Annotated in this window: 44 protein-coding genes and 1 pseudogene (2 of these 45 cut by a window edge); 19 read left to right on the top strand and 26 right to left on the bottom strand. The window is 72.3% G+C overall.

Annotated elements, in window-relative coordinates; all coding sequences use genetic code 11:
* Positions 1–743: the 3' portion of a GNAT family N-acetyltransferase gene (locus AB0B50_RS05950; protein WP_362326224.1), read on the top strand. It extends 4 nt beyond the left edge of the window; 743 of the gene's 747 nt are visible here — the last part of the coding sequence; the start codon falls outside the window, past its left edge; the stop codon is at positions 741–743.
* Positions 744–781: 38 nt separating this feature from the next.
* Positions 782–1,282 carry an FBP domain-containing protein gene (locus AB0B50_RS05945; RefSeq protein WP_362326221.1) on the top strand — a complete coding sequence of 167 codons (501 nt, stop codon included), beginning with the start codon at positions 782–784 and terminating at the stop codon, positions 1,280–1,282.
* A 20-nt stretch (positions 1,283–1,302) separates the two neighbouring features.
* On the opposite strand, the gene AB0B50_RS05940 is transcribed toward AB0B50_RS05945, so the two are convergent.
* Both AB0B50_RS05940 and AB0B50_RS05935 read right to left on the bottom strand, forming a co-directional pair.
* Positions 1,303–1,692 (bottom strand): (2Fe-2S) ferredoxin domain-containing protein, encoded by a 390-nt coding sequence (locus AB0B50_RS05940; RefSeq protein ID WP_362326218.1) that lies wholly within the window; start codon positions 1,690–1,692, stop codon positions 1,303–1,305.
* A 26-nt stretch (positions 1,693–1,718) separates the two neighbouring features.
* Positions 1,719–3,065, bottom strand: a complete 1,347-nt coding sequence (locus AB0B50_RS05935) for a 6-phospho-beta-glucosidase (RefSeq protein WP_362326215.1) — start codon at positions 3,063–3,065, stop codon at positions 1,719–1,721.
* Between the two features lie 97 nt (positions 3,066–3,162).
* On the opposite strand from AB0B50_RS05935, the gene AB0B50_RS05930 reads away from it, so the two are divergent.
* Together AB0B50_RS05930 and AB0B50_RS05925 are read left to right on the top strand one after the other, a co-directional pair.
* A complete protein-coding gene (locus AB0B50_RS05930; protein ID WP_362326212.1) occupies positions 3,163–4,032 on the top strand; it encodes a hypothetical protein in 870 nt (289 codons plus the stop codon).
* A gap of 69 nt (positions 4,033–4,101) precedes the next feature.
* A complete protein-coding gene (locus AB0B50_RS05925; RefSeq protein ID WP_362326209.1) occupies positions 4,102–5,400 on the top strand; it encodes an MFS transporter in 1,299 nt (432 codons plus the stop codon).
* Here AB0B50_RS05925 and AB0B50_RS05920 read toward each other — a convergent pair.
* From AB0B50_RS05920 to AB0B50_RS05895, 6 genes are all read right to left on the bottom strand, one after another.
* The gene (locus tag AB0B50_RS05920; RefSeq protein WP_362326206.1) at positions 5,397–5,942 is read right to left on the bottom strand and encodes a hypothetical protein; all 546 of its coding nucleotides are present in this window, start codon (positions 5,940–5,942) and stop codon (positions 5,397–5,399) included. The two genes, AB0B50_RS05925 and AB0B50_RS05920, sit on opposite strands and share 4 nt — an antisense overlap.
* Positions 5,943–6,067: 125 nt before the next feature.
* Positions 6,068–8,170 carry a M6 family metalloprotease domain-containing protein gene (locus AB0B50_RS05915; protein ID WP_362326203.1) on the bottom strand — a complete coding sequence of 701 codons (2,103 nt, stop codon included), beginning with the start codon at positions 8,168–8,170 and terminating at the stop codon, positions 6,068–6,070.
* A gap of 199 nt (positions 8,171–8,369) precedes the next feature.
* Entirely contained in the window at positions 8,370–8,882 is a 513-nt protein-coding gene (locus AB0B50_RS05910; RefSeq protein ID WP_362326200.1) for a thioesterase family protein, read from the bottom strand.
* On the bottom strand, positions 8,879–9,835 hold the full coding sequence (locus tag AB0B50_RS05905; RefSeq protein ID WP_362326197.1) for a 3-hydroxyacyl-CoA dehydrogenase NAD-binding domain-containing protein: 957 nt from the start codon (positions 9,833–9,835) through the stop codon (positions 8,879–8,881). Before AB0B50_RS05905 ends, AB0B50_RS05910 begins: the two co-directional genes overlap by 4 nt.
* 49 nt (positions 9,836–9,884) lie before the next feature.
* Positions 9,885–10,781, bottom strand: a complete 897-nt coding sequence (locus AB0B50_RS05900; protein WP_362326856.1) for a 3-keto-5-aminohexanoate cleavage protein — start codon at positions 10,779–10,781, stop codon at positions 9,885–9,887.
* Between the two features lie 67 nt (positions 10,782–10,848).
* A complete protein-coding gene (locus AB0B50_RS05895; protein WP_362326194.1) occupies positions 10,849–11,688 on the bottom strand; it encodes a TetR/AcrR family transcriptional regulator in 840 nt (279 codons plus the stop codon).
* 80 nt (positions 11,689–11,768) lie between these two features.
* Between AB0B50_RS05895 and AB0B50_RS05890 the strand changes: the two are divergent.
* Positions 11,769–13,487, top strand: a pseudogene (locus AB0B50_RS05890) (NAD-binding protein).
* Positions 13,488–13,532: 45 nt separating this feature from the next.
* Here the strand turns inward: AB0B50_RS05890 and AB0B50_RS05885 are convergent.
* The 3 genes from AB0B50_RS05885 to AB0B50_RS05875 form a co-directional block, all read right to left on the bottom strand.
* On the bottom strand, positions 13,533–14,384 hold the full coding sequence (locus AB0B50_RS05885) for a metallophosphoesterase (RefSeq protein WP_362326191.1): 852 nt from the start codon (positions 14,382–14,384) through the stop codon (positions 13,533–13,535).
* A 35-nt stretch (positions 14,385–14,419) separates the two neighbouring features.
* Positions 14,420–16,063 (bottom strand): cytochrome bc complex cytochrome b subunit, encoded by a 1,644-nt coding sequence (locus AB0B50_RS05880; protein ID WP_362326188.1) that lies wholly within the window; start codon positions 16,061–16,063, stop codon positions 14,420–14,422.
* Positions 16,064–16,158: 95 nt separating this feature from the next.
* Entirely contained in the window at positions 16,159–16,803 is a 645-nt protein-coding gene (locus AB0B50_RS05875; RefSeq protein ID WP_362326185.1) for a maleylpyruvate isomerase family mycothiol-dependent enzyme, read from the bottom strand.
* A 70-nt stretch (positions 16,804–16,873) separates the two neighbouring features.
* On the opposite strand from AB0B50_RS05875, the gene AB0B50_RS05870 reads away from it, so the two are divergent.
* From AB0B50_RS05870 to AB0B50_RS05860, 3 genes are all read left to right on the top strand, one after another.
* Positions 16,874–17,851, top strand: coding sequence for a LysR family transcriptional regulator (locus AB0B50_RS05870; RefSeq protein WP_362326182.1), 978 nt, complete (start codon positions 16,874–16,876; stop codon positions 17,849–17,851).
* 410 nt (positions 17,852–18,261) lie between these two features.
* Positions 18,262–19,707, top strand: coding sequence for an MFS transporter (locus AB0B50_RS05865; protein WP_362326179.1), 1,446 nt, complete (start codon positions 18,262–18,264; stop codon positions 19,705–19,707).
* Between the two features lie 345 nt (positions 19,708–20,052).
* Entirely contained in the window at positions 20,053–21,510 is a 1,458-nt protein-coding gene (locus AB0B50_RS05860) for an MFS transporter (protein WP_362326176.1), read from the top strand.
* A gap of 318 nt (positions 21,511–21,828) precedes the next feature.
* On the opposite strand, the gene AB0B50_RS05855 is transcribed toward AB0B50_RS05860, so the two are convergent.
* Together AB0B50_RS05855 and AB0B50_RS05850 are read right to left on the bottom strand one after the other, a co-directional pair.
* Positions 21,829–23,733 carry a GAF domain-containing protein gene (locus tag AB0B50_RS05855; protein ID WP_362326173.1) on the bottom strand — a complete coding sequence of 635 codons (1,905 nt, stop codon included), beginning with the start codon at positions 23,731–23,733 and terminating at the stop codon, positions 21,829–21,831.
* A gap of 278 nt (positions 23,734–24,011) precedes the next feature.
* Positions 24,012–25,397 (bottom strand): MFS transporter, encoded by a 1,386-nt coding sequence (locus tag AB0B50_RS05850; protein WP_362326170.1) that lies wholly within the window; start codon positions 25,395–25,397, stop codon positions 24,012–24,014.
* Between the two features lie 307 nt (positions 25,398–25,704).
* Between AB0B50_RS05850 and AB0B50_RS05845 the strand changes: the two genes are divergently transcribed.
* Both AB0B50_RS05845 and AB0B50_RS05840 read left to right on the top strand, forming a co-directional pair.
* Positions 25,705–28,575 (top strand): M4 family metallopeptidase, encoded by a 2,871-nt coding sequence (locus AB0B50_RS05845; protein ID WP_362326167.1) that lies wholly within the window; start codon positions 25,705–25,707, stop codon positions 28,573–28,575.
* Between the two features lie 107 nt (positions 28,576–28,682).
* Positions 28,683–30,299 carry a GMC oxidoreductase gene (locus AB0B50_RS05840; RefSeq protein ID WP_362326164.1) on the top strand — a complete coding sequence of 539 codons (1,617 nt, stop codon included), beginning with the start codon at positions 28,683–28,685 and terminating at the stop codon, positions 30,297–30,299.
* A gap of 42 nt (positions 30,300–30,341) precedes the next feature.
* Here AB0B50_RS05840 and AB0B50_RS05835 read toward each other — a convergent pair whose 3' ends face one another.
* A complete protein-coding gene (locus AB0B50_RS05835) occupies positions 30,342–30,821 on the bottom strand; it encodes a carboxymuconolactone decarboxylase family protein (protein WP_362326853.1) in 480 nt (159 codons plus the stop codon).
* 15 nt (positions 30,822–30,836) lie between these two features.
* Positions 30,837–31,913 (bottom strand): dihydrodipicolinate reductase, encoded by a 1,077-nt coding sequence (locus AB0B50_RS05830; protein ID WP_362326161.1) that lies wholly within the window; start codon positions 31,911–31,913, stop codon positions 30,837–30,839.
* Between the two features lie 112 nt (positions 31,914–32,025).
* On the opposite strand from AB0B50_RS05830, the gene AB0B50_RS05825 reads away from it, so the two are divergent.
* Entirely contained in the window at positions 32,026–34,800 is a 2,775-nt protein-coding gene (locus AB0B50_RS05825; RefSeq protein ID WP_362326158.1) for an AAA family ATPase, read from the top strand.
* Here the strand turns inward: AB0B50_RS05825 and AB0B50_RS05820 are convergent.
* From AB0B50_RS05820 to AB0B50_RS05785, 8 genes are all read right to left on the bottom strand, one after another.
* Positions 34,773–35,810, bottom strand: a complete 1,038-nt coding sequence (locus AB0B50_RS05820) for an ornithine carbamoyltransferase (protein ID WP_362326155.1) — start codon at positions 35,808–35,810, stop codon at positions 34,773–34,775. The two genes, AB0B50_RS05825 and AB0B50_RS05820, sit on opposite strands and share 28 nt — an antisense overlap.
* Positions 35,807–36,799: a diiron oxygenase gene (locus AB0B50_RS05815; protein ID WP_362326152.1), complete on the bottom strand. Its 993-nt coding sequence runs from the start codon at positions 36,797–36,799 to the stop codon at positions 35,807–35,809. Before AB0B50_RS05815 ends, AB0B50_RS05820 begins: the two co-directional genes overlap by 4 nt.
* 29 nt (positions 36,800–36,828) lie before the next feature.
* Positions 36,829–38,109, bottom strand: coding sequence for an MFS transporter (locus AB0B50_RS05810; protein ID WP_362326150.1), 1,281 nt, complete (start codon positions 38,107–38,109; stop codon positions 36,829–36,831).
* Complete coding sequence (locus AB0B50_RS05805) at positions 38,106–39,365, bottom strand: ATP-grasp domain-containing protein (RefSeq protein ID WP_362326147.1); 1,260 nt, start codon at positions 39,363–39,365, stop codon at positions 38,106–38,108. Before AB0B50_RS05805 ends, AB0B50_RS05810 begins: the two co-directional genes overlap by 4 nt.
* Positions 39,365–41,233, bottom strand: a complete 1,869-nt coding sequence (locus tag AB0B50_RS05800) for a GNAT family N-acetyltransferase (protein ID WP_362326144.1) — start codon at positions 41,231–41,233, stop codon at positions 39,365–39,367. The genes AB0B50_RS05805 and AB0B50_RS05800 overlap by 1 nt, the downstream gene beginning before the upstream one ends.
* 88 nt (positions 41,234–41,321) lie before the next feature.
* Positions 41,322–42,350 carry an ornithine cyclodeaminase family protein gene (locus AB0B50_RS05795; protein WP_362326141.1) on the bottom strand — a complete coding sequence of 343 codons (1,029 nt, stop codon included), beginning with the start codon at positions 42,348–42,350 and terminating at the stop codon, positions 41,322–41,324.
* A 184-nt stretch (positions 42,351–42,534) separates the two neighbouring features.
* Positions 42,535–43,521, bottom strand: a complete 987-nt coding sequence (locus AB0B50_RS05790; protein ID WP_362326138.1) for a pyridoxal-phosphate dependent enzyme — start codon at positions 43,519–43,521, stop codon at positions 42,535–42,537.
* A gap of 380 nt (positions 43,522–43,901) precedes the next feature.
* Entirely contained in the window at positions 43,902–44,657 is a 756-nt protein-coding gene (locus AB0B50_RS05785; protein ID WP_362326135.1) for a 3-hydroxybutyrate dehydrogenase, read from the bottom strand.
* 36 nt (positions 44,658–44,693) lie between these two features.
* Here AB0B50_RS05785 and AB0B50_RS05780 point away from each other — a divergent pair, with 36 nt between their 5' ends.
* The 6 genes from AB0B50_RS05780 to AB0B50_RS05755 all read left to right on the top strand — a co-directional run bounded on the left by AB0B50_RS05780 (position 44,694) and on the right by AB0B50_RS05755 (position 52,048).
* Positions 44,694–45,395 (top strand): TetR/AcrR family transcriptional regulator, encoded by a 702-nt coding sequence (locus tag AB0B50_RS05780; protein WP_362326132.1) that lies wholly within the window; start codon positions 44,694–44,696, stop codon positions 45,393–45,395.
* Between the two features lie 88 nt (positions 45,396–45,483).
* Entirely contained in the window at positions 45,484–46,689 is a 1,206-nt protein-coding gene (locus tag AB0B50_RS05775; protein ID WP_362326129.1) for a radical SAM protein, read from the top strand.
* A 6-nt stretch (positions 46,690–46,695) separates the two neighbouring features.
* Positions 46,696–48,813 (top strand): DegT/DnrJ/EryC1/StrS family aminotransferase, encoded by a 2,118-nt coding sequence (locus tag AB0B50_RS05770; protein WP_362326126.1) that lies wholly within the window; start codon positions 46,696–46,698, stop codon positions 48,811–48,813.
* Entirely contained in the window at positions 48,810–50,027 is a 1,218-nt protein-coding gene (locus tag AB0B50_RS05765; protein ID WP_362326123.1) for a hypothetical protein, read from the top strand. The genes AB0B50_RS05770 and AB0B50_RS05765 overlap by 4 nt, the downstream gene beginning before the upstream one ends.
* Before the next feature lie 8 nt (positions 50,028–50,035).
* Entirely contained in the window at positions 50,036–51,163 is a 1,128-nt protein-coding gene (locus AB0B50_RS05760; protein WP_362326120.1) for a hypothetical protein, read from the top strand.
* 24 nt (positions 51,164–51,187) lie between these two features.
* A complete protein-coding gene (locus tag AB0B50_RS05755; RefSeq protein WP_362326117.1) occupies positions 51,188–52,048 on the top strand; it encodes a phytanoyl-CoA dioxygenase family protein in 861 nt (286 codons plus the stop codon).
* Positions 52,049–52,071: 23 nt separating this feature from the next.
* Here AB0B50_RS05755 and AB0B50_RS05750 read toward each other — a convergent pair whose 3' ends face one another.
* Both AB0B50_RS05750 and AB0B50_RS05745 read right to left on the bottom strand, forming a co-directional pair.
* On the bottom strand, positions 52,072–53,022 hold the full coding sequence (locus AB0B50_RS05750) for a Gfo/Idh/MocA family oxidoreductase (RefSeq protein WP_362326115.1): 951 nt from the start codon (positions 53,020–53,022) through the stop codon (positions 52,072–52,074).
* 16 nt (positions 53,023–53,038) lie between these two features.
* Positions 53,039–54,040: a zinc-binding dehydrogenase gene (locus AB0B50_RS05745; protein WP_362326112.1), complete on the bottom strand. Its 1,002-nt coding sequence runs from the start codon at positions 54,038–54,040 to the stop codon at positions 53,039–53,041.
* A gap of 223 nt (positions 54,041–54,263) precedes the next feature.
* Here AB0B50_RS05745 and AB0B50_RS05740 point away from each other — a divergent pair, with 223 nt between their 5' ends.
* The gene (locus tag AB0B50_RS05740; RefSeq protein WP_362326109.1) at positions 54,264–55,784 is read left to right on the top strand and encodes a glycoside hydrolase family 3 N-terminal domain-containing protein; all 1,521 of its coding nucleotides are present in this window, start codon (positions 54,264–54,266) and stop codon (positions 55,782–55,784) included.
* Positions 55,785–55,823: 39 nt separating this feature from the next.
* Here AB0B50_RS05740 and AB0B50_RS05735 read toward each other — a convergent pair whose 3' ends face one another.
* A complete protein-coding gene (locus AB0B50_RS05735; protein WP_362326106.1) occupies positions 55,824–56,402 on the bottom strand; it encodes a TetR family transcriptional regulator in 579 nt (192 codons plus the stop codon).
* 165 nt (positions 56,403–56,567) lie between these two features.
* On the opposite strand from AB0B50_RS05735, the gene AB0B50_RS05730 reads away from it, so the two are divergent.
* Positions 56,568–57,671: the 5' portion of an MFS transporter gene (locus AB0B50_RS05730; RefSeq protein WP_362326104.1), read on the top strand. 177 nt of this gene lie beyond the right edge of the window; the window shows 1,104 of its 1,281 coding nt (coding positions 1–1,104); the start codon lies at positions 56,568–56,570; its stop codon lies off the right edge, out of view.

Raw genomic sequence — 57,671 nt, 5'->3', positions numbered from 1 at the left:
GGAGCAAAGGCGGTCGACGGGTCGGCTCCGCGCGCGCCGTCAGCGCCTCGCACCCCCTCGACAACCCCGCCTACGCCGCCCTCACCGGCCCGCACGCGCACTTCGCCGAATGGCGAGGGCGCGTGGCGCGGTATCCGCTTGATGTGTCGCCCTGGCTTGCGCTGCCCGATGACGTCACCGATGCCGACTGGGCGGACCTGGCGGCGCTCGCCGGGCCCGGGGCCGAGGTGCCGCTGCCCGGCGTGACGCTGGATCCGCCCGACGGCTGGGAGCTGACCTTCGAGATGCCCGGCGTACAGCTCGTGGACGACGGGGTCGCCGCCGCGCCCGACGCCGAGGCCGTGCGGCTCGGTGCCGCCGACGTGCCGGAGATGCTGGACCTGGTCGAGCGCACGCAACCGGGTCCTTTCCTGCCCCGCACCGTCGAGCTCGGCACATATCTGGGCATCCGCAGGGAAGGCGCCCTGGTCGCGATGGCCGGGGAGCGGCTGCGCCCGCCGGGGTTCACGGAGATCAGCGCGGTCTGCACCGACGCGGCGTACCGCGGCCACGGCCTCGCGACGCGGCTCGTCCTCGCGGTCGCGCACGACGTCAGGGCCCGGGGCGAGGTCCCGTTCCTGCACACCTCGGCGCGGAACACCAACGCCATCCGCCTCTACGAGTCGCTGGGCTTCCGGCTGCGGCGCACCACCGAGTTCCGTGCCGCGCGCGTGCCGGGAGGGGTGGCCGTCGGGGAAAAATGACACGACGGTTCGACCGGCGCGTTGGTACCTTCCGGATCATGAAGCCCGTCAGTGAGAACGAGATCCGCGCGTCCTTTGTGAACTGTTCGAAGGGCGAGGCCCGCAGACTCACCCTCCCTGCGGGGTTCGCCGACACCCCCTGGTCCGACCTGGACTTCCTCGGCTGGCGGGACCCCAAGGCGCCCGACCGTGGCTATGTGGTGACGTGGCGCGACGACGAGCCCGTGGGCATCGCCCTGCGCGCCTCGACGGGGGCGCGCAAGAGCCTGCTGAAGTCCAGCATCTGCTCGGTCTGCGTCACGCCGCAGTCCGGCTCCGGCATCACGCTCCTCGTGGCGCCGAAGGCGGGGGCGGCTGGGCGGCAGGGCAACTCGGTCGGTCTGTACATCTGCGCGGATCTGGCCTGTTCCCTCTATGTGCGCGGGAAGAAGACGACGGCGCTCGCCCGTCGCTTCGAGGAGAGCCTGACGCTGGAGGAGCAGAACGCGAGGACCGTGGAGAACCTGAACGGCTTCCTGGACCAGGTACTCGCAGGCTGACCGCTTGCCCGGAGCCCGGCTCAGACCGTCCGGGGATCCACCATCTGAAGCTCCAGCGCCGACGGCGGCTTCGCGATCCCCGGACCACCCGCCTCCGCCCAGGCGAGTATCCCGTCCAGCGAGGCGTCGTCCGTGACGAAGCCGACCCAGGAGGCGCGGCCGCCGCGCCTGCGGCCCTCGGGGGACGGCTGGACGACCACGATGTTCGCCTGGCCGCACGGCCCGAGGCAGTCGCTCGTACGCACCGCGAAGCGTCCGCGCGAGGCCGCTGCCGCGGCGCGCATCCGCTCCAGCTGCCAGGCGTGGTCGATGCCGGGGTTCTTGCGGGCGTCGCCGCAGCAGCACCCCCGGCAGACGACGAGGGTGCAGGGGCGGCGGGCGGCTGCTCCGATGGAGACGACGGGGCTCATCCCATGATCATGTCAGGCCGGGCCCGCTACCCGCGGCCCAGGTAGGCGAGCCCGGGGTGTGCCTCGCGGTAACCGGCCACGAGGCGCCGCGCCACCGTCACCGAGTCGACCAGCGGATGCAGCGCGAACGCCTTGACGGCGGTGGCCAGGGAGCCGCTGTCCGCCGCGGCGAGCACCTCGCGCTCCACTGCCTTGACCGCGCACACCAGCCCGGTGGCGTGGCCGGGCAGCGGCGCCACCGCCATGGGGTGGGCGCCGTTGGCGTCGACGGAGCACGGCACCTCGATGACGGCGTCGGCGTCCAGGGCGGAAAGCGTCGTGCCGTTGCGGACGTTGAGGATCAGCGTGGCCCGTTCGTTCCGCGCGACGGCCCGCATCAGGGCGAGGGCGACCTGTTCGTACCCGCCGGACTCCAGGTCCTCCTCGGCGCGCTCCCCCACGCCCGCCGCTTCCCTGTTCTCCGCCATGTACGTCGCCTCGCGCTCGGCCCGGGTGGCGTCCCAGGTCTTGAGCGCGGGGGCGTCCGCGCGGTCCATCTCCGCGTAGAAACGGGCCTGTTGGTCGCGGAGGAAGGCACCGCGGGTCTGCTCGGCCTCCTGGTAGGCGCGCACCGCCTCGCGGTTGAAGTAGTAGTAATGCAGGTATTCGTTGGGGATCGCGCCGAGTGACTGGAGCCACTCCGTGCCGAAGAGCCTGCCCTCCTCGAAGGAGCCGAGGAGCGCGGGGTCGGCGAGCAGGCGCGGCAGTTCGTCGCGGCCCGCGATGCGCAGACCGCGCAGCCAGCCGAGGTGGTTGAGCCCGATGTAGTCGATGAATGCCTCGTCCGGGTTGCCGCCGAGCACCCGCGCGACCCGGCGGCCGAGGCCCACGGGCGAGTCGCAGATGCCGATGACGCGCTCGCCGAGGTGGCGGGCCATGGCTTCGGTGACCAGGCCCGCGGGGTTGGTGAAGTTGATGACCCAGGCGTCCGGGGCGAGCCGGGCGACGCGGCGCGCGATGTCCACCGCGACGGGCACCGTGCGCAGGCCGTACGCGATGCCGCCCGCGCCGACCGTCTCCTGGCCGAGGACGTCCTCGGCGAGGGCGACGCGCTCGTCGGCGGCGCGCCCCTCCAGGCCGCCGACGCGGATCGCGGAGAACACGAAGTCGGCGCCGCGCAGCGCCTCGTCGAGGTCGGTGGTGGCGGTGACGGCGGGCGCGTCCGGCACTCCGGCGGCCTGTTCGGCGAGGACACGGGCGACGGCGCCGAGCCGTGCCGCGTCCAGGTCGTGCAGGACGACGTCGGTGACGCGGCCCTCCGCGTGGTCGCCGAGCAGCGCCCGGTACACGAGCGGGACGCGGAATCCACCGCCGCCGAGAATGACCAGCTTCACGCCTCAACCACCTTCTGTCAGAACACGTATCGGCTGCCCTCACGTTACGTACGATGGCGCCGCAGCGACCCGACCCCCCACGGAGGAACGCGAAGCGATGAGCCCGAAAAGATCACTGAAGACCCCAACCGCCCTGCTCGGCGCCGTCGCCCTGGCGGTGATCACGGGCGGCACGGCATCGGCCGCGCCCACATCGCCCGGCGGCTGGCAGGAGTCCGGCACCTCACACGTCAACTCCCTCACGGGCAGCCAGGGCCTGGCCGGCCGCGCGGACGGCAGCCTCCTGTACCGAGGGCTCGGTTCCATACCCCTCGATCTGCGCGTCAAGGGCTGGGGGCACATAGGCGACCCCGACATCGCGAACGGCCACACCTTCGACGCCTACCAGGGCGGCGACGACGCGAAGTCGAAGATGTTCGCGGTCACCACGCCGGGCGGGCAGCGCTACCTCTACGAGCACGCGCTCGACGCGGGCGAGAAGCTCAACAACTCCTTCGCCGCCGTCTCGCCCGACGCGCGGTGGCTGGTCTCGGGCGAGTGGGGCGACCAGAGCCGCCTCCAGGTCTTCCCCGCCCCGCTGCTCAATTCCTCGACCCCGCCGACCGGGGGCGCGCTCCCCCAGGCCGGGCAGATCTCCCTCGACAAGCCCGTGCGGGACATCCAGGGCTGCGACTTCGTCTCGGACACGCGCCTGGTGTGCGCCTCCAACGACGCGTCCAAGGAGCTGTTCCCCGTGGACCGCCCGGTCCTCCAGGTCGACCTGGAGCGCCCGCTGGACGGCAGGCCGGTGACGGGCCGCGTCTCCAGCCTCTTCGCCGCACCGCAGCGCAGCATCTGCTCGGGCACCTTCGAGACGGAGGGCGTCGACTACGACTCCGCGCGCCGCACCCTGCGCGTCGAGGTGGTGCCGCCGGCGCCGTGCCTGGTGACGACGGCCGTGTACGCCTACAAGCCGACGACGGGCTGACGGCGGGGCCGGTGTCCGGCTGACGGACGGTACGTGTGGGGCGCCGCCGAGTGGGGGAAAGTCGTGATCATGACACAGCACGACCAGCAGGTGACCGACACCGCACCCGCCCACGCGCGGCGCCCGATACGGCAGTTGCTCGCCGCGTCGGTCGGCAACGCCGTGGAGTGGTACGACTGGTACGCGTACACCTTCCTCGCCACGTACATCGCCGACCAGGTCTTCCCCAAGGGGTCGGGCAACTCCCTGGTGCCGCTGCTCTCCACGTTCGCCGTCTTCGCGGTGGGCTTCTTCATGCGGCCCGTCGGCGGACTGCTCATGGGCGCGGTCGCCGACCGGCGCGGCCGACGCGCCGCGCTGACCGTCACGATCCTGCTGATGGGCGGCAGCAGCCTGCTGGTCGGCCTCACCCCGACCTACGCGTCCGTGGGCGTGCTCGCGCCGGTGGTGCTCGTCTGCGCGCGGCTGCTCCAAGGCCTGTCCGTGGGCGGGGAGTTCGCCGCATCGACGACGTTCCTCGTGGAGTCGGCGGGCCCCGGGCGGCGCGGCCTCTTCTCCAGTTTCCAGTACGTCTCCACGAGCGCGGGCCAGCTCGCGGCGTCCGGCATCGCGGCCCTGCTCGTCGCCACGCTCTCCGACGGGCAGATGGACGGCTGGGGCTGGCGGCTGCCGTTCCTGCTCGGCGCGGTGCTCAGCCTGGTGGGCTTCTGGATCAGGCAGGGCGCGTACGAGACGCACGACGCGCCCGCCGAACCCGCCGAGCGGCCGGGCCTGTTCGACGCGCTGCGCCACCATCCGCGCCAGTCGCTGCTGATCTGCGGCATCACCGCGGGCGGCACCATCGCGTACTACACATGGACGTCGTACCTGCCGACGTACGCCGAGCTGAACACCGACATCGGCAAGAGCGAGGCGCTGCTCGCCGGGACGATCTCACTCGCTTTCTTCGCGCTGCTGCAGCCCGTCGGCGGGCTGCTCTCCGACCGGTTCGGGCGCAGGCCGCTGCTGCTGTTCTTCGGCATCGGGTTCGCCGTACTGAGCGTGCCGCTGCTCAAGTCCCTGACCGGTTCCTTCGGTTCGCTGCTGCTCGTGCAGTGCGCGGGCATGGTGCTGCTCACCGGCTTCACCTCGATCTCGGCCGCCGTGAACGCGGAGGTGTTCCCCGCGCGGGTGCGGGCCGCGGGGATCGGGTTCCCGTACTCGCTGACGGTCGCCCTGTTCGGCGGCACGGCCCCGTACATGGGCACCCTGTTCAAGGAGATCGGCTCCCCCGGGCTCTTCCCCGTGTACGTGGCCGTGCTGTGCGTCGCCTCGTCGGTGGTGTATCTGCGGCTGCCGGAGACCGCGCACAAGGAGCTGGAGCGCTAGGCCTGCGGAGGACGGCCGGTGTGCCGCTGCCAGTATTGGATGAGCTGGGAGGACTCCAGCGAGAACTGCGCGCTGGTCGTGTCGTCGCTGCCGGGCACGGTCAGCCTGGCCCTGTGTCCGTCGCGCCGGACGACGATCACCGCACGGCTGCTGCCACGTCGCCCGACCGATTCCCGCCGCTCGACGTAGACGTCCTGGACCTCTGCCCAGGACCAGGACCTCCGCAGGAATCCCAGGCGGCGGATCCTGATGCCGTGCGGGTCCGCCGTGGTGAAGTCCCGGGCGAAGACGAAGTACGCGAGGACCAGGAGGACGGACAGGCTTCCGGTGGCGAGTGCGTGCGTGAGTCGCTTGCCCTCCACCGGCCCCGGGACCACGATCGACACCCCCGAGAACAGGGCGAAGAACGCGGCACCCATGAGCATGGGCGTCCGTCGGTTCGACGGCATGGAGAAGTGCAGCGACCCGTCCGCGCGTTCCGGACGGTGTCCGGCGCCTCCGGCGCCCGACGTGGCCCGTGCGCGACTGCCTTCCTCGTTCATGGTGCACATTCGACATCGGTCGTGCCGTGATGACATGTGGCCACATACGCAAGGAAGTCCGGTCCGTCCTTTCCTGATCCCAGCAATCACGGGGCACTCCCGGAAGAGGCCCCGAGGAGCGACTCTCAGGAACTTCCGCCCTTCTTCGCGACGGTGCAGGTGGCCGTCGCGACCTTCTTCGGGTCGCTCACCGAGCGTGCGGTGAGGGTGAAGTGGCCCCGCGGGCGGGCGTCCGGCTTCGCGGCGACGGCGACGTCCACGTCGACCGTGGAGCCCGCCCTTGCGGTGGCCAGCTCGCTCGGCAGCCAGGCGGACCAGCCGCGCCCCGAGGCCTTGGCGGAGAGCCGGTAGACGTCGGAGTCGAGGTATCGCGCGGCGTCCTCGGGGTGCTCCCCCGGCGGATCGGCGAGCGCACGGCCGGTGTTGGACAGCGGGAAGGTGCAACTGGCGCGTCCCTTGACCGGGTTGCCCTCCGCCTCACCGCGGCGCAGTGCCGTCCCGCGGCGCTGCGGGCCCGCGCCGTCGAGGGACTTGACGGCGATGGTGTACGAAAGGACGCCCGCGCGGGTGCGGTGGATGTCGGTGACGTAGAAGTGCAGGCGGTTGGCGCGGTCCACGTACTCGTAGGAGCTGCCGGAGTCCGCTCCCGCATGGAAGAGGGCGTCGCTGAGCTGGCGGTAGTCGCCCATGGTGATCTTCTGCTCCGTACCGTCGGGGCGCGTGAAGTCCACCATGTCGATGTCCTCGGGGTGGGAGTCGATCACCCAGGCGAACGGGGCGCGGTCCTCGTTCTTGGTCTTGGTGATCAGCACGCCGTTGTCCGGCGTGAAGGAGTCCATGCCCATGCGGTCCACGACCTCGACGGTGTAGTTCTGGTAGCCGCCGCCGTCGCACAGCGGGTCGGTGTCGCGGTCGCAGGTGGGCGAGAGGTCGCGGGACATGGCGATGTTGACGCCGGACAGCCCCTTGGCGCCGGGCGGCGCGGCGCGGGCGGTCACCTTGGCGACGACCATGCCGGAGTCCTTGAGCGCGTCGCGGTCCAGGCGCAGCACGTTCTTCTCGTCGACGATGCCGAGTTTCAGCTTGTCGCGCAGGATGTGCTGGGAGCCCATCGAGCCGCCCTCGGTGGCCGGGATCTTCCAGCGGGTGTGCGGCCCGCCGGGGCCGTTGAACGAGCCGCGCGAGAGCATGCTCCAGATGCCGGTGTAGGCGCGGCTCAGGGGCTTGCCGTAGGGGTTGTTGTAGTTGTCGCCGATGCCCAGGATGTGGCTGAGCTCATGGGCGTACACCCCCATGCCCGAGCTCTCGGCCTGGGTGGAGGAGCCGGTGACCGCGTTGGGCCAGATGCGGGCCGCGGACTGCCAGGAGGTCCACGGGACGTAGCGGGTGGCGGCGGCGTTGCCGCCGGTGGGGATGGGGGCGGGCGGTCCCCACGTGGCCGGGACATCGCGCTCGGAGCCGAACTTCATCTGGCCGAACTCCTGCCAGGTGGAGGACTCGTCCTGGCCCGCGGTGAGGTAGAAGACGAAGTCGTACTTGGCCGCCTCGGCCTCGCCGACCTGGTCGATCCAGGCCGCCCTGCCGTCGGTGCGGATGTTCTTGCCGCAGGTGGTGCCTGCCGGGCAGGCCCCGGGGTTCATCGTCGTCGGCTCGATGCCGTACTGGAAGGACTTGAACGGCATGCGGTACACGCCGAAGGCCTTCAGGTCGACGCCGACGCGGCCGCCGGAGTCCTCCATCCAGTACTCGTTGATGGTGTGGCCGCGGTTGAGTGCGCCCGGCTTGTTGAGAAAGTCCTCGTAGAACTGGGGCAGTCGGTCGCGCGGGACGCCCGACGCGGTCGTCTGTGGATTCCCGAAGACGGTCGAGCCGGGCGCCTGGCTGACCGTGAACTCCTCGTCGGGGTAGTCGAGGAGGACCAGCGCACCCTTGAACGTCCGGTCGGTGGGCTCGACATCGGGATCGGCCCAGTCGGTGCCGGGCACGGAGCGGTACTCGCTCCAGGTCATGTCGTCGGGGTTGCGCCAGTTCTGCGGGTCGATGGGGCTGACCAGGGACGGCCGGGACTGGTCAGCCTCGGCTGCCTGGCCGGTGTCATCGGGAGTCGCCCGGGCCGTGCCGACGGCGGCGGCCGCCAGGGCGGCGAGGACGGCGGTGACGACGGTGGCGCGACGGGCCGGGCCGCGGCGCCTGCGAGCGCGCGGGGGACGTCTGTGACGGAGGAACATGGCTCACCTCGTGCATCTTGCCGGGACAAAATGGACACGTGCATGACAAGCCGTTCGTATGGTGCGCATACTGCCTCGCGTGGCGCGAGTAGTGCGTACTCCGCTGCCAAGGTAGGTCGCCCGAAGCGGTGATGCCAGAGCGCCTGTCGGTCATGGCGGGGTGCCGGTGTCCGCCGAGCGGACACCGGCACCCCGTCCGTCAACTCGCCTTCGGCACCTGGGCGATGGAGCGGCCCGCCCACTCGGGGGCCGGTTCCGTCAGGGCGACGAGGCGCTCGCGGATCGCGTCGGGGAAGGGTGCCGAGCGGCCCGCGTTCCGGTCGACGTGCAGGGCGAGCAGCTCCGTCGTCGCCACCGGGGAGGCGTCCGCCGGGTCGACGGCTCCTTCCCCGGCGGCGTCGACCACGTACATCTCGTGCGTGAAGCGCGCCTTCTTGGCGTCCGCGCCCAACAGGCGGGTGCGGACGGCGAGATGGGCACCTTCGGGTACGTCGTTCAGATAGCGGACGTGCGCCTCGACCGTGTAGAGGGAGCAGCCGGTGGACTCGCGGTACCCCGCGTGCAGGCCGGTCTCGATCATCATGGCGTCGGTGGCGTACCCGAAGACGAGGACGTAGAAGGCCTCGCTCATATGGCCGTTGTAGTCGATCCACTCGGGGCGGACCCGCTGCCTGAGCAGCGGCAGCGGCTTCGGAGCAAGGGGCTCGGTCACTTCTTGCCCCCGTTCAGCCGGCCGGTGGCGCGCAGGACGTCGATGACGCCCTGGTCGCGCTCTGCGACGAGGTCGGCGATGGTGCGGCCCGCCGCCTCCTCGTCGCATCCGGCGACCACGGCGTCGTACAGCTTCTTGTCGAGCTCGGGGGCTTCCAGGCGCGTCCACGGCGACTTCAGGGAGGGGCCGAAGTGGTCGAGCATGTGCGCCATGCCGCCCTCGCCGCCCGCGAGTGCGAACGTGAGCATGGGGCCCATGAACGCCCAGCGCAGGCCGGGGCCCTCGGTGATGGAGTCGTCGATCTCCTGGACGGTGGCCTCGCCGTTGGCGACCATGTGCAGGGCCTCGCGCCACAGGGCTTCCTGGAGGCGGTTGGCGATGAAGCCGGGGACCTCGCTCTTCATCGTGATCACGGACTTGCCCGCGACCTCGTAGAACCGGGACGCCCAGGCGACCGCGTCGGCGTCGCTGCGCTCGCCGCCGACGACCTCGACCAGCGGGATGAGGTACGGCGGGTTGAAGGGGTGTCCGACCACGAGGCGTCCGGGAGTGGCCGCCTCCGTCTGCATGTCGGTCATCGGGTAGCCGGAGGTGGAGGAGGCGACGACGACTCCGGCGGGCGCGGCGGCGTCGATGTCGGCGAGGAGGCTCCGCTTGAGCTCCAGCTTCTCCGGCGCGCTCTCCTGCACGAACTGGGCGTCGGCGACGGCCTCCTGGAGCGTGGCGGCGACGGTGAGGCGGTCCTGCGACGCGCCATCGGCGAGGCCGAGCTGCGTGAGCGCGGGCCAGGCGGCCTCGACCAGGCGGCGCAGCTTGTGCTCCGCGTCGGGGGCGGGGTCCCAGGCGGTGACGTCGTAGCCGCGGGCCAGGAAGTGGGCGACCCAGCCGCCGCCGATCACACCGGCGCCTATGCAGGCGACGCGGCGGACGTCCTCAGGGTTGGTCGTGGTCATGCTGCTGTCCTCCGTGGGGGGATCGAACTCGGGGCTTCGGGAGCGGGGTTCAGCCCCGGGGCCTCAGGCCCAGCTTCTGTCGGGCCTCGTCGGGCGTCGCCACGCGCGAGCCGAGGTTCTCCGTGATCTGCACGGCCCGCTCGACGAGCTGGGCGTTGGTGACCTTGTTGCCCTTGCCGAGGTAGAGGTTGTCCTCCAGGCCGACGCGGACCTGGCCGCCGAGCAGGATCGACTGGGCGACCCACGGCATCTGCATGCGGCCGAGCGCGAAGCTGGCCCACTGGGCACCCTCGGGCAGCATGTTGACCATGGACTGCAGGACGCCCGGGTCGGCGGGCGCGCCCCACGGAATGCCCATGCAGAGCTGGAAGGCGGTGGGGTTGTCGAGCAGGCCCTCGGCGAGGAGCTGCTTGGCGAACCACAGCTGTCCGGTGTCGAAGATCTCCAGCTCCGGGCGGACACCCAGCTCCTGGATGCGCTTGGCGCCCTGGCGGAGCATGTCGGGCGTCGAGATGTAGAGGTTGTCGCCGAAGTTGAGGGAGCCGCAGTCCAGGGTGCAGATGTCGGGCAGCAGGTCCTCGACGTGCGGGAGGCGGTCCAGGCCGCCGACGAGGTCGGTGCCGGGCAGCTCGCCGAGGCCCTTCAGCGGCTCGACGGGGTCGATGACGAGGTCGCCGCCCATGCCTGCCGTCAGGTTGATGACGACGTCGGTACCGGTCTCCTTGATGCGCTCGACGACCTCGCGGTACAGGCGCGGGTCGCGCGATGGATCACCGGTCTCGGGGTCGCGGACGTGGATGTGCACGACGGCGGCGCCCGCCTCGGCGGCCTCCACCGCGGAGGTGGCTATCTGCTCGGGCGTCACGGGCACGTGCGGGCTCTTGCGCACCGTGTCACCTGCGCCGGTCAGGGCGGCGGTGATGATGACGTTGTCGTTCACGGACATCGGGGGCATACAGAACTCTCCCTCGGGAGTGGGGTGTTGCGTACGGATGACGTGGGCGTACGGGACGTCAGCGCGCGGTCAGCGTGGCATCCACGTACGCGACGAGGGCCTCGTGCATGTCGTCGGGGCTCGTGCCGGGTCCGTCGGGGGCCGAGGCGAGGACCTGGGTGGCGAGGCCGTCGATCAGCGCGGTCAGGCGCAGCGCCGCGGCCCCGGGGTCGGCGAGCCGGAAGACGCCCTCGGCGACGCCGCGGCGGATGACGTCGGCGACGGTGGTGCGCCACTGGCGGTAGTAGTCGGCGTGCAGTCGGCCCACGGCGGTGGAGCGCGCGGCCTCCGCCCACAGGTCGAGCCAGACGCTCCACTGCCAGCGCTGCTGCGGGGTGCGCGGGATCTGCAGCTCGATGAGCTGGCGCAGCTCGTCTGCGGTGTCGGCGGCGTCCGCGATACGCGCGGCCCGGCGCGCGGTGTCCTCGTCCATGCACCAGCGCACGGCGGCTTCGAGGAGGTCGTCGCGGCCGGGGAAGTGGTAGTGGATGGCGGCGGTGCTGGTGTCGCAGGCCGCGGCGATGTCCTGGACGCGGACGGCGTGGAAGCCTCGCTCGGCGATGAGACGGACGGTCTCGCGGACTATCTGCAGGGGACGGCCGCCCTCGGGCGCCGCGACGCGCTCGCGCCGCGACGCGGGCTCCGGGGTGCGGGCGGCGCCGAGCAGCCAGCCCGCGTCGACCCCGCCCGTGTCCGCGATGCGGGCGAGCTCGGCGGCCGTGAAGCGCCGGGTGCCGCCCAGCGAGCGGGAGAGCTTGGAGGGGTCCATGACGATGCGGCGAGCGAACTCGCGCTGGGTCACACCTGCGTCGGCGATCACCTTGCGGACGCGGTCCGCCACCTCGGGGTCGTGCTGCATGGTGCGCCACCGTACCCGTGCGTTGCGATGAACGCAACGCACGGGTCATGAATCCACAGGTGAGTCACGGCATTGAGATTCTGACTGATGTGTCAGTCGGCCTGCCACATCACCCGCATCACTGCAGTCTTGAGGCCGCCGAGCTCACCGATGAGGTGCTGGTCGAGGCGGGTGTCCCGCAGGCCTCCGCGCTCGCGCTCGTCCATGACGACGACGAGACCAACATCCGCACCGCGCTGGCCGCCCGGCGGCTCAACCCCCGGCTGCGCCTGGTGATCCGGCTCTACAACCGCAAGCTGGGCCAGCACCTGGAGGAGCTGCTCGACCAGGCCGCCGCCGTGGCGGGGCTCGCCACCACCGACGCCGGTGTCACCGTCCTGTCCGACGCGGACACCGCCGCCCCCGCCCTCGCGGCCACCGCCGTCGCGGGGACCAGCAAGGTCGTGCACGCCGACGGGCTGCTGCTGCGCGCGGTGGAGCGTACGCCTCCGGCCCCGGGCCAGGTGGCGCCGCGCGGCCTCGCCACCCTGGCGCTGCTCTCGGCCACCGCCAACGACCCGGCGGGGGCGGAGGGTTCGGACGGTGCGGACACCGGCGCGGGCCCCGCAGCTGCTGCCGGACGACGACGCCCTCGCCGCCGCTCCCGGGCGTGACGCGCTGGTCCTTGAGGCCGTCTCGTACGCGGGATCGACGCCGCCTCCCGGGTTCCTCGCGGGGCGCGGCGTGCCGTTGCGCCAGCTGTTCTCGCGGCGCCTGCGCCGGTCGGTGGCCGGGTTCGCGGCCGCCGTCGTCGGCATGGCCATCGCCTCGATCGTCACCAGCGATGACACCAGCCCGCCGCACGCCACGTATCTGACGCTCCTCGACCTCTTCTCCATCAACGACCCGGCGACCGAGGGGCCGATGAGCCGCCAGATCCTGCAGCTCCTCGCGGGACTCGTCGGACTGCTGCTCCTGCCGATCCTCTTCGCCGCCGTCCTGGAGGCCCTCGGCACCTTCCGCACCGCATCCTCGCTGCGCCGCCCGCCGCGCGGGCTCTCGGGCCACGTGGTCCTGCTCGGCCTCGGCAAGATCGGCACCAGGGTCCTTGCCCGGCTGCGCGAGCTGGACATCCCCGTGGTGTGCGTGGAGGCCGACCCCGAAGCGCGCGGCATCTCCCCGGCACGGCGGCTGCGCGTGCCCACCGTGATCGGCGACGTCACGGAGGAGGGCGTCCTGGAGGCGGCCAAGGTGCACCGCGCGCACGCCCTGCTCGCGGTGAACAGCGCGGACACCATCAACCTCGAAGCGGCCCTGTACGCACGGTCGGTGAAGCCCGACCTGCGGGTGGCCCTGCGGCTCTACGACGACGAGTTCGCGACCGCCGTCCACCGCACCCTGCGCGCCGCGCACCCGGGCGCCCTCACCCTTCCCCCAGCTCTCAACTCCGTTCGAGCAGGGGAGACCCCACTCGCAGCGTGTCCGCCCTGGCCGCGCCCGCGTTCGCCGGGGCGATGATGGGCCGGCAGATCCTGGGCGCACTGCCCGTCGAGCGCTCGGTGCTGCTCTTCGCCGCGCTCGACGTCTCCCTCCAGCCGCAGTTGACCGGCCGCAGGATCGCCGAGGTGTTCCGGCCCGGCGCATGGCGCGTGGTCGCCCTGGAACGCTCGGCGGGCCAGGAGTCGGGGCCGCCGTCGGGCCTGGAGTGGGAGCTCGACCTCGACTACGTCCTGCGCCCCGAGGACCGCGTCGTCCTCGCGGCCACCCGTCAAGGCCTGGCCGAACTCCTCGCCCGCAGACCGGTTTCCGCCCCGTCCTGACCAAGCCCTCCCCTCACCCCGATCCCCCCTTACCTCGGCCCCGCCTCAGCTCCGTTCCGGCAGCGGAAGGACCTGCCGCAGGTGCGGGTCGGGGTGGAAGTCCCTGCGCCACTCGCGCGGATAGCCGACGGACGCCTCGATGTGCGGCACGCCGTCGTGCCAGGTGGTGCGCGGAATGTGCAGATGGCCGTAGACGACGGCGGCCGCGTCGTACTTCACGTGCCAGTCGGCGGTGAGCTCGGTGCCGCACCACAGGGCGAACTCGGGGTACCGCAGGACCCGGGTGGGCTCGCGCAGCAGGGGCCAGTGGTTGATCAGGACGGTCGGCATGCCCGCGGGACGCTCGGCGAGGCGCTCCTCGGTGACCTTGACGCGCGCGCGGGACCAGTCGTCGCGGGTCGCGTACGGATCGGGGTGCAGGAAGTACTCGTCCGTGCAGACGACGCCCGCCTCGTGGGCCGCGGCAAGCGCCGACTCCTTGCTGTGCGTGCCTTCGGGGCGGAAGGAGTAGTCGTAGAGCAGGAAGAGCGGGGCCACCACGGCGGGGCCGCCCTCGCCGCGCCACACGGGGTAGGGGTCCTCAGGGGTGGAGATGCCCAACTCGCGGCAGAGCGCGACCAGATGCTGGTAGCGCTCCTCGCCGCGCAGCTGGACCGGGTCGTCCTTGGGCGTCCACAGTTCGTGGTTGCCCGGTGACCACACCACCTTGGCGAAGCGCCCGGCGAGGATGCGCAGCGCCCACTCGATGTCGGCCATGCGTTCGGCGACGTCGCCGGCGACTATGAGCCAGTCGCCTTCGGTCTGTGGTCGGATGGATTCGACGTACGTCCTGTTCTCGGCGTACGCCACGTGCAGGTCGCTGATAGCCAACAGCTTCGGAGTCTTCTCGGATGCCATCACCGTGTGAGGCTAACCGAGTCACGGCGAAGCCGTCAGTGATGATCGTCGCCTCGTTGGATCGCGAGGTACTCCTCCGGTGTCGCCTTGGGCACCTGGGCGCGGGGCCCGTACATGGCGCGGGAGAGGCGGGAGCGCAGGCGTTCGGAGCGGGGCACCTTGCGGGCCACGCCGTTGGCGTCGACCAGCGGTCCGATCTCGTAGGGCTGGGGCTGTTCGTGGGCGGTCAGGGTGTACAGCTCGGCCTGGCTCAGCGGTTCGTGGATCTCCACGTACTCGCCGTGCGGCAGGCGTTTGATGGTGCCGGTCTCCCGGCCGTGCAGCACCTTCTCGCGGTCCCTGTGCTGGAGCCCCAGACAGATCCGGTGCGTGACGAGGAAGGCGAGGACGGGCACGACGAAGAAGCCGATCCGTACGAACCACGTGATCACGTTGATGGAGAGGTGGAAGTGGGTGGCCCACAGGTCGTTGCCGCCGCCGATCATCAGCACCGCGAACAGCGAGAGCCAGGCGACGCCCAGCCCGGTGCGCACCGGGGCGTTGCGCGGCCGGTCGGCGATGTGGTGCTCCCGTTTGTCGCCCTTGATCCAGGCTTCGATGAACGGATAGACGCCGATTGCGAGCAGGATCAGCGGGAAGAGCGCGAAGGGGATGAAGACGCCCAGGTTGAGCGTGTGTCCCCAGGCGTTGATCTCCCAGGCGGGCATCACCCGGATCAGACCCTCGGAGAAGCCGAGGTACCAGTCGGGTTGAGCGCCGGTGGAGACCAGGTCGGGACGGTAGGGGCCGATCGCCCAGACGGGGTTGATGGTGGCGACCGCGGCCATGAGCGCGAGGACACCGAAGACGAGGAAGAAGAAGCCGCCGGCCTTGGCGATGTAGACGGGCAGGAAGGGCGCCCCGACCACGTTCTTCTCGGTTCTGCCGGGACCGCCGAACTGCGTGTGCTTGTGGTAGAAGACCAGGATCAGATGCGCGACGACGAGCCCGAGCATGATGCCCGGCAGCAGCAGGATGTGGATCGGATAGAACCGCGCGATGATGTCGTCGCCCGGGAACTCCCCGCCGAACAGGAAGAAGGAGATGTACGTCCCCACGACGGGGATGGAGAGGATGGCGCCCTGCGCGAAGCGGATGCCGGTGCCGGAGAGCATGTCGTCGGGGAGTGAGTAGCCGGTGAGCCCGGTGATGATGCCGAGGAACAGCAGCGTCCAGCCGAACATCCAGTTGAGCTCGCGCGGCTTGCGGAACGCGCCGGTGAAGAACACCCGCATCATGTGCACGAGCATCCCGGCCACGAAGACGAGCGCCGCCCAGTGGTGGATCTGCCGGATGAGCAGGCCGCCGCGCACTTCCATGCTGATGTCGATCGTGGACTCGTACGCACGGGAGACCAGGAGGCCCCTGAGCGGCTCGTAGGGGCCGTTGTACTCGACCTCGACCATGCTCGGTTCGAAGAACAGGGTCAGATAGACACCGGTCAGGATCAGGATGAGGAAGCTGTAGAGGCAGATCTCTCCGAACATGAACGACCAGTGGTCGGGGAAGATCTTGCGCATCTGGGTCTTGGCCAGGGTGTGGACGCCGAGTCTGCCGTCCGCCCAGTCGGCTACCCGCTCCCCCTTCCCCGGCCGTGTGGGTCGTCCGCTTGCCCCGGTTCGCTCGATGCGTCCGCTCATGCGCGACTCCCTTTCAGGCGGCTATCCAGACTAGGTCGCCCTTATGACGGATCCAACGGCCCGAATGTGACAACCGGCGGCCCGGAAAGGTGAGTTCACCTCAGGAGGTAACGCTCGCACCCCTGGCCCCGCAGCCGACCCTCCGGCAGCCGGCGGCCGTACGCGACGAGGAGGAGGTCCTGTGCGGCGCCGTGCACGGACGTGCCGCCGCCGAAGGTCCAGTCGAGGTCGTCGGCGCGCAGCTCGACGCCGGTGAGGTCGGCACCGAAGAAGCGGGCGCTCTTGGGGGTGATGTGGTCCAGGAGGATGCGGACGCGGTCGGGCGGAACCTCCCGGTCCAGGCCGAGGGCGACCGTGGCGTCGAGGCCGTGCACCACGTCGTGGCCGAGGGCCGAGGGGTAACCGCCGACCGGGGGCGTCCAGGGGTGGTGGGCGTTGTCCCCGAGCAGCGCGGCCAGTTCGGCCGTGGTGAAGGCGGCGGCGTCCTTGCGGGCGCAGCGGTCGGTCATGCGGTGCAGGCTCCCGCGCGCCTTGACGAGTTCGGCGAGCGTCTTCGGCAGGGAGTGCCGGAAGCCGAGGGACATATGGGCCACGACTTCGCGTACGCGCCAGCCCGCGCAGAGCGAGGGCGCGTCCCACTGGTCGGCGCGCAGTCCGCCGAAGAGGTCGGCAAGGTCGCGGCGTTCGGCGGCGATCGCGGCCCTGACGTCGGTGTCGTCACGCGTGCTTCGGATACCCATGGATACAGGGTGATCAAGGAACAGCCAGAAGTCCAAGAGCAGTTGCTTCCCGCCACTAGCATCATCAGTTATGGAACTTCGGCAGCTGCAGTATTTCGTCGCCGTGGTCGAGGAGGCCAACTTCACCCGTGCCGCCGCCCGGCTGCGTCTGGCGCAGCCCGGTGTGAGCGCGCAGATCCGGCAGCTGGAGCGGGAGTTGAGGCACCGGCTCCTGGACCGGTCGGGGCGGTCGGTGACACTGACGGAGGTGGGCGCCGCCGTCCTGCCGTACGCACGCGCGGCGCTCGCCGCCGCCGAGGGGGCGCGGCGGACGGCGGACGAGTTCACGGGGCTGCTGCGCGGCCAGGTCACTCTCGGGCTCGTGTCGGGCGCCGCCGTCCACGAGTTCGACGTGGTGTCGGTGCTCGCCGACTTCCACGACGCGCACCCGCAGGTCGAGATATCCGTGACCGAGGACGCGTCGGACCGCATGCTCGCCGCGCTGCGCGCGGGCGAGCTCGACATCGCGCTGCTCGGCCTGAGCTCCGAGGAGCCCCCGGCGGACGTCTCGCTGGACCTCGTGATCGACGAGCCGCTGGTCGCCGTCGTGGCCCCCGGCGACCGGCTCCTGGAGCCCGAGGGCCGCACGAGCGTCCCGCTGGCCGAGCTCGCCGACCGGCCGCTGATCAGCCTGCCGCGCGGCACCGGGGTGCGGTCGGTCCTCGACCGGGCGTTCGCCGAGGCGGGCATCCGTCCGCGCATCGCCTTCGAGGCGGCCGCCCCCGCCGTCCTGACGCGGCTCGCCGTGCGGGGCATGGGCGTGGCCGTGCTGCCCGCGCCGAGCGAGGAGGCGCTCGCCGCGCTCGGCCTGCGGATGCTGGCGCTCACCGATCCGTGCTCGCGCGGCAGGATCGCGCTGACCTGGCGCACGGACGGTCCCGCGAGCCCCGCGGCGCGCGTGCTGCTGGACAGACTGCGGGCCGAGCTGAAGCCGGTGGCAGCAACGGGGCGCACGAGATCCGCGAGGAGGACGTCGCCCGGCCCTCCCCGCTCGAACACCGCAACCTGAACCCGCTCGGCCGCTGCGCACCGCATCCACCCCGTCGGCCGGAGAGCACCAGCGCGCGCTGAGGCACCCCATGGACAGCGACCCCGTCGGCGGTGCGTGACTTATTGCGTTGCTGGGAGGTCCGGGAACGTTTTAGCCTCGTGTGGTTCCGCCGGTGCCCGTTCCGGGGCCCGGCGCTGTGTTTCGAGGTGATGACGTATCTCCCAGGCCAAGTAAGCAGCCGCTCGTTCCGAGGCTCTTTCCGGTTGTCCGCGATGGCGGGCTTCCGACGTGTGCCTCGACGGCGGTGCTCCCTGATGGCCTGGGCTCGTCGCACCCTGCTTCCCCCCTGTCGCGCTGTACGCGTGCGGGGGCATGCCCAGGCCTGCCCCCGCCCCCATTCCTTCTGTACGCGAACAGGAATCTTCCTCGTGTCCACCGACACCCACACCCACGGTCGTCCACGCCCCACAGGGGCCGGCCGTGCCGCCACGATCATCCTGGTCGTGGTGTTGATCGCCGAGCTGATGAACGCGCTCGACGGTTCGATCGTCCACACCGCCCTGCCCTCCATCCAGGCGGACACCAGCGCGTCCAGCGCCGCGGTGCAGTGGATCCCCGCCGCCTACACCCTGACCTTCGCTCTCGCCCTGATCACGGGTGGACGCCTGGGTGACCTCTTCGGGCGCAAGCGGGTCTTCATCGCCGGCACCGTGCTGTTCACGCTGGCCTCGCTGCTGTGCGGGATCGCGACCGGCCCGGAGTTCCTGGTGACCGCGCGGGCCCTCCAGGGCGCCGGGGCGGCGGCGATGGTGCCACAGGTCATGGCCACCATCGCGGTCACCTTCCAGGGCGAGTCGCAGGCCAAGGCGTTCGGCATGTACGGCATGATCATGTCGCTCGGCGGCGTCCTCGGGCCCGTCCTGGGCGCCGTCCTGACCTCCGCCGACATCGCCGGTCTCGGCTGGCGGGCGATCTTCCTGATCAACCTGCCCATCGGCCTGGCCACCGTGCTCTTCGCCCTCCGGTTCATTCCCGAGTCCCGCGAGCGGCAGGCCAGGCGCCTCGACCCGCTGGGCATGCTGCTCTCCAGCACCGGCCTGCTCCTTCTCGCCTACCCGCTCACCGTGGGCGGCGAGAACCACTGGCCGGTGTGGAGCTTCGTCATGCTCGTCGCGGGCGCCCTGGTGCTGGCCGCGTTCGTGGCCCAGCAGCGGGCGAAGACCCGTAAGGACAGCTCCGCCCTGGTCGCGCTGTCGCTCTTCGAGAGCAAGGCGTTCGCCGGCGGGCTCGCCGCCCAGCTGGTCTTCGGCCTGGTCTCTGGGGTGTTCCTGCTGACGTGGGTGCTGTTCATGCAGTTCGGCCTCGGACTTTCGCCGGGGCAGTTCGCTCCGGCGTCCGTCGCCATCTCCATCGGCGGCATGGCCGGCGCGATGCTCGCCTCCAAGTGGGCGGGACGCCACATGCGGCGCGTGCCGCAGGCCGGGGCGGTGCTCATCGCCGCGACCCTGGTCGGCTACCAGCTGCTGGTCTCCGCCCAGCAGACCGGGATGCCGTTCATGGCCGCCGTCGCCCCGATGATCTTCGTCGGGGCCGGTTTCGGCATGGTCGGCGCGGGTCTTGCCGGTCTCACCCTCAGCCAGGTCGGCCACGAGGACGCCGGATCCGCGGCGGGGCTGTTCAACACCGCCATGCAGCTCGGTACCGCGCTCGGTGTCGCGACGGCCTCCGTGGTGTTCTTCAACCACGCCCCCGCCGGCAGCCACGGCACCGCCGTGACCGAGGCGTTCGCGGGCAGCGTCCGGTACGTCATCGCCGCTCTCGCGGTGATGTGGGCGCTGATGTTCCGACTGCCGGGGCCGGTCAAGGCCGCCTGAACCACCGTCGGCGGCCCTGCCCTTACCGGGCAGGGCCGCCCCTCCCCAGGCTTGAGTGCATTCTCCGGCCCGGCTCCGCCCCTGTTCCCTTCCTCTCGGGCGGACGTGTTCCGCCAGTCCTCGATGTGAGGTGATGACGTATCTCCCAGGCCCGATAGCCGTCCCCTTTCCGGCACGGGCGGCACCCTCGCGGTGCCGTACCGAGTGTCGGCATCGACGGCGTCTTCTTCGCCCGGCCTGGGACCGCTCCTGCTCTTCCTGTGCGCAGTCGGCGTACGCGGCCCCGGCCTGCCCGTATCCCCCGACGCTCACCCGACGCTCACCGGAAGCAGGAGCTCTCCTCCCATGTCCCACCACACCGACCGGACCACCACCAGCAACCCACCGCGCGCCGGAGACCCGGCCCCGGGCCGGGCCCGTGCCGTCACCCTCGCCGTCGTCCTGACCGCCGAGCTGATGAACGCGCTCGACGGCTCCGTCGTCTACACCGCGCTGCCCTCCATCGCCGCCGACACCGGCGCCACCACCGCGGCCCTTCAGTGGATCGACGCCGCCTACGTCCTGACCTTCGCGCTCGGTCTGATCACCGGCGGCCGGCTCGGCGACCTCTACGGCCGCAGGCGGATCTTCTTGGCCGGTACTGCCGTTTTCACGCTGTCATCGCTTCTGTGCGGGATCGCGAGCGGTCCTGACCTGCTGATCGCCGCCCGGGTGCTCCAGGGCGCGGCGGCCGCGGTGATGGTGCCGCAGGTCCTCGCGACCCTGCACGTCACCTACGACGAGGGCTCCCGGGCGAGGGCATTCGGGCTGTACGGGACCGTCATGTCGCTCGGCAGCGTCATCGGCCCGGTCCTGGGCGGCGTCCTGACCCAGGCCGACCTGTTCGGCCTGGGCTGGCGGCCCATCTTCCTGATCAACCTGCCCATCGGTATCGGCGCCGTCATCCTCGGCCGACGCTTCCTTCCCGAGTCCCACGACCGCACCGCGCGCCTGGACCCGCTCGGCATGTTCCTGTCCGCGCTCGGCCTGCTGCTGATCACGCTCCCACTGACGACGGGTGGCGAACGCGGTTGGCCCCTCTGGATGTTCGCGACGATGGCCGCCGGCCTGCTTGTCCTGACGGTATTCCTGGTCCAGCAGAAGACCAAGATGCGCAAGGACGGCTCCCCCCTGGTCGTGCTCTCCCTCTTCACCGGCCGCACCTTCAGTGCCGGGCTGGCCGCGCAGCTGGCCTTCGGCCTGCTGTCCGGCGTCTTCTTCCTTTCCTGGGTCCTGTTCATGCAGAACGGCCTCGGCCTCACCCCGGGCCAGGCCGCCGTCGGCTTCGTTGCCGCCTCGCTCGGTGAGACGGGCGGCGCCTGGCTCGCCATGAGCCTCGTCGCGCGCTACGGACGAGCCGTGCCACAGGCCGGAGCCCTGCTCGCCGCCGCCACCCTGTGCGGCTACCACCACCTCATCACCGCCCAGGGCGCAGGCATGGGAACCGTACCGGCCGCGGCCCCGATGCTCGCCGTCGGCTTCGGCCTCGGCATGATCGGCGCGCCTCTCGCCGATCTGACCCTGGGCAAGGTCGCCCACCAGCACGCGGGATCGGCCTCCGGCCTCTTCAACACCGCCACCCAGCTGGGCATCGCACTGGGCACGGCCCTGACCACCGTCGTCTTCTTCACCTGCATCAGCGCCGATACCCGCGGCCCCGCCGTGAGCACCGCCTTCGCGGACAGCCTCTGGTACGTCGTCGGCACACTGATCACGATGTGGGCGCTGATGCTGCTGCTTCCCAAGCGGACCCACACGAACTGATGGGCGACGGGCGACGGTGCCTCCGTACCGTCGCCCCGCTCGCCCGTACCGTCGTCCCGCTCCCCCGTACCGTCGCCCCGCTCGCCGCCGACGAGAAGACCGCCGTCGTACGCAAGGGGCCCACACGTGGCGAACCTGGTCCACGAGAAGCGCGTCTCGACCGACCAGCAGCCCGCCGCCCGGCAGAACCTCGTCCTGGAAGAGGCCGGGATCGGGGACCCGGTCGTCTTCGAGGAGGACCTGGGCACCCCAGGTCGGGCGCCGCTCGGCCGGCCTGGATTTCGCCCAGCGCGCCGCGCGGTAGGCTCCTCGTACGCCTCACCCCCCGGGCGTCAACCGGTGGAGCCTGAGGGCGAGTTGGATCTCCAGGGTGCGCGCGGGCGTGTTCCAGTCGTCGCCGAGCAGCCGCGCGACGCGCTCCAGGCGCTGCACCACCGTGTTCACGTGGACGTGCAGCGCGGTCTTGGCCTTGGTCAGGCTGCGGTCCTTGCCGAAGTACGCCTCCAGGGTGCGCACCAGCTCCGTGCCGCGTTCGGCGTCGTAGTCCAGGAGGGGCCCCAAGGTGGCGCGCACATAGCCGCCCAGGTCGGCCTGTTCACCGATGAGCAGCCCCACGAAGCCGAGGTCCGCGAGGGCGGCACCGTGCCCCGTGTGGCCGAGGGCCCGCAGCGCGGAGAGGCAGCGCAGGGCCTCGGCGTGCGCGGCGGGCAGCCCGGCGGGTTCCGCGGCGGGGCCCGCGGCGCCGACGGTGACCGGGGCGCCGACGGCCTGGCCCAGTTCGACGGCGAGCGTGCGGGCACCGGGGCCCGGCTCCTCGGTGGGTGTCACGATCACCACGTCGTCGTGCTGGAGCCCGGCGAGGCCGCTGCGCGCGCGGGCCGTGCGGTGCGCGGCGGCGAGCAGCCGCTGCCGGGGCACGCTCTCGCTGTGGGCGACGAACACCGCGTGCGGCCGGTCGAGCCGGACGCCCAGGCGCCGGGCGCGGCCCGCGAGACCCGTGGGGTCGCCGGTGGTGGAGAGCAGGTCGCCCAGGAGTTCGCCGCGCACCCGGTCCTCGGTCTCTGCCACCGAGCGGCGCAGGAGCAGCAGCAGCGCGGTGACGACGCTCGCGCGCTCGAACAACCGCCGGTCCGCGTCGGCCAGTTCGGCGCGTCCGGTCAGGGCGATGCTGCCGAGGAGCTCGGGTCCGGCGAGGACCGCGCACACCCAGGTGCCGTCCTGCGGGACGGCACGGCCGCTGGCACGCGAGGCGGCGACGGCCGGGGCGGGCGGAGGCAGCGGATCGGCGGCGGTGCGGGCCAGTTCGACGCCGTCCGCGTCGTGGATGAGGACGCCGCCGTCGAGGAGGGCGGCGATGCCGTCGGCGACGTCGTCCGCGCCGCCGCCGCGCAGCACGAGGTCGGTGAGCTGGTCGTGGGCCTGCTCGGCACGGCGCATGACCTGGCTGTGCGCGCGGATGGTCTCGGTGGCGGCGTTGAGGTCGACGAGCGCGGCCCTGGTCTCCTCGAGAAGGCGCGCCCCGTCGATGGCGATGGCTGCGTGGTCGGCCAGCGAGGAGAGCAGGACGATCTCCTCCGTGGCGAACTCGCGGGCGGCGCGGTCGGCCGCGTACAGCACGCCGATGACGCGCGAGCCGAGCCGCAGCGGCACACCGAGGATCGCCCGCAGCCCCTCCTGGAGGACGGCGCTGTCGATGGCGTCGGTGTGGTGGAAGCGGGGGTCCTGCTGGTAGTCGCCGGTGACGTAGGGGCGTGCGGTCTGGGCGACGAGGCCGCCGAGCCCCTCGCCCATGCCGAGCCGCAGCTGCTGGAAGGCGGCGGCCACGCTGCCGTCGGTCACGCGCATATAGGTGTCGCCCGCGGTCTCGTCGTTGAGCGAGAGATACGTGACGTCCGTGCCCAGGAGCAGCTTGGCGCGGCGCACGATGGCGCGCAGGACGGCGTCCGCGTCCCGCAGCGCCGCCAGGTCGCTCGCGGTGTCGAACAGGGCGGTGAGCTCGGCCTCGCGGCGGCGGTGCGCGCCCAGGGTGCGGTGGACGCGCAGCGCCACGTCGGTGGCCTCGTCGAGTGCCGCGAGGTCGGCGGCCGAGGCACCGGCCTCGCGGGCGCGGGCGGCGGGCCGCGCGAACTCCTCGGCGGGCGCGCCCCGGTCGAGCAGGTCGAGCAGGCTGCGCAGGCCGGCCTGGGGGTCGGCGTCGCCCGCGCCCTTGGTGGTGGGGAGCATGGGGTGATCGTCTCCCGGCGGGGTGGGTGCGGTCGATGGTCCGCCCCGGATCCGGGGCGGACCGGGGTGCGGCGGTCGGGCGCGGCTCCAGGAGGGGGCCAAGGTGCGGCGGTCGGGCCCGGCTCCAGGAGGGGGCCAAGGTGCGGCGGTCGGGCGTGGAGGCTGTGGCGTCGGCCACCCGGCGGGCCAAAGGCGCAGCCTCGGCGTCGGCCACCCAACGAGTCAAAAGCACAGCCCCGGCGTCAGCCGCCCAGCGGGCCAAAAGCACAGCCCCGGCGTCAGCCACCCAGCCGCACCTTTCCTTCACGCTCGGCGGCCGGGCGCGGGGCGGGCCCGCCGGTCTCGTCCGCGGACAGGTCGCGGCCCCTGGTCTCCCTGGCCAGGCGTACGGTCACGGCGGTGACGAGGGCGGCGAAGCACATGTACAGGGCGACGGGCAGCGCGGAGTCGAAGTCCTTGAGCAGTTCGACGGCGATGATCGGGGCAAGCGCGCCGCCGATGATGGAGGCGAGCTGGGAGCCCATCGAGGCTCCCGAGTAGCGGACCTTGGTGTCGAAGAGCTCGGAGATGAAGGCGGCCTGCGGCCCGTACATCGCGCCGTGGAAGAGCAGTCCGACGGTGACGGCGAGCGCGATGACCGGGAAGGAGCGGGAGTCGAGCATGGCGAAGAAGGCGAAGGCCCAGCCCGCCATGCCGAGCGCGCCGATCAGCGTGACCGGGCGGCGTCCTATGCGGTCGGAGAGCGCGCCCCACAGCGGAATGGTGACGAAGTGGAACGCGGAGCCGATGAGCACGGCGTTGAGCGCGTCGCTCTTGGGGAGCTCCAGGTGCACGGTGACGTAGACGAGGACGAAGGCCGTGAGGATGTAGTAGGAGATGTTCTCGCCGAAGCGGGTGCCGATCGCGGTGAGCACCTCGCGCCAGCTCCTGCGGAACACCTCGACCACCGGCGGCTGTTCGGCCACCCCCGCTGCGGCGGCCGCCTCCGCCTTCTGCTGCGCCTGAAGGAAGACCGGTGACTCGGTGACGGAGATCCGGATCCACAGGCCGATCATCACGAGGACCCCGGAGAGCAGGAAGGGGATGCGCCAGCCCCATGCCTCGAAGGCCTCGTCCGACTGGACGGCGGCGAGCAGCGCGAGCACGCCGGTGGCCAGGAGGTTTCCGCCGGGGGCGCCGGCCTGCGGCCAGGAGGCCCAGAAGCCGCGCCGCTTGTCCCCGCCGTGCTCGGACACGAGCAGCACGGCGCCGCCCCACTCGCCGCCGAGCGCGAAGCCCTGCACCAGGCGCAGCACGGTGAGCAGGATCGGGGCGCCGACGCCGATGCTCGCGTGGGTGGGGAGGAGACCCATCGCGAAGGTGGCGCCGCCCATCATCAACAGGCTGATGACGAGCAGCTTCTTGCGTCCCATCCGGTCGCCGTAGTGCCCGAAGACGACCCCGCCGAGCGGGCGGGCCGCGAAGCCCACGGCGTAGGTGAGGAAGGACAGGAGCGTGCCGACCAGGGGGTCGCTGGACGGGAAGAAGAGGGTGTTGAAGACGAGCGCGGCGGCCGAGCCGTAGAGAAAGAAGTCGTACCACTCGATGGTGGTGCCGACGAGGCTCGCCGCCACGATGCGGCCGATTCCTGCGCGGCTCTGCGGAGCGGATCCTTGCGAGGCCATGTGCACCACTTCCAGGAGTTCTGCGGGGACTTGGACGGGGATGGGGACGGGGACGGGGACGGGGATGGGGACGGGGATGCCTCCGTACCGGCACAAGGTAGGAAACCGCAGATCAGTGGCGTATATGGCGGAGCACCATGGTTCGGGTCACGGCCGTGTGCGCGACCGCCATGCGTGCCGCGCGGGACGGGTGCCGCGCACCGCATCCGGACAGTTGTGACACCGCGTTATCACTTGATCCACATTCGCCTGGCATCTTCATGATCACGAGGGCCGCACGACCGGCGGCCCTGCCATGGAGGGGAATGTGAGCACGTCACCCATGCGTACAACACCCAAGAGAGCGGCGGCACTTCGCAGATCCGGCATACCCGGCGCGGCGCTGCTCGGCGTCGCGGCACTGCTGTCCGCGGCGGCGCCCGCCGCACAGGCGGCGCAACCCGCCGCCGCCCGCGCCGCCGACCCCGATCCCGCGCCGGAGCTGATACCCGGTCAGCGCACCGCGACGCCCGCCCTGGTGGAGGGGATCGAGGAGCCCGCGCAGGACTCCGGCAGCGCGGCGGACGCCGCCAGGAAGCACCTCGCACAGAAAAAGAGCCGCTACCACATATCCGACCCCCGGCGTGATCTGACCGCCGGGAAGACGGTGCGCGGCCGCACCGGTGAGGCGGTGCGCTTCCAGCAGAAGCACAAGGGCATTCCGGTGCTCGGTGGCCAGTACCTGGTGCGCCTGGAGGAGAAGAAGGGCGGCGACCGGGTCGTCACCGGCACCTCCGGAAAGTACTTCACCGGTCTTACGGTGGGGGCCGGGGCCAAGGTGTCGGAGGGGACCGCCGTCGAGCGGGCCACCGCGGCCGCCCTCACGGGACTCTCCGAGGGCGGGGCGGGCAGCCTGACCAGACTGAGCGGGCCGGACGCGCCGGAGCGGAAGAGCGCCGCCAAGGAGCAGCGGGGCAAGGGCTCTTCACTCAAGGGGGGCGCTTCGCTCAAGGGCACGTCGCTCAAGGGCACGTCCCACGGCCTCGTCGTCCTGCCCCAGGGCAAGGGCGTCCTGACGTACCACGTCACCGTCACGGGCGAGGACCCGGCGACCGGGGCACCGGTCAAGCAGGAGATCTACATCGACGCGGACGCCGGGTTCCCGGTGCTCAGCTACTCCGGCATCCAGGCCTTCGACGACGCACCGTCCGCTCACCCCGGCACCGAGGGCTCGGGCGTGAAGCTGGACGGCGGCAAGGTCGCCCTCGACGTCACCAAGGACGCGAAGTCCGGTGCGTACGGGCTCATCGACCAGCGCCGCCAGTGGGGCGGCAGCAAGAACCCCATCACCACGTACGACGCGCGCGACGTGGACGCGGGCGACGCCTCGGGCAAGTGGCCCAAGGGCCTCAAGGACGTCACCTCGCCCACGCCGGAGTTCGGCAAGGACGCCACCGAGTCGGGCGCGGTCGACGCGCACTGGGCGGCCGGGCAGGTCTACGACTACTACAGGACCAAGCACGGCAGGGACAGCCTCGACGACAAGGGCATGGCCATCAACTCCCTGGTGGGCGTGACGGATCAGGGCCTGCCCTTCGTCAACGCCTTCTGGGACGGTCAGAAGATGGTCTACGGAGGCGGCGACGAGGAGAACAAGGTCTTCTCCGCCGACCTGGACGTGGTCGGCCACGAGATGACGCACGGCGTCGTCGAGCACACCGCGGGCCTCGTCTACACCGGCCAGTCCGGCGCCCTGAACGAGGCGGTCGCCGACTACTTCGGCAACGCCATCGACGTCACCGCCACCGGCAACGAGGACTCCCCCGAGGCCTCGCTGATCGGCGAGAACCTGTGCCGTACGCAGGGGCCGAAGGACTGCGCGATGCGCGACCTGAACGACGGCCGCACCACCGGCAAGGACTTCCTCGGCGTCACGTACGCCACCGACAGCGGCGGTGTGCACCTCAACTCCACCATCTTCTCGGGTGCGTTGTGGGACATCCGCGAGGATCTCGGCGGCGACCGCGCCGACCGGATCGTCTACAAGGCGCTCACCGAGTACCTCACCCCGCTCGACGGCTTCACCGAGGCGCGGGGCGCGGTGGTCGCCGCCGCCAAGGACCTCGGCACCAAGGGCAAGGACCTGCGCGCGGTCAACCGGGCCTTCGACGCGCACGGCATCGTCAAGGGCTGGGAGAAGGCCATCGGCGCCGACTCCGACAAGCTGCTCGGCGACCTGAACATCAAGCGGACCGGCGCGGGCGCGGGCGGCGGCTGGTGGGCCACGTCCAAGTCCGACGAGGAGGGCGGCGAGCCGTACTCGGTCCACGCAGGCCGCACGGACGGCAAGGGCGCCCCGAAGCTCCTGAGCCCCAACGACGGCCGTTTCCACGTCCATCCGGACACCGACGGCAAGACGGTGGCCTGGGCGGCGTACGGCGCGGACAGCGTGGAGATCCTCTCGCGCCCGCTCAGGGGCGGGCCGGTCAAGAAGCTCTGGTCGGCGGGCACGACCGTCGGCAACGTCAAGGTCTCGGGGAACACCGTGGCCTGGCAGGAGTCGAGCCCCTTCGGGCAGCAGCGCGTCGCGTACATCAAGCCCGGTGAGCGCGAGCCGCACTTCGTGGACGGCGGCCGCTACGAGGTGGCCACGGCGCTGCCCACGCTGAGCGGCGACAAGCTCGGCTACGCCAAGGCCTACACCGACAAGGACGGCATCGACCAGATCTCGACCGAGATCACGGACGTGCGCACCGGCAAGCAGACGCTGGTCCCGGCCAAGGAGAGCCGCCTCGGCATCTCCACGCCCACGATCAACGGAAAGTACCTGTACTGGCTGGTCGACGACATCGCCGACGACAACCGGCAGGGCCTGCGCCGCGCGAAGCTGGACGGCACGGGGCTGACCGACGTCATCCCCGAGGACGGCAAGGACTCCTACTTCTGGGGCGTGGACGCCTCCGACACGGCGCTGACGCTGACCCGGTGGAAGCCCGAGCGCGGCTGGAGCAACAGCAACCTCACCAAGCTCGTCCAGACGGACCTGGACGGCAAGGGCGCACAGCGGGTGTCCTGCAACCGTGGCGAGCAGAGCTACGGCGCGGCCGACACCGGCAGGCGCGTGGTGTGGATCGACGGCACGACCGGCCACACCGACCTCGTCACGCGGGCCCGCCCCGCGGGCACCTGCACGCAGTAGGCGAGCGCATGTAGTAGCGGATTGAAATTACCCATAGGTATGGCGTGACTTCCCACGCGGGCGGCAGTAGAACTCGTTTCCGTTCACTCAAACGTGAGGAAGATCACATGAGTGCATTCACCGTGCGTGACAGCGGACCTGAGGGTGTGTCACGTCGAAGATTCATCACAGGAACGAGTTCTATTCTGGGGGCCGTGGCTCTGGCGGGCCACGCCCCCGCTGCCGCTGCCGCCGTCCCGGCCCGCGTCCCCGTCCTGGTGATCGGCACCGGGTACGGCGGCTCCGTCGCCGCGCTGCGGCTCGCCGAGGCCGGCGTGGACGTACAGATGGTCGAGATGGGCATGGCCTGGGACACCCCGGGCTCCGACGGCAAGATCTTCGCCAACACCACGAGCCCGGACGTCCGTTCCTACTGGCTGCGCACCAGGACCAAGCAGCCCATCAGCAACTTCCTCGGCTTCCCTCTCGACAAGAACGTGCCGCGGTACACCGGGATCCTCGACGCCGAGGAGTTCGGCGGCATCATCGTCTACCAGGGCCGCGGCGTCGGCGGCGGCTCACTGGTCAACGGCGGCATGGCGGTCACACCGAAGCGCGAGAACTTCGCCGCCGTGCTGCCTTCCGTGGACGCGGCGCAGATGTACGGGACCTACTACCCGCGCGCCAACGCGGGCCTCGGCGTGAGCACCGTCGACCCCGCCTGGTTCGAGACCGCCGAGTGCTACCAGTACGCCAGGGTCGGCCGCAAACACGCGCAGCGCTCCGGCTTCGGATTCGTCTTCGTGCCCGACGTGTACGACTGGGACTACATGAAGCAGGAGGCGGCGGGCACCGTCCCCAAGTCCGCGCTCGCCGGCGAGATCCTCTACGGCAACAACCACGGCAAGAAGTCGCTCCAGCAGACCTACCTCGCGCGCGCCAGGGCGACCGGGCGGGTCACCATCTCGCCGCTGCACAGGGTCACTTCGGTCACACCCGCCTCCGGCGGCGGCTACCGCGTCACCATCGACCAGCTCGACACCGGCGGCGCCACCGTCGCCACCGAGGAAGTCACCGCCGACAAGGTCTTCTTCGCCGCGGGCAGCGTCGGCACCAGCAAACTCCTGGTCGAGCTGAAGGCCACCGGCGCGCTGCCGGGGCTCAACGGCGAGATCGGCAAGGGCTGGGGCGACAACGGCAACGTCATGTGCGGCCGCGCCAACCACATGTGGGACGCGACCGGCAAGCTCCAGTCGTCCATCCCCACGGCCGGGATCGACAACTGGACCGCGGGCGGCGCCTTCGCCGAGGTCGCTCCGCTGCCCACCGGCATCGAGACGTACGCGTCGTTCTACCTGTCGATCACCAAGAACCCCCACCGCGCCCAGTTCACCTGGAACGCGGCGGCCCGCAGGGCCGAGCTGAACTGGCAGACCGCCTGGAAGCAGCCCTCGATCGACGCGGCCAAGACGATCTTCGACAAGATCAACGCCAAGGAGGGGACGATCTACCGGACCGACCTCTTCGGCACGTACAAGATCTGGGGCGACCACCTCACGTACCACCCCCTCGGTGGCGCGGTGCTCGACAAGGCGACCGACAACTACGGCCGCCTGCACGGGCATCCAGGGCTCTACGTCATCGACGGCGCGCTGATCCCCGGCAACACCAGCGTCAATCCGTTCGTCACCATCACGGCACTCGCCGAGCGGAACATCGAGAAGATCATCGCCACCGATCTGTGAGCGAACTTCCCTTGCCGCACCAAGGATTGAGGGATCGCGGCATCAGGGCTTGGGCAGTGCGCACACCGTGTCGAGGCCCAGCACGTGGTTGAGCCGGCCGAACGCGAGCCAGGACCCGATGCTCATGCTCAGCTCCACGATCTCGGCCTGGCTGTAGTGCGCGGTCATCCGCGCCCAGAACTCCTCGTCCAGGCCCAGGTGATCCAGGGCGTACCGCTCGGCGTACTCCGCGGCCAGCCTCGTGCGGTCGTCGAAGGCGTCGGTGGTGCGCCACTGGGTCACCGCGTCGGCGAACCCCTCCTCGACCTTGTGCCCGTCCCGCTCGGTGCGCCAGTCCAGGCAGAACGCGCAGCCGTTGATCTGCGCCACGCGCAGCCGGGCCGCCTCGAACTCGCGCAGGCCGAGCGTCGTGTGGGCGTACACCGCGAGCGAGAAGTTCGACGCGGCCGCCCCGATCTCCGGGACCATGTCGCCCCACACGTAGGGGATCGGGTCCTGCCCCTCGGGGATGTCGATGCGCAGCGCTGAACCCATGGGTCACTTCCTTCCGAGTCGGCCCGCCGCCGGGCGCAGCGGGACGTCGAGCGCGTCGTACAGGCCGGGTTCGGCGTCCACGAGCCAGTCGACCGCGTTCACCAGGCGGCCCGCCGCGGTGGCGTTGCCGCCCGCGGAGCGGTTCTCGCCCTCGTCGGTGGCCTCGACCGTGACCTCGATGCGCGGGCGGCCCTCGACGATCACGCGATGGGCGCCGTCGCCGTCGCCGGGCGGGGTGGGCCAGTGGGGTGCGCAGGAGGGGTGGATGCGGGTGATGTGCTCGATGACGATGCGGGGTTCGCCGCCGACGATGCCCTGCACCTCGAAGCGCACCGCACCCTGGGTGCCCGCGGCGAACTCCCCCATCGTCCGCGTGCGCACCCCCGTGTCCAGGGCGTGCCGCTCCAACGTCTCGCGCATCCCGTCGAGTTCGACGCCGAGCGCCCGCGCCATCAGGCGTATCTGCCCGCCCCACACCATCGTCGGCACCGAGGGCGCGAGCATCAGCGGCTCGTACTCCATCGGGTGTCCCATGCCGATCAGGTCGCGGACCGCGTCCTCCTGGTCGTACGTGGAGTAGTCGAAGATCTCCTGGCAGCGGATCGCGTCGACGGTGGAGCCGAGGCCGCTGATCAGCAGCGGCAGCACGTCGTTGCCCCAGCCCGGGTCGACCCCGGAGACGAACAGCGAGCCCCCGCCCTCCGCGACGGCCGCGAGCACCGGGTCCCTGAACTCCGGTGGCGCGCCGCGCTGGTCGTAGAGCGGATAGAGCGCGGGCGTGACGACGACCGCACCGGCCCGCACCGCCCTGACGACGTCGGCGAGGGCCTCGTCGGGGCGCAGGTCGCCGGAGGCCGCGTACACCACGGCGCGCGGGCGCGCGGCGAGGACCGCGTCGACGTCATCGGTCGCCGTGACCCCCAACTGCCTTTCGAGCCCCGCGAGTTCACCGGCGTCACGGCCGACCTTGGCCTTGCTGCGGACGAGTACGGAAGCGAGCGAGAGCGCGGGATGGGCCTCGACGGCGCGGACGGCCGCACGGCCGACATTGCCGGTGCCCCAGACCACCGTGGGAATCATGCGCGGAGGGTAGCGAGGGGTGCCTTCGGTTGACAGAGGCACGCCCCGAGAAGAAAAGAAACGTCCGCCTCCACGCCTCTCCGAAGTCGTGTACCGCCGGTACGCTGAACGCATGCTCCTGGGGCGTTCCGCGGAATGTGCTCGTCTTCTCGCCCTCATCGACAAGGCACGCGGGGGCGAGAGCGGCGCCCTGCTCATTCGCGGGGAAGCCGGGATCGGCAAGACCAGCCTGGTGAGTTACGTCGCCGGACAGGCCGACGACCTGCTGCGGCTCGGCACGCGCGGCGTCGAGGTCGAGTCGGACCTGCCCTATGTGGGCCTCGCCGATCTGCTGCGGCCCGTGCTGCACTTCCTCGACCGCATCCCCGAGCGCCAAGCCGCCGCGCTCACCGGCGCGTTGGCGCTCGGACCAGCCGTGGCCCAGGACCGCTTCGCGGTGGCCGCGGGCACGCTCAGCCTGCTCGGCGCGCTCGCCGAGGAAGGTCCGGTCCTCGTCACCGTCGACGACGCGCAGTGGCTCGACCCGTACTCGCTGGACGCGCTCGCCTTCGCCACCCGCAGGCTGGGCCGCGAGGGTGTCGTCGTCCTGTTCACCACGCGCGACGAACTGGAGGAGGCCGCGACCAGGCTCGCCGCCATCGACACGCTCACCCTCGTCGGCCTCGACCCCGAGTCCGCGCAGCGCCTCGTCGCCGAGGAGGGCACCGCCGAACTGACCGAGCAGGAGACCGCCCGGCTGCTCACCGAGGCGCGCGGCAACCCCCTGGCCCTGATCGAGCTGCCCGCGCTCCTCGCCGGCAGCGGCGCGGGCGACGCGGAGGCCGACTCCGGAGCGCCCCTGCCCATCGGCGAGATGCTGGCCCACACCTTCGGCAGCGCGGTGGCCAAGCTGCCCTCCGAGGCACAGGACGCGATGCTGCTGCTCGCGGTGCTCGGCACGCGGCCGCTGGCAGGCACCGAGGCGGCGCTGCGGGCGCACGGGCTCAGCTACGAATCGCTGGAGACCGCCGAGGCCGCGGGCCTGGTCGTCGAGGAGCAGGACGGGTACGCCTTCCGGCACCCGCTGGTCCGCTCGGCGGTCTACCACGGCGCGACGCCCGTGCGCAGGCGGCGGGCCCACCACGCCATCGCCCGCTCCCTGCAGGGAGCCACCGCCCCCGCCCTGGAGCAGTACGCCTGGCATCTGGCCGCCTCGGGCGCGGAGCCCGACGAGCACGTCGCCTCGCTCCTGGAGAACGCCGCCGCCGGAGCCCCGGAGACCCTCGCCTACCCTCTGGCCTCACGGCTGTACGAGCGGGCGGCGCGGTTCACGCCGGAGGGGCAGCGCAAGGCGGAGCGGCTGCTGTGCGCGGCCCGGGCCTCCCAGGCCGCCGGGTCGCTGAACGAGGCGGCGGCGATCCTGGACCGCGCCCTGGAACACGCCGAGCAGCTCGGCACCCAGCTCGACATCCGCCAGCTGCGCTGCTACCTCGACGTGCAGCGCGGCCAGCCCCTGCGCTCGCGTGAACTGCTCAAGTCGGCGGTCGACGAGGCCGAGAAGGTCGACCCGGCGCTCGCCGCCGTCATGCTGGGCGGCATCGCCCTCACCGAACTGGCGGTCGGCGACCTCACGGCGGCGCGCGGCAGCTCGGCCGCGGCCATGGAACTGGCCGACTCCGCGCACGAGACGCTGCTGCCCGTGCGTCTGCTGCGCACCCTGGTGCTGCTGCTCGGCGGGGACGCGGAGGCGGGCCGTGCCCTGCTGCGCGAGCTGGCCGAGCCCCTCGCCTCGCCCGACCCCGCCTTCCCCTACCCGCTCTCCGGTGTGGGTGGCCTGTGCCACCTGGCGGCCGAGGAACTCGACGAGGCGCACGGCCTGTTGGACCGCGCCGCGTACACCGCGCGCGGCTCCAGTGCGGTGGGGCTGCTCTCGCACCTGCTGTGCACGCTGTCGGTCGTGGAGTTCTGGCGGGGCCGCTGGACGCCGTCGCTCGCCCATGCCGACGAGGCGGTGCGGCTCGCCGAGGCCACGGGCCGCCTCATCGAGGTGCCGCGCGGGCTCGCGGCCCTTGCCAGGACCGAGGCCGCCCTCAACCGCGAGGACGACTGCCGACGGCACGCGGCGCAGGCGATGGAGTGGGCTGCCTCCACCGAGCTGCCGATGGACGCGGCACGGGCGAGCGGCGCGCTCGGCCTCCTGGAGCTGGGCCTCGGCCGCTTCGAGGAGGCGGTGCGCCATCTGGAGGACGTGCGGGCCTTCTCCCGGAGTCACGGCCGGGGCGACGGTCTCTACCTCACCTGGGCCGCCGACCTGGCGGACGCGTACGTCCACCTGCACATGACCGCGGAGGCGCGCGAGGTCCTCGCCGTCCTGGAGTACGAGGGGGGCCGCGGGCACCGTCCCGTCACCGCGGGCGCGGCGGCGCGCTGCCGCGGGCTGCTCGAACCGGACGACGCCGAGGGGCACATGAGGCGTTCCCTCGCGCTCCTTTCCGAGCGTCCGGTGCCCTTCGAACGGGCGCGCACCGAGTTCGCGTGGGGCGAGCAGCTGCGCAGGCAGGGCAGGCGCAGCGAGGCCCGGCGGCTCCTGGAGCGGGCCCTCGCCACGTTCGAGCGGCTCGGCGCGTCCGGGTGGGCGGCGCGGGTGGCCGCCGAGCTGCACGCCGCGGGCGGCACCGAAGTGCGCCCGGAGCGAGCCCCGTTGGAGCGGCTGACCCCGCAGGAGCTGCAGGTCGCCCTGGTGGTCGGGCGGGGCCTGACCAACCACGAGGTGGCGGAGCGGCTTTTCCTCAGCGTCAAGACCGTCGAGTTCCACCTGAGCAACATCTACCGCAAGCTCGACGGGGTGCACCGCAGGGCGCAGCTGGTGCGGCTGCTCGCTCAGGCCTCGGAGGCGTCCCCCGTCTGACCTGTCCGACCTTTCCGGCCCGTCCGGCCCGCCTGCCCCGTCCGACCGTCGATGGCCCACTCCAGGACCGCCATCGCGCCGCTGAGCTTCATCGACGCCTGCGTCCACGCCACGGACCTCGGCCCTTCGAGGACCGCGCCGGAGACCTCGTCGCCCCGGTGCGCGGGCAGGTCGTGCAGGAACAGCGCGCCCGGCCTGCGCGTCATGAACTCCTCGTCGACGTGGAAGGGCCGGAACCGCTCGCGCCACGCCGCGTCGCCCTTGCTGGTGCCCGTGGTCTGCCAGCGCGTGGTGTAGACGACGTCGACGCCGGTCGGCAGGGCCTTGGCCGAGTCCCGCAGGGAGATCGTCGCCCCCGCCTGAGCGGCCCGCTTCCGCGCGGCCGTCAGGAGGTCCTCGGGCAGGCCGTAGCCGGGCGGGCAGGCGAAGGTGACCTCGCAGCCGGGTACGCCGGACAGGGCGAGCGCGAGGGCCGCCGCGGTGTTGTTGCCCTCCCCCACGTACAACAGCCGCAGCCCGCGCAGATCGCCGAGGCAGAGCATCAAGGTGGCCAGGTCGCACAGGCCTTGGGAGGGGTGTTCCTCCGTGGCCATGGCGTTGACCACCGGGAGGCGCCCGTAACGGGAGAGCTGCCGCAGCTCGTCCAGGGGGCCCGCGGTGCGCGCGACGAGGCCGTCCAGCATGCTGCCGAAGACCCGCCCGGTGTCCGCGACGGCCTCGCCGGTCGACAGCTGCAGGTCGCCGGGGCCGTAGGTGACGGGCGTGCCGCCGAGGCGGACTGCCGCGACGGTGAAGGCGGTCCGGGTGCGGGTCGACGGCTTGGTGAACAGGACGCCGACCGTGGCGCCGGCCAGCGGGGCGGCGTGCGCGGCGCGGTCGCGGTACAGCTCCACGGAGCGCTCCGCGAGGCGGGTGACCCTCTCGGCGGACAGGTCGGCCAGCGAGAACAGGCCGGTCTCGGGGGCGCGGGGCGGGGCGCCACGGGGGACGGTGGTGGTCGCGGTGGTCATGGGGTGTCCTCCAGGGACGGCACGGGTGCTTCCGGTGCTTCCGGCAGGTCGGGTACGTCGGGTACGTCGGCGAGCAGGCCCGCGGCGGCGAACGCCTCGGTCGCGCCCGGCAGTTCGAGGACTCCGGTGTCCCGGAACAGGCGGACGCCGTGGCGTGCGGTGGAGCGCAGCGCCGCCTTGCTCCGCGGAGTGCGGTAGCTGTCGGCGATGACCTCCCGCACGGCGTCCTGGTCGAGTCCCGCCACGGTCAGCGCGGCGCCCACGGGCCGCAGGTCCGGCGTGAGGCTGGAGACGATCAGCTCGGGCAGGCACCGCGCCGCGCGCCGTTTGAGCGGTGTCGACAGGTCGCTCCACAGCCGTTCGAAGAAGCGGGAGAAGTACACGTGGTGGTGCCCCTCGTCCCGGGCGTGGTCGCGGACGATCTCCCGGACCACGGGCAGCACCGCGCGGTCCTTGGGCACTTCGCTCAGGACCGAGGTGACGAGCGTCTCGAAGACGACGACCTGGAGGAGCTGTGCCAACACCGGCTCCCCCGCGAGGAGTTCGGCGCCGATGCCGTCGAGCTGGCTCAGGAACGGGTCGAAGGCGTAGGGCAGCGGCGGGATGCCGGTCGCCTCGGCGATCTGCTCGACGACCTCCAGGCTGAACAGGGCGTGGTAGCCCTCGTCGCAGTAGATGCGGTACGCGTCCAGGCGCACCGACGCGGGCAGGGCGAGGCCCGTGCGGCCGTCCGCGATGCGCTCGGTGGCGCGGTTGACCACGCGCGTCTCGAAGTGCGCGGTGAACGTCAGGTAATGGTAGAGGTGCCGGGCGAGGAGTTCGTGGCGCCGCCGGTCGGGCAGCGCGCGGACCAACGGATGGTCCCAGTACGGGACGAGGTGGTGCGGGAAGAACCGGGTGGCGGGGTCCAGGGGGCCGCTCACGGTCCGGTGCGGACCGCTGCGCACCCCCGACCGCTCGTACCAGTCCGGTGTGGCGTTGTTCGTCATCTCTTCTCGGATCTCGGGCAGTTGACGGATCACATGTGTCCGGTCGTGGCGGGTGCGGGAGCCAGCGCCTTCGGCTGGCGCACCCCGGAGCGGGCCGCCGCGGCGGCGAGCAGGCCGACGGCCGCGAAGACGGGCCAGACGGCGGCGCCGATCCCCTGGAACAGGAGCGCGCCGAGGGCGGGGCCCGCGGCGTAGCCGACGCTCTGGCCCGCGGAGAGCGCGGCGATGTAACGGCCGCGGGCACCCTCGGGAGCGGTGAGCGCCGGGTAGGCGAGGGTCGAGGGCGCCGCGACCATCTCGCCCAGCGTCCACACGACGGTGGCGACGACGAGCAGCGCGGCCCCGCCCCGCGCCCCGTACAGACCGATGCCGACGCCGATCAGGGCGATGCCGCCCGCGATGGAGACGCGCATGGGCCAGTGCTGCACATAGCGGGTCAGCGGCAGTTCGCCGACGATGACGAGAAGGCCGTTGAGCGCGACGAGCGCGGTGTACACGGCCGTCGGTACGCCCTGTTCGCGCAAGGAGAGCGGGAGCGCGGACAGGTACTGCGACTCGACGAGGGCGATCAGGAACAGGGCGAGGACCACGAGCGCGAACCGCCGGTCGCGCAGCACGTCGGCGTAGCGGGCACGGGCGCGTTGGCCGGATGCGGCGGGCGCGGGCCTGCCGTCGGGCAGCACCGCGAGCGCCAGGAGCCCGAAGAGCACGGAGACCGCCGCGTTGACCTCGAACATCAGCGTGTACGAGCCGGTGAGCAGGGCCGCGCCGACGAGCGGGCCGAGCGCCGCGCCGGCGTTCAGCGCGAGGCGGAACGCCGCGGAGGCGACCACCAGGCGGCGCGGCGGAAGGAGTTCGGCGAGCAGCGCGGACGCGGCGGGCCGGTAGACCTGGGAGGCGACGCCGATCGCGGTGACGGTCAGGAGCAGCGCCGGATAGCCGGGCACCGCGGGCAGGGCCGCGGTGAGCAGCCCGGTGACGAGCACCGATCCGGCGATGGCGAGGCGGTTGCCGACCCGTTCGGCGAGGGTGCCGCCGAGCAGGGTGCCGAGTACGGAGCCCGCGCCGTAGCCGGTGAGGACGAGGCCTGCCTGGGCCGCCGTGTGGCCGAGGGACATGACGTACAGGACCACGAAGACCTGGACGTAGGAGCCCATGCGGTTCAGGGCCACACCGGCGAGGAGCAGCCGCGCGGGTCCCGGCAGCGCGCGCAGGGAGGCGCGGATGCCGGGATCGGTGACCTCCTGCTCGGCGGCTCCGGGCTTCTGAGTGGCTCCGGGCTTCCCTGCGGTGGGGTCGGTGGCGGTCATGTCGCGGCCCGTTCACCGAGGGCGAGGTCCAACGGCCGTCGCTCCAGGCGCACTTCGGCCGTCGCCGCGTCCAGCCGGGCGGCGCAGGCAGCGGGCGTGCCTGCCTCGCACAGGACGTACGCGTAGCGCTGGAGGTAGTCCAGCGGCGGCAGCCGGAGCTCGTCACCGGGCCCGGCGAGGGCGACGGAGCGCAGCAGCCCCTTCGCCGCGTCGGCCTCGGGCACGGTGACGTCCTCCACGCGGCAGTGCTCCGGCGGGTAGAGGAACCGGATGCCGGTGGTGCGCGCCCGGTCCTGCGTGAGGTCGGGCGGGGTGCGCATGGCGACGTCCACGGCCACCAGGCCGGGGTCGACGCCGGTGGCGAGCGAGCCGAGGTAGGGGATGAGGTCCCCGCCGAGCCTGCCGTTCACCTCGATGACCACGAACCCCCGTGCGGTCAGGCGGAGTTCGGTGTGGGTGATGCCGTCGGCGAAGCCGAGCGCGCGATGGGTCTCCGCGAGCACCCAGCGCAGGGCCTGGTCGGCCAGGAGCGGGTCGCCCGCGCTCACCATGTGGCCGGTCTCCTCGAAGTACGGGGAGAGGCCGATCTCCTTGCGGGCGAGGAACATCGGCGTGTAGCGGCCGTCGTGGACGGCGCCGTCGACGCTGATCTCGGGCCCGTCCAGGTACTCCTCGACGAGGATGCCCGCGCGGTAGGTCGGAACGCCCGGGTAGTGGGCCGCCCGCGCGTCGGCGAACAGACCCGTCAGGTCGGCCGCCGAGCGGACGAGGGACACGCCCCGACTGGCGCCCAGGCCACGGGGTTTGAGCACGACGGGGTAGCCGATCCACTCGGCGGCGGCCGCCGCCTCCGCGAGGTCGGCGACCAGGGCGTAGCGCGGCTGCGGCAGTCCCGCGTCGCGCAGCAGGGCGCGGGTGCGGTGCTTGTCGCGGCAGTTGCGCACGGCGGTCACGGAGGGGCCGGGCAGGTCGAGGGCCTCGGCGACCTGGGCCGCGGGCAGGATCAGCGCCTCGTCGTAGCAGAGGACGCCCCGCACCTTCCTGCTCGCGGCGACCGAACGGGCCGCTCTGATCAGGGAGTTGGCGTCGCTCGGTTCGGCCTCGGTCGATCCGGAGAGGTGCGGCGACTGCCAGGTGGGGGCCGCCGCGTCCAGGAGCCAGAGGTCGGCGCGGAGCGCGGCCGAGCGCAACAGGTACTCGCGGTACTCCTGGGTGCCGCTGCCGACCACCAGGACCGTTCCGTCGACGGGCTTCATCAGTCCTCCTCGACCGGCGTCTCGCGCCGGGGCAGGGCCACGCACTCGGGCGCGGACTCGAACCCCTGCTTGCGGTAGAAGTCGCCGGAGTGGTTGCCGGGGTGCACGACGAACTTGACGCCCGGGTGCGGCTGGGTGGCCCGGCGCAGCAGCTCGGTGCCGATGCCGCGGCGCTGCCGGTCGGGGTGGACGGCCAGGTCGGCGACGAAGGCGTTGAACGACAGGTCGGTCAACACCCGGATGAGGCCGACCAGTTGTCCGGCCACGCGAGCGGTGAGGATGCACTGGGAGGTCTCCAGCATCCGGCGCATGCGGTCGGGGTCGTCGAGCGGCCCGTTCAGTTCGGCGGCGCGGAAGAGCTCCGCCACCTCGGCCGCCTCGGGGAGCTCCTCGGCGTACGCGGGAAGCTCCTCGGCGTCAGCGGGAAGCTCCTCGGCGTCAGCGGCGGGCGGGGACGGCGCGAGCGCCATCGGCCGGGCTCCCGACCGGGTCTGCTCCCGCCGCCCTTCCTCGGCGGCGACGAGACCGGCCTCCAGGCCGTCGAGGATGCGGTAGGTGTCGTCCTTGAGGGTGGCCGCGTCCTTGGCGGTGACGTACGCGATGCCGCCGATGCTCAGCGCGGCGGACGCGGCGTCGTAGCGGGGCATCGCCGCCCCGTCGGGCACGGTGCTGCCCTCGGCGACCTCCACCGTGGTGCCGGGCGACACCAGCGAACTCCAGCCGAACGTACGCCAGTCGAAGCGCGGCAGCGTCCTCCACGGAGTGCCGCGGGAGTCGGTGGCGATGAGCGCGAGCGACGCCGCGGCCCTGCCGTGCGCCGTCACCAGCATCCGCTCGGGGTACTTCTGGGGCTCGCCGAGCGCCTCGCGCGCCTGGAGGGTGATCAGGTCGACGCCGAAGACCTCCGCCACCTCGCGGGTGACCATCGCGCCGCCGACCCGGGCGGCCGTCTCCAGGAGGCTGACGCGTTCGCCCGCCATCAGCTTGAGCTCGGTGTGCGTCGCGCAGGTGTCCAGGCCGAGCGCGTCGACGGCGCGGCGCGCGTGCTCCTCGACGACGCGCTGCAGCCGTTCGGGCAGGACGCACGGCGCCTGGTTGCTCAGCTCGGTGAAGGGGGCGACGGTGGGCAGCCGGCCGGTGACGCAGACGGGGTGGTAGACCCCGCCCGCGACCATCCCCTCGACGCTCACGTAGTCGCCGTAGCCGCGCGTCCCTTCGCCCTCGGCGTCGTACCAGGAAGCGGTGGTGGAGGCGATGAGCTCCTCGGCGACGAACGAGGGCGCGTGCTCGCCCTGCGCGTAGTCGCCGAACCCGTCGCGGCACGCGGCCCGGTCGACCTCCAGGGACCGGTGCCAGACTGCGGCGATGTCGGTGTCCCCGTCGACGACGACGTGGCCGATCGAGCCCGCGCCGTCGGCGCGCTTGAGCAGGAAGGGCGCGGCGAGCCGGTCCTTGGCGCGCTGCAGGTCGCCGAGGCTGCCGACCCGGCGGAAGCGCGGCACGGGCACGCCCGCGCGCTGCCAGCGCAGCCGCATCAGCCACTTGTCACGCGCGCGGACGGCGTTGACGCCGGGGCCGGGCAGGCCGAGCCGCAGACAGGCCTCGGCGACCGGCCGCACGGCGTACTCGGAGAACGTCAACAGGCCGTGCGCGCCGATCAGTTCGGCGTGTTCGGTGAGCGCGGCGACCGGGTCGGGGTCGTCGCCGCGGTCGGTGACATCGACGCAGTACCGGTCGAGCTGACCGTGGGCGAAGGCGTCGACGGGCGAGAGGATCACCGCGTGCACGGACGCGGTGGCGGCGAGCAGAGGCAGGGCGTAGTCCAGGGACGGGCCGCTCCGGCCCGCGACGAACAGCAGTCGTTTCACAGTCTTCTCCGTGGTGCCTTGTCCATGGCGTACGGGATGCGGGTCCGTGGGAACACGGGCGGCGTCAGCACTTCAGACGCGGGCGGCGTCAGCGCTTCAGCGCGGTCCCCAGGCCCCGGTGGCGGGCGATCCGGAACACCCGGTGGGCCAGCGCGATGTCCTCGACGGCGAGGCCGAAGGGGTTGACGACGATCAGCTCGTCCTCGGACTCCCGACCGGGGCGCGCGCCCGAGAGCAGCTCGCCGATGGTGGCGGCGCCCTCCTCGCGTACGCGCCCTTCGCGCAGGAGCCTGCCGAGCAGGCGGTGCGGGTCGTCGCGGATGAGGCCCCAGTCGTCGACGTACAACTTGTCGGCGCCGAGCAGGACTTCCTCGGTGAGGTCGTCGAGCGAGACGTTCACCGCGAGGGTGCCGGGGGCCAGCCACGAGCGCTCGATGTAGCCGCGCCGGGTGCTGGTGCAGGCGATCACCACGTCGGCGTCCCGCGCGGCGCTCCGCGCGTCGTCAGCCGCAGTGATCTTCACGCCGTACCCGGCGAGGGCGGCTCCGTTGTCCCGTTCGAACTCGGCGACGCGGCCCGGCACGGCGTCGTACACCGCGATCTGTTCCAGGCCCGGCAGGCGGCGTGCGAGCATCAGGGCGTGCTCGCGGGCGATGACGCCCGCGCCGTAGAGCGCGGCGGTGCGCGCGCCGGGCCGCACGAGGCGGCGGACGGCGAGCACGGACACGGCGGCGGTGCGCAGGGCGCTGATGTGCGCGCCCTCCATGACGCACAGCGGGCGCGCGGTCCGCGGGTCGAAGAGCACGGTCAGGCCGCTGGCGCGCGGCAGGCCGTGCTCGACGTTGCCCGGGTTGGCGTTGATGATCTTCGTCCCCGCGGCGGTGAGGCCGCCGTTCACGAGGCCGGGCATGTTGATGCTGCGGGCCTCGCCGCCACCGGGCGGCTCCCAGCCGAGGTAGGCCTCGGGCGGCAGGATCGTCCTTCCCTCGGCGTGCGCGACGAGCGTCTCGTGCATGCAGGCCAGCGGGTCGATCTCGGCGCAGGCCTGGCGGACCTCCTCGCCGCAGAGATAGGTGAGCGTGTCGGGATGGCGCGTGATGGTGCCGTGAGCGGGCATGGTGATCTGGTCCCCCGTTGTGGTGCGCAATGCGTGTGGTGCCCGTTGCTTGTCTTCAGCGGTTCTTGCGGTGAGCGGTCTTTGTCGTACGCGACGGTGTTCTTTGTCGTGCGCGATGGTCTTTGTCGTGCGCGATGGTCTTCGTCGTGCGCGATGGTCTTCTGTCGTACGTAGTGGCTCCCTGTCAGGCGAGGAGCGCCGCGTCGAAGGCGGGGCGCTCGGCCGCGGTGTCCGTGAGTCCTTGGTCGCGCAGCCAGGCCGTGCTGTACACGGTGTCCTCGTAGCGGTCGGCGCCGTCCGCGCAGAGGCAGACGACGCGTCCGGTGTCCGGGTGTTCGGCGAGATGCCGGGCCGCCGCGGCGAGCACCGCGCCGGAGGAACCGCCGACGCCCACGCCGGTCGCCGCGCGCAGCCGGTGGCAGGCAGCGACGGCCTCGGCGTCCGGCACGTGCCGCACCTCGTCGCAGTCGGCGGGGCGGGCGAACGCGGAGGGCCTGCCCGCGCCGATGCCGGTCAGCACGCGGCGTCCCGGCGGGCCGCCGAGCGCCACGGAGCCGCGGACGTCCACCGCGACGACGCGGCACTCGGGGGCGACCATGCGCAGGTACTGGGAGACACCGGCGAGGGTGCCCCCGGTGGAGACGGCCACGAACACCGCGTCCGGCATGCCGTCCCCGTGGCGCAGGATCTCGGGCCCGGTCTGCTCGCGGTGGACCCGCGGGTTGGCCGGGTTGCGGTACTGGTCGGGCCAGACCAGGGACGCGTCGGACGCGAGCAGGTCACGGACGCGGTCGAGCCTGGTCTGGAGGTAGCCGCCGTGCGCGTCCGGGCGGTCGACGCGTTCCACGAGGGCCGACAGGTCGGTCATGCCGTCGAGGTTGCGGCGGCTGGTCCTGGGGTCGACGACGGCGACGAACGGATAGCCGCGGCTGCGGCACACATAGGCGAGGGCCGCGCCGAGGTTCCCCGACGTGGACTCGACCACGGTGTGACCCGGGCCGAGCAGTCCGCGGTCCTCCATGTCCTCGACCAGGGCGTAGGCGGTCCGGTCCTTGACCGAACCGCCGGGGTTGAACTGCTCCAGTTTCAGGCCCACTTCACGCCACCGCCCGGCCACCCGCAGCCGCACGGTGAGCAGGGGAGTGCGCCCGATCCCGGAGACGTCGCGCACCCGAGCGGGGGTGCCTTCCCCGGGCACCCCCGTCCCCCGCCCTCGTGACGGTCGCTCCCCCGGTCCCGGGCGGCCCGTCCAGGCGTACACCCCCGTAGTACGTCCGGTCACCGGCTTCCTTCTCCCCCGTATCGGTGTTTCCAGGTCCGCCGCGGCTCCGCGACCGTGGCTCCACCTTGGCCCCCTACAGGGGTGGGGGCGACCGTGAAAACCCTGGGGTCTGGCGACGGGGGCCGGGGTGGGCGGCCGGGGTGGGCGGGCCGGACGGTACGGGCGGGACGGAACCGCACGCACCGGGGCTCGATGAGCCGGTGGTTCCGTCGTTCAACCACTGCGCACGGGGGACGAACCCAGGGTTTTCCTCGGGCGGCCCGGGGTGCTCAGCTCGCTCCCCAGCCGCCGTCGAGGGGCAGCGAGGCGCCGGTGAGGTGTGCGGTGTGCGGTCCGCAGAGCCAGAGCGCGAGGGCGGCGACCTCGGCCGGTTCGATGAGCCGCTTGATGGCGGAGCGGTCGAGGAGGACATCCGTGACGACGTCCTCGGGGGCGATGCCGTGCACGGCGGCCTGATCGGCGATCTGCCCCTCGACCAACGGCGTGCGCACATAGCCGGGGTTGACGCAGTTGCTGGTCACGCCGTGCGCGGCGCCTTCGAGGGCGGCGACCTTGCTGAGCCCCTCCAGGCCGTGCTTGGCGGCGACGTACGCGGATTTGTAGGGGCTGGCGCGCAGCCCGTGCACGCTGGAGATGTTCACGACGCGCCCCCAGCCCTGCCGGTACATGTGCGGCAGGGTGTGGCGCAGGAGCAGGAAGGGCGCGGTGACCATCAGGCGCTGGATCAACTCGAAGCGCGCGGGCTCGAACTCCTCGATGGGGGCGACGTGTTGGGTGCCCGCGCTGTTGACCAGGATGTCGACGGCGGTGGGCAGCGCGGGGATCGCGCCGCCGTCGGTGAGGTCCACGGCGTGCGGCACGCCGCCGGTCGCGCCGGCCACGGCCTTCGCCGACTCCGCGTCGATGTCGACGACATGGACCAGGGCGCCCGCGGCGGCGAACGCCTCGGCGCAGGCCCGCCCGATGCCGCTGCCGCCGCCGGTCACCAGGACGGTGCGGCCGGTGAGGTCGTGTTCGCTCGTCATGCCAGGAACGCTAAGGAGCCGGGGCGGCCTCCTCCCATGGTCGCGGCCACCACAGTGCACGGCGATGGGGTGTGGGCGGCCGCTGTACCGGAGCGGGCGCCGTACCGGGGCGGACGCTGTACCACGGACACCAGGGCCCGCAGGCGCCGCCTGATCGCCGAGGCGGTCTGGCGCATCGCCGCCGAGCGGGGCCTGGAGGCGGCCAGCATGCGCGAGATCGCGGCCGAGGCGGGGGTCTCGCTGCGCGTCGTGCAGTACCACTTCGACAGCAAGCACCAGCTGCTCGTCTCCGCCCTGCGTCTGCTGCACGAGGACAACGACCGCAGCGCGCGCTCCCGCATCCCGGCCGACCTCACCGACCCCCGCGCCCTCCTGCGTGCCGTACTCGACGAGTTTCTCCCTCTTGACGGCCAACGGGCCGCCGCGCTCAGGGTGTTCGCCGCCTACTACGCACGCAGCCTCACCGACCCCGAGCTCTCGGCCGTCTTCCTCCACGACGAACAGCCGCTGGAGCGGCCCGTCGCCGACCTCATCGCGGCGGGCGGCGGGGCCGTGACGGGCCTCGACCCGCGGCACGAGGCCGATCTGCTGGTGTCCGGAGCCACCGGACTCGGCATGGACGTCGTACACGGACGCCGCTGTCTGGACGATGTCCGGGAGGCGCTCGATTACCACGCCGGACGGATCTTCGGACAGACCGGCGGCGCGGATTCCGCCACCAACTCCCGTGTTGTCTAGACCCATTGACAGCCTTTGTGCGGCTCCCTAGGGTCCCAAGGACCGCCTCGAACAACGTCACCGCACATCGATCATGCGTGGGGGGTTCGTGAACAGCACATCCGGTTCCGGCGACATCAAAATGGCAGCCCCCCAGAATCGAGAAGGACTGCCCGACGTCAGTCTCGACCAGGCGCACTCGCCCCAGAAGGTCCTCGCCCACGGAGAATTACTGCGGCGCTTCGTGGCGGACGAGGAGATCAAGCCGGTCCATATGCGGATCGGCATCATGGGTGCCTGCAACATGCGGTGCAATTTCTGCAACTTCCACTCACCGAACGAAGAGCAGTTCTACGACCTGTTTTCGTTCAAGGACTCCATCTCCACCGACAAGGCGGTCACGCTGCTGCGCGAGTTCGCCGCGAACGACGGGCGCGCCGTGACCTTCTGCGGCAGCGGCGAGTGCACCATCCACCCCGGGTACACGGAGATCTGCCGCGCCGGGCACGAGGCGGGGCTGCGCATCGGCCTGATCACCAACGGCTCGCGCCTGGGCCGCCCCAAGGTCGCCGACTGCGTGGCCGAGACGCACACCTGGGTCCGCATCGGCCTGAACGCGGGCACCGAGGCGACCTTCGACGACATCACGCGGGACCGCGAGCAGACGTTCTCGAAATTCATCGGATCGGTCGGCAGGCTCAGGGAACGGGCCGTCGACCCGGACTTCCGCATCGGCTTCAACTACGTCATCACCCTGCAGAACTACCGGGAAATCATGGAGGCGGCCCATATCGCCCGTGATTCCGGGGCACATTACGTGCGCTTCGAGCCCGAGTTCTACAGCGCCCTCGGTCACGAGACCATCGAATCCGTGATGCCGGAGATCTCCGCATCCCTCGTCGAGGCCGCCGCGCTCTCCACCGAAGCCTTCGAAGTGTCGGTGCCGAAACTGGACCGCGGCCCCATGGACCAGGTAGAGGACGTCGAGGGCGACTTCGAGCGCTGCCATTACAGCCGTTTCGTCACGGCGGTCGGCGCCGACGGAAATCTCTACCCCTGCCCGCAGGTGCATCTCAACAGCCGCTATCTGATCGGCAATGTCGTCGAGCAGGGCTATGCCGAGGTCCTGGAGGGCGGCCCGCGCGCCGAGTGGGAGGCGTCCAACCCGCGCAGGACCGATCTGTGCAAGTCGTGCTTCTACCGCCCGCAGAACGAACTCCTCGAACTCCTCAAACGCGGCCAGATCAAACTCGACGAGGCCCTGGACGCGTACGCCTTGGAAGTGCCGAGCACCCTGCACGGCGATTTCGTCTGAGCGCGCATGCAACTACGTCACCTCCGCGCGCTCCTGGCCGCCGAGCCCGCCCTGCGGCACACCAAGGCGGCCGCGGAGCACACGGCCCGTGCACGCCGACTACGCGCCGTCGTCGAGCGGTTGGCGCGCGTCGAGCGGGCACCGCTCACCACCGCCGAGTCCACCGTTTCCGTACGTGACGGCCTGCACCGCGAGCATCTGGTGCTCGCCTCTTCCGTACGCGGCTCCTTCCACGCCACCCTCCTCGCACCGGCGGACACCACGCCGGGCCCCGCCGTGCTCGTCCTCGGCGGCAAGAACGCGCGCCTGGACCAGCTCACCGGCGACGTGCCTCCCGACCACCCCGACCGCAACGTCGCCGAGCACCTGGCACGGGCGGGTTTCGTCACGCTCTCCTACGACCACGGCATCGGCGGCGGCATGGACGCCGGGCGCAGGGCGGGGCGGGACGAAGGGACGCTCCTTGCGCACGCGTTCGCGCTGACCGGCCGCTCCCTGCTCGGCGCCCTCACCGGCGACGCCCTCGCCGCGCTGGACGTCCTCGCCGCGCATCCGCTCGTCGACCCCGACCGCGTCGGTCTGTTCGGCCACAGCCTGGGCGCCGCGGTCGCCCTGCACACCGCGCTGCTCACCGACCGCCGCACCGTCCCGCTCTGCACGGCGAGCCACCTCGGCAGCTACCGAGCCCTGTACGAAAGGCTGTTGACCGGCCACGAGGGCGCGGTGCTCCCCGGCATCCTGGAGTACGCCGACCTGCCGGACCTGTACGGCGCGCTGGCCCCCGCCCCGCTCCACCTCCAGTACGGCACCGCCGACTCCTACCTGGACCCGGCCGACGCGCGGGAGGCGGCCGGGACGGTCCGCGAGGCGTACGCGGCGGCCGACGCCGAAGCGGAGATCCACGAACTCCCCATGGGGCACGGCACCCATGTGGGCCACGCGGCGGACTTCTTCACCCGCACGCTGGCCGCGCCCGACGCAGCGGGCGCCGAAGTGCCCGCCCAGCGCATCCACTTCGAGGTGTTGGAGCGGCGTGCCGTCCTGGACCGCGTCGACGCGGCGCTCGCCTCCGGCATCCTCACCCAGGGCCCGCAGGTGGCCCGCTTCGAGGAGCTCGCCCGCCCGTGGACCGGCAGGGACACCGCGGCGGTCGCTTCGGGTTCGGCGGCCCTGGAGATCGCGCTGCGGATCATCGGCGTGGCGGGCCGCACGGTGCTCGTGCCGGTCAACACGTTCTTCGCGACGGCGGCCGCCGCGGTGCGCGCCGGGGCGTCCGTGCGCTTCGTCGACATCGAGCTCGACGGCCTCGGCGTGGACCCGGATGCCCTGCGCGCCGCCCTCGACCGGCACCCCGACACAGCCGCCGTCCTGCCGGTGCACATCGGCGGCATCGTCTCGCCCGCACTCGACGCGGTGCTCGCGCTCTGCCGCGGGCAGGGCGTCCCCGTGGTGGAGGACGCCGCGCACGCCTTCGGCGCCACGCTCGACGGGCGCCCGGCAGGGAGCTTCGGGCGGTTCGGCGCGTTCTCCTTCTTCCCCACGAAGGTCGCGGTCAGCGGCGAGGGCGGGCTCGTTTCCGCCGCGCTCGCGGACGACCTGGAGCAGGTGCGGCGCTGGCGCGACCACGGCAAGAGCGCGCAGGGCTCCACGCTGCACGACCGCCCCGGCGGCAACTGGCGCCTGAGCGAACTGCACGCCGCCGTCGGCACGGTGGACCTGGAGCGCTTCGGCCGCACCCTGGCGGTGCGCCGCGAACTCGCCGCGCGCTACGACGCGTTGCTGGCCGACGTGCCCGGCATCCGGCCGCACGCCGTGCCCACGGCGGCCGGCAGCAACTACTACAAGTACCTCGCCTATCCCGACCCCGACGGGCCGCTGGACCGCGCGCTGCTCAAGAAGCGGCTGCGGGAGCGGCACGGCGTGGCCCTGGCCGGGGAGGTCTACGACCATCTGCTGTGCGACCACCCCCACTTCGCGCCGAGGCGCCAACAGCACGCGCAGGAGGGCGCGTTCGAGCGGGGCCGCTGGTTCGCCCGCCACCACGTGGCACTGCCGCTGTATCCGTCCCTCACGGAGGCCGAGCAGATTCGGGTGGTCGCCGCGCTCCGCAGCGAGCTGTCGTGACAGCGGTGGTCTCCGCGTTCCGCAGGGGGGAGTGGCGGACGTCGCTGGACACTGTCGCGCTGCCGGGCCCCTGGGAGTCCGGGCACGGCCTCGCCCTGGTCCCGGAGATCGTCGCGCACGCCGACCGCCGGTGGTGGGACGACACCGGGCGCCACTCCCCCTTCGCCGCCACGACGCTCGCACCGGGCAGCCGCCGTGAACTCCTGCTGTTCGCCCTGGACTTGTTCGAACACGGCACCGTCACCGTCGGCGGCCTCGGACCGCAGGGCGCGGGCGACTTCCACATGGCGCTGTGGCAGACCGCCGGAGTGCCCCGCCCGCTGGCGCGGCGCTGGACCGGGATGCTGCGCGAGGGCCTGTCCCGCCGCAAGGCTCCCCGCCCGGACGACGCGCTGGCCCTGGTGTCGCTGCCCGGCAACACCTTCACCTGCCTGGACTCCGTCCTCGACCAGGCGGAGCGCTCCGCGGGCGTGTGGGTGCGCCCCAGCCGCCGCGAACCGCTGTCCGCCGCCCGGCTCGTGGCCTCGATGCTCACGGCGGGCTGGCCCCCGGACCGGATCGGCCTCTACCCCACCGAGCAGCGCACCCTGCACGGCCTGGTGCGCCTGACCGACCGGCAGGTCGTGTACGGCGGCGCGGGGCTCGCGGCATCGGCCCTCGACTCCGAGACCCTGACGCTGCACGGGCCGGGGCGCGGCTGCGCGGTCGTCCCCGCGGGGATGCCCGCCAAGGAGGCGGCGGACTGGCTTCTGCCGCTGATCGCCGCGGACTCCGGGCGGTTCTGCAGCAACGTACACACGGTGGCGTGCGCGGACGCCCCGGACGGTTCGCGCCAGGATCCCGAACCCCTGGCGACCGCGCTGGCCGCGGCGCTCGACGCGCTCCACCCGCAACCGGGGTTCCATCAAGAGCTGGTCGCCTTCCGCGAGTTCGGCGCGGTGGACATGATCCAAGGCGCCGTCCGCGACCGCCTCCGCCCCGGCGACCGCATCCTCACCCGCCGCCCCGCCGTCGTCCTCGGCCCCGCGAGCGAGGTCTACGCCAGGCCGCAACTCGCCCTGCTGGACGGTCATTTCGGGGACGGCACCGCCGCGACCCACCCCCTGGTCGGCCACGAGGTCCCCTTCCCCTTCGCCGCCGTCCTGAGCGCGTCCCCCGAGGCCGTGCGGGCCATCACCGCCGCGTCCCTGTTCGTGCACCGCCCAGCGAAGTGAGGCCCCGCATGACGACCACCTTCGGCACGCTCCCCGACACGCTGCGCGCCCGCGTCCCCGAGCTGGGCGTCGACCTCGACACCTGGACCCGCCGCATGATGCGCTGGCACTTCGAGCCGGAGACCGGCAGCCCCTTCTGGGTCGCGCGGCGCGAGAAGCTCGGCTTCGACCCGGTGAAGGACATCGGCGGCTTCGCCGACCTGGCGCGCTTCGGCCTCTTCGACAAGGCCGAGCTGCGCGCCGCGAACGCCCGCGACCTGCGCCCGCGCGGCTACCGCGACCGGCCCTTCCGGGTCTTCGAGACCGGCGGTACGACCGGCGCGCCCTGCCGGATCGTCAACGTCACGCGCCTCGCGTACGACGTGGAGATCTACCGCACGATGCTCGAAGCGCGCGGGGTGGCCGGCGGCGACGTGCTCGCGATGACGCCGAGCGGGCCGCACGCGTACGGGCACTTCGTGGAGGGCCTCGCCGACAGCTGGCGGGGCGCGGTGCACGCCATCGACTTCGACCCGCGCTGGGTGAAGGCCGCGCTGCGGTCGGGCGGCGAGGCGGACGCGTACACCGCGCACCTCGTCGACCAGACCCTCGTCCTGCTGGCCGCCGAGCGCCCCTCGCTCCTGTTCACCACCCCCCGGCTGCTCCTGGAGCTCGCGATGCGGCTGCCGCGGCCCCTGCACACGTACGGCATCCGCGCCGTGTGCACGGGCGGCACCTCCTGCACCGCCGCCGAGGCGGAGTTCCTGCGCGAGGAGCACCTGCGGGGCGTGCAGTGGATCGACACGTACGGCAACACGCTCGTCGGTCACGCCCTGCAGGCCGACGCGTCGGCGGGCACGGTGGCGGGCGCGCCCGAGCTGCCCGACGGCACCGGGCACTCCTACCATCTGCCGCCGCCCTTCGCGGTGTTGACGGTCGTCGACCCCGCCGACCCCTGGCGCGAGGTCGCGGTCGGGCAGCGGGGCCGCGTGCGGGCCACGACCCTCCTGGAAGACCTCTTCCTGCCGAATCTCCTGGAGCGGGACAGCGCGATCAGGACAGGACCGCACCCCTGGTTCCCCTGGGACGGGGTGGCCGCGGTGCGCCCCTTCCGCGACGCCGCGGACGCGCAGGAGGCGGTGGAAGGCGTCTACTGACCCGAGGATCGAGGGACACGCATCGTGAACCTGTCGTCGAACGGCCTGCCCATACCCTTCACACCGGAGCTCTTCGGCCCGCTGCGCCCCAGCGCGGACCTGCTGGAGCCGAGGGATCCGGCGGCGCTGCGGGCGCGGCTGCACGCCGACGGCTATCTGTATCTGCCGGGGCTGCTCGACCGCGCGGAGGTGTTGCGGCTGCGCGGCTCGTACTTCTCGCTCTTCCCGCCGGGGCTGCTCGCGCCGGGCAGCGGGCCCGAGGACGGTGTGTTCTCCGGGCGGGTGCCTGCGGGCGTTCCGGAGTACGGGGTGGCCGGGCATCCGGCGTACGCGTTCGTGCGCTCGGCACCCTTCGACCACTTCGTGAGCAACCCTGCCCTGTCCGAGCTGGCCTCCCAACTCCTGTACGCCAAGGCCGAGATGCTGCCGCGCCGCATCCTGCGCCACTTCCACCGGGGCACGCGGCGCGCCTCCCGGGCCCATGTCGACTTCGACTACATGGACGAGGGCTCGCCGCGCGTCGTCACGCTGTGGATCCCGGTCGGGGACTGCCCGCCGCGGACCGGTGCGCTGGTGTATCTGGAGGGCTCGCACCGGCTGCCGCCCGAGGCGTACGCACCGCTGCGCGACGTCACCGACCGGCCGGGCGAGCGCCGCCAGATCTGCCACGACCTTGAGCTGACCGCGCGCACGCTCGGCCGACGCTGGCTGTACGCGGACTTCGCGGCGGGCGACGTGATGGTGCATCTGCCGCGCATCATCCACGCGTCCCTGGACACGACGACGGACGCCATGCGGCTTTCCGTCGACACCCGCTTCGTCCGCACCGGCGACACCCCGGATCCGCGGTGGCTGCTTCCTTGGGCGGCGGACGACGGAGCGTGAACCACTGGAATTCCAGCGGATGTTCAGGACCAGGGCCGCACCGGAAGACCGCCCGCCGCGGCCGAGCGTTCCGCCGCGACGATCACGTCGTCGACCAGGCGGGCCTCGGACAGCGGGCACACCGGCGGCGCGCCGGTCGTGACCGCCGTCGTGAAGTCGGCGAGCAGGGGTTGGTGCGGGTTGGGGGCCGGAGGGAGGTGCAGCGGCCGGCCGGTCACTCCGGCGAGGCGGCCCGAGTCGAGCGGGTCGAGCGTCACCGTGCGGTCCTCCGCGGTGAGTTCGACGTGGTCGAGCGGGGGCCCGTCATCCCACTCGATGAGGCAGTGGGCCCGCGTTCCGGACCGCCAGCGCAGGGTGAGGTCGGCCCGCCGCTCGGCCCCTTCGGGGAACCGGCGGTCGAGCCGAGCCGTGATCTCGTACGGCCGCCCGAACAAGTGGAGCAGCAGGTCGACCCGGTGGCTTCCGGCGTCGGCGAGGACCCCGCCGCCCGCCACGGCGGGGTCGGTGCGCCAGCGCATCGGATCGTCCGGGCCCGGATCGAAGGGGCATCGGAACCGCACCTCCACCCGCGCGGGCGTCCACACGCCCAGCTCCTCGCGCAGCCGTCGCACGGCGGGCGCGAGCCTGCGGTAGTAGGCGACGCCCGCGCACGGCCCGATGGTGTCGAGGGCCCCGTCGACCGCGAGTCCCCCGGCGAGCGGCTTCTCGATCAGGACGGGGAGCCCGGCGCCCGACACGGCCTGGGCGAGCGGCACATGATGGGCGACGGGTGTGGCGACGTACACCGCGTCGACGCCGGAGAGCAGGACCGCCGGGTCGGCGCCCGACCCGGCGATGCCGTACTCCTCGGCGGTGCGGGCGGCGCGGTGCGGGTCACGGCCCCACAGCACCGTCGGTTCCTCGCCGAGCGCGTGCAGGGCGGGCAGCACGCGGCGCGTCACGATGTCGCCGTATCCTGCGATGCCCCACTTCACGCGACGGTCACCTGCCTCAGGGGACGATCGCCACCTTCAGCGTCTCGCGCGGCGGGCCGTCGTAGGGGGCGTGTTCGGCGTCGGGGTAGAGGGAGCGGCTCGCGGAGAGCTGCTCCATGGCCTTGGGGAGTTCGTCGAGGGGATAGGTGTGCGTGTGCAGATCGGGCAGGCGCAGGGCGTCGGTGCGGCGGTGGGCGAGCCGTTCGGCCACGGCGAGCGCCTCCTCGCGGGCGGTGTCCACGGGTTCGGCGGAGCTGTGCACCCGCAGCCCCTTGCGTTCCCAGGTGACGAGGTCGACGGTGACGTGGGTGTCGACGTGGTGCGTGCCGAGGAGGACGACGAGGCCGTTCCGGCGTACGAGACCGACGCAGGCGTTGAGGGTCGTGGGGGTGCCGACGGCGTCGACGGCGACGTCGAAGTCCGCGCCGACGGCGGACAGTTGCTCGCGGCTGCCGTCCACGCGGCGCACGGCGTCCGCGCCCGCGGCGGCCGACCGCTCAAGGCGCCAGTCGTCGAGGTCGACGGCGACGACCTCGGCGGCGCCGCGGGCCACCGCGACCCGCAGCGCCATCTGTCCGACGGGTCCCTGGCCGACGATCGCGACGCGGTCGCCGAGCCGGATGCCGCGCGTGGCGTGCACGGCCAGCGGCAGGAGCTGCAGGATCGCACCCTGCTCGAAGGGCACCTCGTCGGGCAGGGCGCCCACGGATATCTCGCGGGCCAGGGCGAATTCGGCGTATCCGGTGGTGAGGGGGGTGCGCACGAAGACGCGCTGTCCGGGCACGACCCGGCGCACGCCCGCGCCCGTCGCCTCGACGACCCCGGCGATCTCATGACCGAAGCAGCCCTGCGCGCAGTGTTCGCGCAGCCCGTGGTAGTGGAAGTACGCGAGGTCGCTGCGGTTGCAGACGGTGCAGGCCCGCACCCGCACGAGCACCTCCCGCGGCCCGGGTTCCGGCACCGCGACGTCGGTGACCAGCCGGATGTCGCGCCTGCCTACGAGCTCGTACCTGCGCATGAGCCACTCCCCTCGGTGAATGCCGTGCCGGAAGCCCCAAGGATTCCCCAACTCCTGGCCCATGATGTTGAATTCGCCCGTCGCGACCGGTTCCGTCTTCTTGACAGCCCTGATGGGGCCGAGCCAATATCCACTATCCGATTGGCCTGGACCAATCGGCAAGAGCCTCGTCACACACCCCATGTCCCACGAGCCACGTACCCACACCTTCGGAGGTCGCGCCATGGCACCGAGCAGTGACCCGACCCTGGAGCGCCTCGCCAACTCCGTGCTGCAACCAGGCTTCGAGGGCACCACGGCCCCCGACTGGCTGCGCCGCAGGATCGCCGAGGGCCTGGGCTCCGTCGTGCTGTTCTCGCGGAACATCCACACGCCCGAGCAGGTCGCGCGGCTCACCGCCTCGCTGCGCGCGGAGAACCCCGACCTGATCGTCGCCATCGACGAGGAGGCGGGCGACGTGACCCGCCTGGAGGCCTGGACCGGCTCGTCACGGCCCGGCAACCTCGCCCTCGGCGCGGTCGACGACATCGACCTCACCGAGAGCGTGGCCCACGACATCGGCCGTGACCTGCACGCCGCGGGCGTCTCGCTCAACTTCGCGCCCAGCGCCGACGTGAACTCCAATCCGCTCAACCCGGTGATCGGCGTACGCTCCTTCGGCTCCCGCACCGACCTCGTCTCACGGCACACCGCCGCCTGGATCCGCGGTCTGCAGCAGGCCGGTGTGGCCGCCTGCGCCAAGCACTTCCCCGGTCACGGCGACACGATCGTCGACTCGCACCACGGCCTGCCCCAGATCCAGGGCTCCGCCGAGGAGATCGCGCTCACCGCCCTGCCGCCGTTCATCGCCGCGATGGAGGCGGGCGTCCGCGCGGTGATGACCGCACATCTGCTCGCCCCCGCCTACGACCCCGACCTGCCCGCGACCCTCAGCCACCGCATCCTGGTGGAACTGCTCCGCGGCGAGCTCCGCTTCGACGGCCTCCTGGTCACGGACGGCATCGAGATGGGCGCGGTGACCGACCGCTACGGCATCGACGGCGCCACGGTCAAGGCGGTCGCGGGCGGCGTGGACGCGGTGTGCGTGGGCGGCGAGAGCGCCGACGAGGCCACGTTCGACCTGCTCTCCACGGCCCTGGTCAAGGCCGTGCTCGACGGCACGCTCCCCGAGGAGCGGCTCGCCGAAGCGAGCCTGCGCGTACGGGAGTTCGCGGTCTGGTCCGGCGAGCGCTCCCGGGCGGTGGGCCGCGCCGCGGAGCCCTCCGACATCGGCCTGGTCGCGGCGCGCCGCGCCGTGCGGGTGCGCCACCGCTCGGACTCGGCGGACGCCGTGCTCCCCCTCACGGGCGCCGCGCACGTGGTGGAGCTGTCCCCGACGATGAGCCTCGCCGTCGACGGCCGCACCCCGTGGGGCGTCGCGGAACCGCTGCGTGACCTGCGCCCCGGCACCACGTCCGTGCGTCTGACGGAGCCCGAGCTCTCCCACGGCGCGGACATCCTGGACCGCGAGGCCCTGGCCCCGGCGGCGGGCCGCCCCCTGGTGGTCGTGGTCCGCGACGCGGCCCGACACCGCTGGATGACCGACACCCTGACCCGCCTGCTGCGCAGCCGCCCGGACGCCCTGGTCGTCGAGATGGGCGTCCCCGCGGGCGACGCGCTCGGCGCCACCCATCTGATCACCCACGGCGCGACCCGCGTCTCGGGCATCGCGGCGGCGGAGCTCCTGGCGGGCGCGGCGGGCTGATCCACCCCCGCGCCGCCTCCTCGCGGGGCGCCCCGCCGGTCAACGGACCGGCAGGAGCTCCCTCAGCATCTCCTCGAACTCGTCCGCCGTGGGCGGCTCCTCGGCCAGGAGGCCCTGGAGGAGCAGGCCGTCGTAGGCGTGCGTGAAGAGCTTGACGCGTACCGGGTCGTCGGTGAAGTGCCGCGCGAAGGCCGCAAGCCCTTCCTTCCAGCGCCGCGTCGCCGTGCGCTGCTCCGGGCGGCGCACGGCGAGCAGACACATCTCGAACTCGGCGAGGAGATGGCCGGGGGCGGTGAACAGGTTCGCCATCAGCAGGGCCAGCGCCCTGATCCGGTCGGCGCCCACCACTTCGCCCAGGGGCGCATCGACCAGGTGCTCGATGCGCGCCGAGTCCTCCTCCATGCAACTGGTCAGCGCCGCGGTCAGCAGGTCGCCGATGCCGTCGAAGTAGTACGTCGTGGCGGTGGTGGGCAGCCCCGCCTCCTTGGCGACGCTGCGGTGCGTGACGCCCGACGCCCCCTCGCGTGCGATCACGCGCACGGTTGCCTCGATCAGCGCGCGGCGCCGGAGCTCTCCCTTGGCGCGGCGCCCGTCGGTGATCGGCGCGGTGTCCGACATGGTCCGTGTGACTCCCCTGGCCGGTGCCTACTTCCTCGCCGACGGTACCCCGACGGATCCACGTGATAGAAAGTGGAACATACGTCCCACTTGCTTTTCGTGCGGCGCGCGGGGCCCCCGCATGCCCGCGCGCCCGGAGAACCGACCCCGGAAACAGGTCATTCCATGCCGAACCCGTACCGCGAGATCTTCGCCGCCCCGGGCGCGAAGGCCTTCAGCTCCGCCGGTCTCGTCGCCCGGCTCCCCCTGCCTCTCACTCACATGGGCATCCTCACGATGCTCTCCGAGACCACCGGCGAGTACGCGCTCTCCGGCCTGGTCGCAGGCACCTTCACCTTCTCCATGGCCCTGCTCGGACCGCAGGTCTCGCGCGCCGTCGACCGGCACGGGCAGAGCCGGGTCCTGCCGATCGCCACAGGGATCAGCGTGCTCGCGCTCGCGGCCCTGCTGCTCTGCGCCACCACCGAAGCCCCCACCTGGACGCTGTTCCTCTTCGCGCTGCTCTCCGGCCTGATGCCGAGCATGGGCGCGATGGTCAGGGCCCGCTGGACGGAGCTGCACCGCGGCTCGCCCCGGCTCAACACCGCGTACTCGCTGGAGTCCGTGGTCGACGAGCTGACCTACGTCATCAGCCCGGCGCTCGCGGTCGTCCTGTCCACCGCGCTCTTCCCGCAGGCCGCGCCCCTGGCCGCGGGCGTCCTGCTCGTCGTCGGCGTCGCGCTGTTCGTGCCGCAGAGGCGCACCGAGCCGCCGGTGCCGCCCCGCGCCGAGCAGTCCGCCCCGGGCGGCTCCTCGTCGGTGATCTGGTCGCCGCCGGTGCTGCTGCTCGCGCTCACCCTGCTCTTCGGCGGCGCGATACCCGGCATGGTCGACACCATGGGCCTGGCCTTCGCCGAACGGCAGGGCGACAAGGCGCTGTCCGGCATCGTCTTCGCGGCGTACGCCATCGGCTCCGGCATCGCGGGGCTGCTCTTCGGCGCCCGCAGCCCGAACGTCCCGCTGCCCCGCCTGCTCCTGATCGGCGTCACGGGCACCGCCCTGACCACGCTGCCTTTCCTCTGGGTGGACTCGATCGCCGCCATGGCGGCCGTGGTGTTCGCCGCCGGTGTCTTCTTCGCGCCCACCATGGTGGTGATCATGGGGATCGTGGAGCGCACGACGCCCGAGCACCGGCTCACCGAGGCCATGACGTGGATGATCGCGGGCCTGCAGAGCGGCGTCGCGATCGGCGCCGCCGCCACGGGCGTCGTCCACGACAACTGGGGCTCC

Origin of the sequence: Streptomyces sp. NPDC041068, assembly GCF_040647455.1 — a bacterium.
Classification (GTDB): Bacteria; Actinomycetota; Actinomycetes; order Streptomycetales; family Streptomycetaceae; genus Streptomyces.
Note: the sequence above shows the minus strand (reverse complement) of the source record. Positions and strands in the feature narration are given on the sequence as shown.

Excerpts from the sequence above, each read along its gene's own strand:
- AB0B50_RS05900 (WP_362326856.1), bottom strand. The coding sequence starts at position 10,781 with ATGTCCGTGAACGACAACGTCATCATCACCGCCGCCCTGACCGGCGCA.
- AB0B50_RS05880 (WP_362326188.1), bottom strand. The coding sequence starts at position 16,063 with ATGAGCGGACGCATCGAGCGAACCGGGGCAAGCGGACGACCCACACGG.
- AB0B50_RS05810 (WP_362326150.1), bottom strand. The coding sequence starts at position 38,109 with ATGACCGCCACCGACCCCACCGCAGGGAAGCCCGGAGCCACTCAGAAG.
- AB0B50_RS05875 (WP_362326185.1), bottom strand. The coding sequence starts at position 16,803 with ATGGGTATCCGAAGCACGCGTGACGACACCGACGTCAGGGCCGCGATC.
- AB0B50_RS05850 (WP_362326170.1), bottom strand. The coding sequence starts at position 25,397 with ATGGCCTCGCAAGGATCCGCTCCGCAGAGCCGCGCAGGAATCGGCCGC.
- AB0B50_RS05815 (WP_362326152.1), bottom strand. The coding sequence starts at position 36,799 with ATGACGAACAACGCCACACCGGACTGGTACGAGCGGTCGGGGGTGCGC.
- AB0B50_RS05825 (WP_362326158.1), top strand. The coding sequence starts at position 32,026 with ATGCTCCTGGGGCGTTCCGCGGAATGTGCTCGTCTTCTCGCCCTCATC.
- AB0B50_RS05945 (WP_362326221.1), top strand. The coding sequence starts at position 782 with ATGAAGCCCGTCAGTGAGAACGAGATCCGCGCGTCCTTTGTGAACTGT.
- AB0B50_RS05860 (WP_362326176.1), top strand. The coding sequence starts at position 20,053 with ATGTCCCACCACACCGACCGGACCACCACCAGCAACCCACCGCGCGCC.
- AB0B50_RS05870 (WP_362326182.1), top strand. The coding sequence starts at position 16,874 with ATGGAACTTCGGCAGCTGCAGTATTTCGTCGCCGTGGTCGAGGAGGCC.
- AB0B50_RS05905 (WP_362326197.1), bottom strand. The coding sequence starts at position 9,835 with ATGACCACGACCAACCCTGAGGACGTCCGCCGCGTCGCCTGCATAGGC.
- AB0B50_RS05930 (WP_362326212.1), top strand. The coding sequence starts at position 3,163 with ATGAGCCCGAAAAGATCACTGAAGACCCCAACCGCCCTGCTCGGCGCC.
- AB0B50_RS05805 (WP_362326147.1), bottom strand. The coding sequence starts at position 39,365 with ATGAAGCCCGTCGACGGAACGGTCCTGGTGGTCGGCAGCGGCACCCAG.
- AB0B50_RS05795 (WP_362326141.1), bottom strand. The coding sequence starts at position 42,350 with ATGCCCGCTCACGGCACCATCACGCGCCATCCCGACACGCTCACCTAT.
- AB0B50_RS05925 (WP_362326209.1), top strand. The coding sequence starts at position 4,102 with ATGACACAGCACGACCAGCAGGTGACCGACACCGCACCCGCCCACGCG.
- AB0B50_RS05885 (WP_362326191.1), bottom strand. The coding sequence starts at position 14,384 with ATGGCATCCGAGAAGACTCCGAAGCTGTTGGCTATCAGCGACCTGCAC.
- AB0B50_RS05820 (WP_362326155.1), bottom strand. The coding sequence starts at position 35,810 with ATGACCACCGCGACCACCACCGTCCCCCGTGGCGCCCCGCCCCGCGCC.
- AB0B50_RS05895 (WP_362326194.1), bottom strand. The coding sequence starts at position 11,688 with ATGCAGCACGACCCCGAGGTGGCGGACCGCGTCCGCAAGGTGATCGCC.
- AB0B50_RS05840 (WP_362326164.1), top strand. The coding sequence starts at position 28,683 with ATGAGTGCATTCACCGTGCGTGACAGCGGACCTGAGGGTGTGTCACGT.
- AB0B50_RS05785 (WP_362326135.1), bottom strand. The coding sequence starts at position 44,657 with ATGACGAGCGAACACGACCTCACCGGCCGCACCGTCCTGGTGACCGGC.
- AB0B50_RS05915 (WP_362326203.1), bottom strand. The coding sequence starts at position 8,170 with ATGTTCCTCCGTCACAGACGTCCCCCGCGCGCTCGCAGGCGCCGCGGC.
- AB0B50_RS05830 (WP_362326161.1), bottom strand. The coding sequence starts at position 31,913 with ATGATTCCCACGGTGGTCTGGGGCACCGGCAATGTCGGCCGTGCGGCC.
- AB0B50_RS05855 (WP_362326173.1), bottom strand. The coding sequence starts at position 23,733 with ATGCTCCCCACCACCAAGGGCGCGGGCGACGCCGACCCCCAGGCCGGC.
- AB0B50_RS05745 (WP_362326112.1), bottom strand. The coding sequence starts at position 54,040 with ATGCGCAGGTACGAGCTCGTAGGCAGGCGCGACATCCGGCTGGTCACC.
- AB0B50_RS05770 (WP_362326126.1), top strand. The coding sequence starts at position 46,696 with ATGCAACTACGTCACCTCCGCGCGCTCCTGGCCGCCGAGCCCGCCCTG.
- AB0B50_RS05735 (WP_362326106.1), bottom strand. The coding sequence starts at position 56,402 with ATGTCGGACACCGCGCCGATCACCGACGGGCGCCGCGCCAAGGGAGAG.
- AB0B50_RS05740 (WP_362326109.1), top strand. The coding sequence starts at position 54,264 with ATGGCACCGAGCAGTGACCCGACCCTGGAGCGCCTCGCCAACTCCGTG.
- AB0B50_RS05940 (WP_362326218.1), bottom strand. The coding sequence starts at position 1,692 with ATGAGCCCCGTCGTCTCCATCGGAGCAGCCGCCCGCCGCCCCTGCACC.
- AB0B50_RS05780 (WP_362326132.1), top strand. The coding sequence starts at position 44,694 with ATGGTCGCGGCCACCACAGTGCACGGCGATGGGGTGTGGGCGGCCGCT.
- AB0B50_RS05920 (WP_362326206.1), bottom strand. The coding sequence starts at position 5,942 with ATGAACGAGGAAGGCAGTCGCGCACGGGCCACGTCGGGCGCCGGAGGC.
- AB0B50_RS05760 (WP_362326120.1), top strand. The coding sequence starts at position 50,036 with ATGACGACCACCTTCGGCACGCTCCCCGACACGCTGCGCGCCCGCGTC.